The organism is Pseudomonas sp. (assembly GCF_048269965.1).
Taxonomy (GTDB): Bacteria; Pseudomonadota; Gammaproteobacteria; order Pseudomonadales; family Pseudomonadaceae; genus Aquipseudomonas.
Map to the genome: position 1 here is coordinate 169,319 of NZ_JBLWTV010000008.1, position 57,000 is coordinate 226,318.

The window sequence follows — 57,000 nt, forward strand, 5'->3', positions numbered from 1 at the left end:
ACCGGCTGGAACACCACGAATGCCTGACTGGTCTTGTGGTACCAGTCGGCCTTGCGCAGTTCTTCGATGAAGATGTGGTCGGCACGGCGCAGGATGTCGGCGTATTCCTTCTTCACTTCACCGAGGATGCGCACGCCCAGGCCCGGACCCGGGAACGGGTGGCGGTAGACCATGTCGTAGGGCAGGCCCAGTTCCAGACCGATCTTGCGCACTTCGTCCTTGAACAGTTCACGCAGCGGTTCGACCAGCTTGAGGTTCATTTCCTCCGGCAGGCCACCGACGTTGTGGTGGCTCTTGATCACGTGGGCCTTGCCGCTCTTGGCGCCAGCCGACTCGATCACGTCCGGGTAGATGGTGCCCTGGGCAAGGAACTGGATGTTGTCCAGCTTGCTGGCCTGTGCATCGAACACGTCGATGAAGGTGCGACCGATGATCTTGCGCTTCTTCTCCGGGTCGGACTCACCGGCCAGGTTGCCGAGGAACTGCTCTTCGGCATCGGCACGGATCACCTTGACGCCCATGTTCTCGGCGAACATGGCCATGACCTGGTCGCCTTCGTGCAGACGCAGCAGACCGTTGTCGACGAACACGCAGGTCAGTTGATCGCCAATGGCCTTGTGCAGCAGGGCGGCGACCACGGAGGAGTCGACACCGCCGGACAGGCCGAGCAGCACGTTGGCGTCGCCGACCTGGGCGCGTACCGCAGCGATGGCGTCTTCGACGATGTTGGCCGGGGTCCACAGGGCTTCGCAGCCGCTGACTTCCAGCACGAAGCGCGACAGGATGCGACCGCCCTGCTTGGTGTGAGTCACTTCCGGGTGGAACTGCACGCCGTAGTAGTGGCGAGTGTCGTCGCACATGGCGGCGATCGGGCAGCTCGGGGTGCTGGCGAGGATGTGGAAGCCTTCCGGCAGACGGGTGACCTTGTCGCCGTGGCTCATCCACACGTCGAGACCGAGCACACCGTCGGCGTCGACATGGTCTTCGATGCCGGCCAGCAGCTGGCTCTTGCCGACCACGTCGACACGGGCGTAGCCGAATTCACGCAGGTCGGAACCTTCCACCTTGCCGCCAAGCTGCTCGGCCATGGTCTGCATGCCGTAGCAGATGCCCAGCACCGGCACGTTCAGGTCGAACACCGCTTGCGGTGCGCGCGGGCTACCTGCTTCGTGCACCGACTCCGGGCCACCGGCGAGGATGATGCCGCGCGGAGCGAAGGCGCGGATGTCCTCGTCGCTCATGTCCCAGGGGTGCAGCTCGCAATAGACGCCGATCTCGCGCACGCGGCGGGCGATCAGTTGGGTGTACTGGGAACCGAAGTCCAGAATGAGGATGCGGTGGGCGTGAATGTCGTGGGCCATGGCCGTCTCTCGTAGGTATTCACAAATGACACGGGGCTGATCGAACAGCCCCGTTATTCATACATTGTAAAAATCGATTTGCCGCGTCGCGAGCGACGAACTGGCAAGGCGCAGAAAAACGAGAGAGCGGAGTTTGCTGAAGCAAATGAGCATCTCGAGTTTTTCTCCAACGCTGCATGCTCAGGCGCAGCAGCGTCAAATCGATTTTTCAGCCGACCCGGTAGTTCGGGGCTTCCTTGGTGATCTGCACGTCGTGGACATGCGACTCGGCCATACCGGCGCCAGTGATGCGCACGAACTCAGGCTTGGTGCGCATTTCCTCGACGGTGGCGCAGCCGGTATAGCCCATGGAGGCACGCAGGCCACCCATCAGCTGGTGAACGATGGCACTCATCGCGCCCTTGTAGGGAACGCGACCTTCGATACCTTCCGGCACCAGCTTCTCGGCACCGGCCGAGGAGTCCTGGAAGTAACGGTCGCTCGAGCCCTGTGCCTGCGCCATGGCGCCCAGCGAGCCCATGCCACGGTAAGCCTTGTAGGAGCGACCCTGGAACAGCTCGACTTCGCCCGGCGCTTCTTCGGTACCCGCCAGCATGGAGCCGATCATCACGGCGGACGCGCCAGCGACGATGGCCTTGGACAGGTCGCCGGAGAAGCGGATGCCACCATCGGCGATCAGCGGTACGCCAGTGCCGGCCAGTGCTGCAGCCACATTGGCCACGGCGCTGATCTGCGGCACACCGACGCCGGCCACGATACGGGTGGTGCAGATGGAACCTGGACCGATGCCGACCTTGACGCCATCGGCGCCGGCTTCGACCAGCGCCTTGGCAGCTGCGCCCGTGGCGATGTTGCCACCGATCACCTGGACTTCCGGGAAGTTCTGCTTGACCCAGCGCACGCGGTCGATCACGCCCTTGGAGTGGCCGTGGGCGGTGTCGACGATGATCACGTCGACACCGGCATTGACCAGAGCGCCTACGCGATCACCGGTATCGGCACCGGTGCCGACGGCAGCACCAACGCGCAGACGACCCTGATCATCCTTGCTCGCCAGCGGGTAGGCCTTGGCTTTCTCGATGTCCTTGACGGTCATCATGCCCTTGAGGGTGAAGGCGTCATCGACGATCAGCACCTTCTCGATGCGATGCTTGTGCAGCAGCTCGCGCACGGTTTCCTTGGCGGCGCCTTCCTTGACCGTGACCAGGCGTTCTTTCGGCGTCATCACGTCACGCACTTTAGCGTCCAGACGGTTCTCGAAGCGTACGTCGCGGGAGGTGACGATGCCCACCAGGTCGCCGTTGGACAGCACCGGCACACCAGAGATGTTGTGCAGGCGGGTCAGCTCGAACAGGTCGCGCACGGTGGCATCGGCCTCGATGGTGATCGGGTCCTTGACCACACCGGCTTCGAACTTCTTGACCTTGCGCACTTCGGCAGCCTGCTGCTCGATGGTCATGTTCTTGTGGATGATGCCGATGCCGCCTTCCTGGGCCATGGCGATGGCCAGGCGCGCTTCGGTGACGGTGTCCATGGCAGCGGACAGCAGCGGGATGTTCAGTTCGATGCCGCGGGTCAGGCGGGTCTTCAGGCTGACGTCCTTGGGCAACACCTCGGAATAACCGGGGATGAGCAGGACGTCGTCGAAAGTGAGTGCTTCTTGGCTGATGCGCAGCATGGACGGGCTCCCGAGCGGGAAAATAAGAAGCGCGGCATTATACCCAGCGAGCCCATTTCACTCAATGCAAAGTATGCCTCTAGGCAGTCATGCTTTGAAAATCATAAAATAATGATTCTCAAAAACATCTGCACTTGAGTGCCAAATGAAATCTACCCGCCCTTTCTTGAGTAGCCGATGCGCCACTCTGCTTACCCTTTGCCTGCTTCCAGCCGGTCAACTGCTGGCCCAGGAGCTGGAGCTGCCCAGCCAGGAAGTGGTCGCCAAGCCCACCCTGGAAGAAGATGGCTACCAGGCCAGGCGCGCCAGCACGGCAAGCAAATCCTCCGTCGCACTCAAGGATGAGGCCCAATCAGTACAGGTGGTGACGCCGCAGACCATCGAGGATTTCCAGGTCAGATCGCTGGACGATGCGATGAAGTTCGTCAGTGGCATGACCCAGAGCAACACACTGGCTGGCACTCAGGACGGTTTCGTCAAGCGCGGCTTTGGTGCCAACGCCGACGGGTCGATCCTCCGTGACGGCATTCGCTCCAGCCTCTCACGCAACTTCAGCGCCACCACCGAACGAGTGGAAGTGCTCAAGGGGCCGGCGTCGCTGCTTTATGGTGCCCTGGAACCGGGTGGCCTGATCAACGTCATCAGCAAGAAACCGCAGTACCAATGGGGCACGCAACTGAGCGCGGACAGCTCCAGCTTCGGCGGAGGCAGCCTGGCAGTCGACGTTACCGGCCCAATTGCCGATAGCGGCCTGGCCTTTCGCCTGGTTGCCGAGCGTCAGCACGAAGATTATTGGCGTAACTTCGGCGAAGAAGAGCACAGCCTGATCGCGCCCTCGCTGAGCTGGGAAGGCGAACGTCTGCGCCTCAACATCGCCTACGAATACAAGGAATACAGCAGCCCGGTGGATCGAGGCACGGTGATCATCAACGGCAAGCCGGCCAAGGTTTCCTATAACGACCGTTTCAGCGAGCACTGGTCCAAGGCTGAAGGTATCGATGAACTGCTCACGGCTACTGCCGAGTACCAGCTCAGCGCCGACTGGTCGAGCCGCCTCACCTACGGCTGGAACAACGAGCGCTACGACTATGCCGAAGCTCGCCCCAACACTCTGAATGCCAATACAGGCGCGCTCAGCCGCCGCTCCGATGGTAGCGAGCATGACAACCAGACCCAATATCTGGCCTGGGACTGGATCGGCAAGGCCACGCTATTCGGTCAGCGCCATGATCTGCTGATTGGTGCAGACACAGAGCGCGTCGACAACTTTCGTGGCGATACCTGGCGCGGCCCGGCTGTCGGCAGCTTCAACATCTACAACCCGGTCTACGGCAACCTTGCCGCACCCTCCCTGCTCAATCTGTCACAGAGCGATCGCCGCGACGAACTGCATTCGCGCTCACTTTACGTGAAAGACAACTGGCACTTGAACGAGCAGTGGATTCTGGTGCTTGGCGGCCGTTACCAGCGCTTCGAGCAGTTGGTCGGGCAAGGTCGAGGGGCGCTGTACAAGCCGACCACCGACCGGCAAGACACCACCTTCCTGCCCTTCGGCGGATTGGTGTTCCAATTGAACGACCAGGTGGCGTTCTACGGTAACTACAGCCGCTCCTTCGTGCCCAATGCCTCGGATACCGATACCGGCCAGGCATTCGACCCCGAAGAAGGTCGCAGCTACGAGCTGGGCGTGAAACTCGATCTGCCTCAAGGTATCGGCGCCAGCCTGGCGCTGTTCGATATCGAGAAGGAAAACGTAGTAGTTACCAACAATTCCGTATCGGAAGCCGCAGGCAAGGTCGGTTCGCGCGGCGTAGAGTTGGATATCACCGGCCGCCTCAGCGAGCGCTGGGAACTGCTTGGCAGCTACGCCTACACCGATACGGAAATCCTCGATGACCCGGCCAACGAAGGCAACGAACTGGTCAACGCCGCGCGCAATGTCGGCAGCCTCTACCTCGTCCATCGTCTGCATCTGCCCCAGGAGTTGGGTCAGTGGCGACTGGGTGGCGGCGCCCGTTACGTCGGTGAGCGTGCCGGCGACAACGCCAACACATTCTGGCTGGACAGCTACACCGTGGCCGATGCCTTCGTCAGCTGGGACAGCCAACTGCTCGGCGAAAAGACCCGCCTGCAGCTGAACGTACGCAACCTGTTCGACGAGCGTTACTACTCCTCCAGCGGCGGCAATCTACGCGTTGCAGTGGGCGAGCCACGCGAAGTGCGCCTGTCGGCCAGCGTCGAGTTCTGACCTTAGCCTGATGGCAACTGCCGAGCGCCTGTGGGAGGCGCTTCAGCGGTGACTGAAGACAGCGCAAGTCGCGGCTGCCCCCCCTCCCACGGGCCTAAGCGCACCTGCTCAAGCCGGATCGTCGACCTGCACCTGCCTCACCGCAAAGCCCAGGCGTTCGCCGAACTCTTCGACGAACGCCGGGCGCAGGCCGGCGTCCATCCAGCCGTTGAAGATGAAGCCCAGGTTGGAAAACCCGCAGGGTTGCAGGAACAGGAAGCCGTTGATGTCATCTTCATGCCCGCACTCCGGGCAGGTGAAGTTGTCGGTTTCCCCTGGCCACCACAGCTCCAGGCTGTCGAACAGCGGCACGCCCACTTCCTTGCGGCATTCGGCGCAGCCCGCCTCTTCGAGAAAGCCCTGCGTCGGCATGTATATGCAGCGGTTGGTGATGATCTCCAGGCCATTGTGCGCCTGACCATAGGGCAGCAACTCGGGACGCTGGGCGATACGCCGAGCGCCTGGCCCGATGGCGTAGGCCATGCCGTTGCCGCCCTGACCGCAGGTGGTCGGCAGCGCCTCGACGATTTCCCGCTTGACCAGCCAGCGCAGCATGGCTTGGGCCTTTTGCTCGTGAGCGGGAAGCGTGGATATCTGCGGGACGAGGATCAGTTGTGCGGTCATGGGGCTCGAAGTGGGCGCAAAGAAAGGCGGCAGCTTAGGCGCTGCCACCGGCAAATCAAGCCCCGCGACAGATCGCAGCAATCGCCTGTGCTTCGCGCCGAGCCAGCCAGCGCGCACGCAACAGGTCATAGATCCAGTTGAACGCCAGGGTATAAGGCAGGAAGAACAGGATCAGCACGATATCCAGCAGCAACGCCTCGAGCAGGCCAATCGACAGCCACCAGGCGGCCAGTGGTACCAGCACGACGATCAAACCCAGCTCGAACAGCAGCGCATGGCTGACCCGCGCCCACAGGCCGCGCTCGAAGCCCAGACGACTCTGTGCGCGGTCGAACAGATAGTTGAACAGCATGTTCCACAGCATCGCCACGGTGGAGAACATCAGGGTCAGCACACCCAGGTGCAGCAGCGGCTTGTCCATGAACCAGGCCATGGTCGGCGCGCAGATGAGCACGGCGATGGTCTCGAAGGCCAGGGCGTGACCGATGCGCTCACGCAGGGAGCGCGGCAGGGGCTGAGTCATGAAACGAACCTCGTGATAAGTGACGACGAGCGCTATGATCATCGGAATATCAGCCAATCCAAAGGCAGCTGCCATCGGCAAAACCGATATGAATATTTCCCCCGATTCCCTCCAGGCCTTCGCCCAGGCGGCTAACTGCGGATCGCTCAGCGCCGCAGCGCGGCGTCTGGGCAAGAGCCAATCGACCATCAGCGAGGCCGTCGCCCGCCTGGAAATCGACCTGGGTGTGGCACTGTTCGAACGCGGCCCACGCAAGCTGCAGCTGACCGCAGCCGGTGCCAGCCTGCTGGCTCACGCCGAGGAAGTCCTGAGCGCCAGCGACCGTCTGGCGCGACACGCCGCCGGCCTGGCCAGAGGCCAGGAGGCGCGCCTGACGCTGGCGCTGTCCGATGCCTACCAGCCGAAGCAGTACGAAGTGCGCCTGCAGGAGCTGGATCAGCGCTTCCCCGATCTGCAGTTCGAGAGCCTGATCGCCGAACAGAACGACGTACTCGACCTGGTCACTCAAGGCCGCGCGCAGTTGGGACTGCTTGGTGCGCAAGCGACCTATCCGCCGCATATCGCCCACGCCCGCCTGGAAATGAGCAGCGAGTTCGGCCTGTTCGTCGCCAAGGGTCACCCCCTGAGCACGTTGCCCCAGGTGCGCCAGGACGACTTGTCGCGCTGGCGCCTGCTGCGCCTGAGCAGCGTCGCCCATGACGATGCGAACACCGACGAGTTGCCCGGCAGCGGCGGCCGCTGCTGGGCCGCGCCGGACTATCTGATGCTGCTGGAAATGGCACGACTCGGCTTCGGTTGGGCCGAGTTGCCTCGGCAACTGGTCGATGCCTACGGTTTCGGTGGCCTGCATGAACTGCCCTGCAGTGGCTGGCCACGGCGGGTGACGGTGGACGCCATCTGGTCGCGCCAGCGCGAGCTCGGCCCGGTCGCGGCCTGGCTGCTCGAACGCCTGCTGCAAGACGCCTGATGAAGGTCGCGCCGATGTCGCTCTCGACTTATCATGCCGCCCATGATCAATGACCCTTTTGCCCGCCTGAACCTCGACCGCGAGGTGCTCAGCGTCAGCCAGCTCAACAACCGCGCCCGCCTGCTGCTGGAGGACGTGTTCGCCGGCATCTGGGTCGAGGGGGAAATCTCCAACCTCGCCCGTCCTGCCTCCGGCCACATCTACTTCACGCTGAAGGACAGCCAGGCCCAGGTGCGCTGCGCGCTGTTCCGGCAGAACGCCGCGCGCGTGCGCCAGGCGCTGCGTGATGGTCTGGCGGTCAAGGTGCGCGGCAAGGTCTCGCTGTTCGAGGGGCGCGGCGACTACCAGCTGATTCTCGACGCCGTGGAGCCAGCCGGTGACGGCGCCCTGCGCCTGGCCTTCGAGGCGCTGAAAGAAAAACTTGGTGCAGAGGGATTGTTCGCCACCGAACGCAAGATCGCCCTGCCCGCCCATCCCAAGCGTATCGGCATCGTCACCTCACCGACCGGTGCGGTGATCCGCGACATCATCAGCGTATTCCGCCGCCGCGCGCCGCAGGTGGAGCTGAACCTGATCCCCACCGCCGTGCAGGGCCGTGACGCCACGGCGCAGATCGTCCGCGCCCTGCAGCGCGCCGACGCACAGGGGTTCGATGCACTGATCCTGGCCCGTGGCGGCGGCTCGCTGGAAGACCTCTGGTGTTTCAACGAGGAAGCCGTTGCTCGCGCCGTGGCGGCCTGTGTCACGCCCATCGTCAGCGCCGTGGGCCACGAGACGGACGTGTCCATCGCCGATTTCGTCGCCGATGTGCGTGCACCGACACCTTCGGCCGCCGCCGAACTGCTGGCACCCGACAGCAGCGAGCTGGTGCAGCGCCTGCACAACCTGCAACGCCGCCTGGTCCTGCACATGCAAGGCCGCCTCGCCCGCGAACGCCTACGCCTGGAAGGAACGAGCCGACGCCTGCGCCACCCTGGCGAGCGACTGCGCCAGCAAGCCCAGCGCCTGGACGACCTGGACATGCGCCTGCGCCGCGCCTTCAACCAGCAGTTGGCCAATCAACGCGAGCGCCTGGCCCGCCTCGATGCACGCCTCGCCGCCCAGCATCCGGGGCGCAACCTGGCCCTGCTGCGCCAGCGTCTGGATGGCCTGGCCACGCGCCTGCCGCGTGCCATGCAAGGTCAGCTGCGCAACCAGCGCCAGCAACTGGGCGCGCTTGCGGCGCAACTGCAGATCGTCAGCCCTCTGGCCACCCTGGGCCGTGGCTACAGCATCCTCCTCGACGAACGCGGCCACGCCGTGCGCAGCGCCGCACAGACCCGGCCGGGCCATCGCCTCAAGGCGCGCCTGAGCGAGGGTGAACTGGATGTACGCGTCGAAGACAATCACATACAACCGGCGACGCTGTCGCTGCTGGACTGACTGCCGCCGGAGGCCCTGCCGATGTCCCGCCTGAGCCAGCGCGCCCTCGCCTACCTGAATGAGGTCGTGCACTTTCGCTCCCTGCGCAAAGCCGCCCAACACCTGAACATCGATCCGTCGGCCATCAGCCGACAACTCAGCGCGCTGGAAGAGGAACTGGAAATTCGCCTGCTGGAACGCACGCCACAGGGTGTGATTCCCACCGAGGCCGGCAACATGCTGGTCGCCCACTTCCGCCAGCAGCGCGCCAACGAGCAGGGCGTGCTGTCACGCCTCTGCGACCTGCAGGGGCTGCGTCAGGGCAGCGTCCGCATCGCGGTCGGTGAAGGCTTCATCACCGACCTGATTTCGCAGCCGCTGCAGAGCTTCATCCTGCGCTATCCCGGTATCGACCTGGAAGTGCAGATGGCCGGTGCCAACGAGGCCGTTGGCTTGCTCAAGGAAGATGCCGTCGACCTCGCACTGGTCTATGCACCGATCGAGGACGAAGCCCTGACGGTGCATGTCGACACCCGCCAGCCACTCGACCTGATCATCCCGCCGCAGCATCGCCTGGCCAATCATCGCGGTCCCGTATCGATGACCGAGCTGCGCGGCGAAGCCCTGGCGCTGATCCACAGCAGCACCGGCATGGGCCAGCTGGCAGTGATGGTGGCGCAGTTGGAGCACATGGAACTGCGCCCCAAGCTTCGCACCAACTCGGTGGCCGTGCTCACCAACTTCGTCAAATCCGGCATTGGCGTGGCCTTCATGCCGGAGCTGACCGTCAGCCATGAGCTGCAAGCCGGCAGCATCCGCCGACTGCCCATGGCCAACCCGGCACTGCGCGATGCCCGCGCGCGCATTCTCAGCCACCAGGGGCGTGAGCTGACGGTGGCCAGCCTGGCCTGCCTGGAGCACCTGCGCAACAGCATGCGCTTCTTCAGCGGCGATGCGCCGGGGCTGGCTCGCAGCGCCTGACAGCGCCGTTCAGGTGTTGACTTTCATGCATCACCCTTCGACTTGAATAGTCAACACGACAACGGCTAGCGTGTCTCTGCTCCTGCGCCAAAGCTTCGCTTTTCCTATAAGAACCAAGCAGTCCGCGCCCTTCTCTACCCTAGTTCTGCCATAAGGAAAACAATATGCAAACGACTCTGTTCGGCAATCTCGGCCGCCATTTCGGCACTGGCCTGCTGCTCACCGCCATGGGCTTGAGCGCGTCCCTCGCCCAGGCGGCCACCGTCATCAACATGAGCTACAACGGCGCGGCCGACCTGGAGAAAAACCCGGTTCACCTGTTCGCCAGCAACGTCAAGCGTCTGGTCGAGGAAAAGAGCGGTGGCGAGCTGGAAATCAAGCTCTACCCCAACAGCATGCTCGGTGAAGAAGAACAACGCATGGAACAGGTGATCAGCGGCCCGGGACTCAACGTGGCCTCTTTTGCCGGCATCGCCCCGCTGTTCCCGGAGATCTACGTCAGCGCCATTCCGTTCATGTTCAAGGACGCCCAGGCTGCCCACAGCTTCTTCGATCAGGGCTCCTACTGGCAGGCCGCCAAGCAGGAATTCAAACAGCGCACCGGCACGGAACTGCTGGCAGTGGTCGAGGAAGGCGGCTTCCTCAACTTCACCAACAGCAAGAAGCCAATCGCGGCACCGGCGGACTTCAAGGGCCTGCGCTTTCGCGCGATGGACCCCAGCCAGGTCGCCCTGTATGAATCCTTCGGCGCCTCCGGTACACCCATTCCGTGGACCGAGCTCTACATGGCGCTGCGCTCCGGTGTAGCCGACGGGCAAATGAACCCGACCTCGTACATCATCCTCGGCAGCCTCTATCAGGTGCAGAAGTACCTGACCCTGGCCAACATCCAGTATTCCGACCAGTTCCTGGTGGCCAACGGTGCAATGCTCGACTCGCTCTCGGCAAAGGATCGCCAGGCGCTCACCGACGCAGCGCTGGAGGCCACACGCCTGAATCGTGAGGCGATTGCCCAACAGCAGGAAAAGGAACTGGCCTTCCTCAAGGAGAAGGGCATGGAAATCATCGAACCTTCGACCGAGGATCTGCAGGCATTTCGCAGTCAGGGCCAACCGGCCTACCTGAGCTGGCTCAGGGAACAGAGCATCGATGCCGGCTGGATCGACAAGGCACTCCAGGACGTCGGGCTGAACACCGTCCAGTAACCCACCGCCTGCCACGGCCCGCCCTGCTTGACCAGGGCGCGGCCCAGTCTTCGCCTTGGAGCCACCATGCCTGCGTTCATCAAACGTGTGCGCGCCCTGCTGTTCAATCTCGGCGCCCTTCTGTTACTGCTCGATCTGCTATTGCTCATCTACGGCGTATTCGCCCGCTACCTGCTCGGTAGCGCACCGATCTGGCTGGATGAGATGGCCCGCTACCTGATCATCGGCAGCGTCATGCTGGTGCTGGGCGCCCTGTGGGTCGAGGGCGGGCACATGCGCATCAATCTGCTGGAAGAGCGCCTGCCTGCGCATCTGGCGCGCTGGGTACGCCTCTATCAATGGCTGGCAGCCACCGCCTTCTTCGCATTCGCCAGTTGGGTCAGCCTGCGCTATGCGCTCGATGCCGGGCGCTTTCGCAGCCTGGGTCTGGGCGTGAGCCGGACCTGGCCGCTGCTCAGCCTGCCTATTGGCTTCAGCCTGCTGACGCTGCTGATCCTGTTGCGCGGCCCCTGGCCGGCGGCATCCGACACCGATGAAACAACCGGGAGCGTGCAGCCATGATGGGTGTTGCCATGCTTCTCGCCTTCGTCGTCAACCTGCTGCTGGGCCTGCCGCTGTTCTTCTGCCTGCTGCTGACTGCTCTGGTCGGCTTCCTGTTCGTCGACGTCAACCTGTTCATCAACATCCTGCCGCAGCGTTTTTTCGGCGGCATGGACATCTTCTCGCTGATGGCCATTCCGCTGTTCATCCTCGCCGGCAACCTGATGAACACCTCCGGCATGACCCCGCGCCTGATACGCCTGGCCAATGCCATGGTCGGCCACCTGCGTGGCGGCCTCGGTCACGTCAACGTGGTGGCCGGCGTGTTCTTCGCAGGTGTCAACGGCTCGGCTGCCGCCGATGCCTCGGCGCTCAGCTCGCTGCTGGTGCCCGCGATGGAAAAGGAGGGCTACTCGCGCAAATTCGCCGCCGGCCTGACTGCTGGCAGCTCGTTGATCGGTCCGATCATCCCGCCGAGCATCTTCATGATTCTCTACTCCTCGCTGACCAACACGTCGGTCGGTGAACTCTTCCTCGCGGGCGTGATGCCAGGCCTGTTGCTGGCACTGGGCTTCATGGCGATGAACGCGATCTATGCGCACAAGGCCGGCCTGCAGACACGCCATGCCAAACCGGCCTGGAGCGAAATGTTCGCCGCCCTCTGCGGTGCAGCAACCGCCCTGGTGGCGCCGGTGCTGATCGTCGCCGGCATTGTCCTAGGCGTCGTCACCCCAACCGAGTCGGGCGCCCTCATCGTGCTCTACGTCGCGGTGATCGGACTGCTGCGCGGCCAACTCTCGCTCCAGGGCTTCTGGGCCTCGCTGCGTGAAACCGTGCGCCTGACCGGCAGTATCTACGCCATCATCGCCGCCGCGTCTGTGGTCAACTGGCTACTCAACTACACCCAGGTCGCCAGCGCCTTCGCCGAGCTGCTGGGTCCGTTCAGCGACTCGCCGACCCTGATCCTGCTGGTGATCAGCGCCATCATCTTCATCTGCGGCATGGTCATGGAAGAAGTCTCGGTGCTGATGCTGCTGACGCCGATCATCGTCCCGGTGGCCCTGGCCGCCGGCGTGGATCCGGTACACCTGGGGCTGATCTTTACCCTCAACATCACCATCGCCATGATCACGCCCCCCATGGGAGCCTGTCTGTTCATCGTCGCGACGATCAGCAAGCTGGACATCATCGAGATGTTCAAGGGTATCTGGCCGTTCGTGCTGATGGCGCTCGGGGTGCTCTACCTGCTGATCATCTTCCCGTCCCTGACCCTGTGGTTACCCCGCCTGCTGAGCTGATGCCATGACTTCTTTCACCACCCCGATCCCGCTGCAACCCGAGCCGGACTGGCCAGCCGTCGCAGCCATTCCCATCGTCGATGACGAACAGCCGCTGCACCCCCTAAGCCTGAGCCGGGTACTGCGCGTATACCCAGCCTATTTCCGCATGGGGGTGCGCCATGCGCTGCCCGAATGCTATTCACGCATGGCTGTATTCGAGCGCCTGCTGCAGGTAGCCAGAAGCCTGCCACACGGCATACATCTGGTGGTGCTCGATGCCTGGCGTCCGTTCGCCGTGCAGCAGTATCTGTACGACAGCCTGTATGACGCCATCCGCGAGTACTACCCGAAACTGGACGAGCGCCAGCTCGAGCACCTGACCCGACAGTTCGTCTCGCCGCCCAGCAGCAGCCGCAACATGCCAAGTCCGCACCTGACCGGAGGCGCCGTGGACGTCACCCTGTGCGACGAAGACGGCCGCTGGCTGGATATGGGTACGGCCTTCGACGAGGCCAGCCCACTGTCGGCCACGGCACACTTCGAGCAGCTCGCGGACTACCGCGAGCGTGACTTGCAGGTACGCGACAACCGCCGCACGCTCTACAACGCCATGGCGGCGCAAGGCTTCAGCAACCTGTCCAGCGAGTGGTGGCATTACGACTACGGCGATCAACTCTGGGCCTGGCACACCGGCGCGTCAGCGGCGCTGTACGGTCCAGTGCAACTGCAGACACTCGACACCCTGTGGCGCAAGCAACTGGAGCAACAACTGGCTGCCGAGACACATTGATAAAGGCCATCGACGTCCGCCGGGCTTTGCAGCGGCGCGTATTTGCGCCAGCATAGCCCGCGATCTCGAATCGGAAACCCAGCTCCATGCCCACTATGCTGCGATTGTTATTGGCCTGTATTGCCCTCACGCTCACCCTCCCCACCCATGCCGAAGGCTTCATCACCCGCCTGCTCAACAAGCCGGTGCCGGGCGGTGTGGCGGTGATCGATCTGGGCAACCCGGCACAAGCGCCGAAGGTGCGCTATCAGGACAAGCCGGTGCTCACCGTGCATGAGGACGGCAAGCGCTGGATCGCCATCATCGGCATTCCGCTCAGCGTCAAACCCGGCGCTCAGCAGGTAGAGGTCGAGGGCGGCCAGAGGCTGAGCTTCCAGGTGGGTGCCAAGCACTACACCGAGCAGCGCATCACCATCAAGAACCAGCAGCAGGTCACGCCCAACGCCGCCAACCTCAAACGCATCGAACGCGAACTGGCCGAGCAGACCCGCGCCTACCGGCAGTTCAGCGCACGCCAGCCGAGCAATCTGCTGTTCGACAAACCGGTCAACGGCCCGCTGTCCAGCCCGTTCGGCTTGCGTCGTTTCTTCAACGGCGAGGAACGCAACCCGCACTCGGGCCTGGATTTCGCCGCCAACCGTGGCACCCCGATCAAGGCGCCAGCAGCCGGCAAGGTGATCCTCATCGGCGACTACTTCTTCAATGGCAAGACAGTGTTCCTCGACCACGGCCAGGGGTTGATCAGCATGTTCTGCCACCTGTCCGAGGTCGACGTGAAGCTCGGCGACGACATTGCCCGAGGCGGCCATGTCGGCAAGGTCGGCGCCACCGGACGCGCCACCGGCCCGCACCTTCACTGGAACGTCAGCCTCAACGACGCGCGGGTCGACCCGGCGATCTTCATCGGCGCGTTCAAGCCCTGAGAGCACTCAGCCTGCAACAGCTGCCGTTTGGGTTAACCGAGTATTTTTGCTAGGGTACCGCGGCTCAGATGGCCGCCCTGCAGCGTCGGTCATTCCTCCTGTCTGCTTCGGAGCCGGAAATGCCGAATGAGCTCAACACCTGGATGGACTGGCTGAACACTCAGCCGGAACTGCTCACCCTGAGCGCTACCCTCGCCCTGATCCTTGCCGCCTGGCTGTCGAACTGGATCGTCAAACGCATTCTGGTACGCGCCATCTACCGCGTGGTGGGCGCCACCGCCGTTGGCCGCCATGGCCAGATCAAGGAAAGCGGCATCATCACGCGCCTGTCCAATATCGTACCGGCGCTGGTGCTCTCCTCCGGTGTGGCCGTGGTGCCGGGCATGCCGGAAGCCGTGGTGACGGTTACGCAGAACGTCTGCGGCGCCTTCATCGTGCTGACCATCGCACTGGCCATCGGCGCCCTGCTGGATATTCTCAACACCCTCTATCAGCGCCGCCCGAATGCGCACCTGAAGCCGATCAAGGGCTACCTGCAGGTGATCAAGATCGCCATCTTCGCCATCGCCGCGATCCTGATAGTAGCGACGCTGATCGACCGCTCGCCGCTGATCCTGCTGTCGGGTCTCGGCGCCATGGCTGCCGTGCTGATGTTGATCTTCCAGGACACCCTGCTGTCACTGGTGGCCAGCGTGCAGATTTCTTCCAGCGATATCGTGCGCGTCGGCGACTGGGTGGAAATGCCCCAGCTCAACGCCGATGGCGATGTGATCGACATTGCCCTGCACACCGTGAAGGTGCAGAACTGGGACAAGACCATCACCACCATCCCGACCAAGCGCTTCATCACCGACCCGTTCAAGAACTGGCGCGGCATGCAGGAGTCCGGCGGCCGCCGGATCAAGCGCGCGCTGTACCTGGATCAGACCAGCGTGCATTTCCTCGGCGACGAGGACATCGCCCGCCTGCGCCGTTTCATGCTTCTCGACGAGTACCTGGACCGCAAGGATCAGGAACTGCAGGACTGGAACACCAGGCTGGCCGAACACGGCAAGGAGGCAGTGAACACCCGCCGCATCACCAACATCGGCAGCTTCCGCGCCTACGTCGAACACTACTTGCGCCACAACCCGAACATCCACCAGGACATGACCCTGTTGGTCCGCCAGCTCAATCCGACCGCCGATGGCCTGCCGCTGGAAATCTACTGCTTCACCAACACCATCGCCTGGAATGCCTACGAAGGCATCCAGTCGGACATCTTCGACCACCTGCTGGCCATTCTCCCCGAGTTCGGCCTGCGCGTTTTCCAGCATCCGAGCGGGGCGGACATGCGCGAATTGCGCCCGACCCTGGTGGCTCAGCAACCAGGCTGAAGCACGAGTCGAAGGCCGGGCAGACCCGGTCTTCGACTCGCCGTGAACGCCCCCGCAATGCTCCTTCAAAAAAACGCCCTGCTGCGCCATAAAACGTCGCGACAGAGCAGTAGAAGATCGTTTCTACCAATTTTCACGCAATGCTTGCCAGCCTTCATCAAGATCACTAGGGTTGGCTGCATGAACACTGCACATACCCTCATTCTGCTACGGCAACATCGCTGCCTACGCCTGGTCAGCCCGCGACTGCGGGGCTGAATCCCTGCGGCCATCCGGCCACCGTCGACCGCCCTATTCGTTTCCCAGACAAGGCGTCTGGACCCAAGGATTTTCACCATGACCATGCTCAAAGACCCGTCGAAGAAGTATCGCCCCTTCACCCAGATCCAGATTCCGGATCGCACCTGGCCGGACAAGATCATCGACAAGGCACCGATCTGGCTGTCCACCGACCTGCGCGACGGTAACCAGTCGCTGATCGAGCCGATGGATGCGCAGAAGAAGATGCGCTTCTTCAAGTGCCTGGTGGCCGTGGGCCTGAAGGAAATCGAAGTGGGCTTCCCGTCCGCCTCGCAGACCGACTTCGACTTCGTCCGTGAGCTGATCGAAGGTGGCCACATCCCCGACGACGTCACCATTCAGGTGCTGACCCAGGCCCGTGACGATCTCATCGAGCGCACTTTCGAGTCGCTCAAGGGCGCGAAGAAGGCCATCGTGCATTACTACAATGCCTGCGCGCCGAGCTTCCGCAAGATCGTCTTCAACCAGGACAAGGCCGGAGTCAAAGCCATCGCCGTGGCCGCCGGCACCACCATCAAGCGCCTGGCCGATGCCGCGCCGGAAACCCAGTGGGGCTTCGAGTACTCGCCGGAAGTGTTCAGCAGCACCGAAATCGACTTCGCCGTCGAGGTGTGCAACGCAGTGATCGGCGTGTTCCAACCGACCCCGGCGAACAAGCTGATCCTCAATCTGCCGGCCACCATCGAGTGCGCCACGCCGAACAACTACGCCGACCAGATCGAGTGGTTCGGCCGCCACGTCGACCGCCGTGACAGCGTGCTGATCAGCGTGCACACCCACAATGACCGTGGCACCGGCGTTGCCGCTTCGGAGCTGGCCGTGATGGCCGGCGCCGACCGCGTCGAAGGCTGCCTGTTCGGCAACGGCGAGCGCACCGGCAACGTCTGCCTGGTGACCCTGGCGCTGAACCTCTACACCCAGGGCATCGATCCGCAGCTGGACTTCTCCGACATCGATGCCGTGCGCAAGGTGGTCGAGGACTGCAACCAGATCCCAGTACACCCGCGCCACCCGTACGTCGGCGATCTGGTACACACCGCCTTCTCCGGCTCGCACCAGGACGCCATCCGCAAGGGCTTCGCCCAGCAGAAGGAAGACGCCCTGTGGGAAGTGCCCTACCTGCCGATCGATCCGGCCGACATCGGCCGTGACTACGAGGCGGTGATTCGCGTGAACAGTCAGTCGGGCAAGGGCGGCATCACCTTCCTGCTCGAACAGGAGTACGGCATCTGCCTGCCGCGTCGCATGCAGATCGAGTTCAGCCAGGTGGTGCAGCGTGAAACCGACCGTCTCGGCCTGGAAATGACTGCCGCACAGATCCATCAACTGCTCGAAACCGAGTACCTGCAAGCGCGCAGCCCCTACGCCCTGAAAGGCCATCGCCTGCAGGAAGAAAACGGCACCAGCGCAGTGGATGTGGAAGTCGTCGAAGGTGGTGAAAATCACCACTGGCGCGGCATCGGCAAAGGCCCGCTGGAAGCGCTGGCGGCTGCGCTGCCGGTCGCGGTCGAAGTCATGGACTACAGCGAGCACGCCATCGGCGCCGGCACCCATGCCAAGGCGGCGGCCTACATCGAACTGCGCGTCAACGGCGGTCGTGCCCTGCACGGCATCGGCATCGACGAGAACCTGACCACGGCGAGCTTCCGCGCCCTGTTCAGCGCGCTGAACCGCGCCCTGAGCCAGGCCGAGTCGCAAGCGGCCTGATTTCTCAGCGCCGAACACGAAAACGCCGGGCAATGCCCGGCGTTTTTGTATGCATGGCCCGGATCAAATCCGCGAGCAGGACGCTCACGACTCGACAATCATCAGCACCGTAGGGTGCGCCGTGTGTTCACCGAAGATCAGCCATCGTCGACCCCGGTGCGCGCGGCGCACCCTACGAAGCATCGCCACCAGACTCGAGCCCGCGCGTTCATCGCACGGAGCAAATCCGCGAATCAAGACGTTCAGATATCGAAGATCATCAGCACCGCGAACATCAGCGCGGCCAGGCCAAGGGTGAACATCAGACCGATACCCGCCGCCCGCCAGTTGGACAGCAACGCACCACCGGCCTCGGCATGCTGCTTGAGATCGGCCTCCATGAGGTTCTTGGCCAGCATGATCATCGCCATCAACTGTGCGATGGCGAACGGCATGGCGGGCACCTCTTCCGGCAACACGAAAGCCAGGACCAAGGTCACCACCAGAAGGAAGACGGAAATACCCCAGACCAACGCGACTCGATCCGCCTTGCCGAGCAGCTGCAGGTTATGCGCCAGCAACCAGGCGCCGGCCAGCGGCGTGCCGATGAAGGTCGCCAGGCCAACACCCGCGACGCTGTAGAGCGGCGACTGCTGCGTGGTGGCCTGTTGCAGGTCGGCCTGCGGCGGCTGGAAGGGATTGCTCTGCTGTACGTCCATGTTCATGTAGCTCCTGGTCAGTTCAAGGTGAAGGCATCGGCATCCAGGTGTGCGGGGAAGCGCTCGCGGTAGGCAGCCAGTGCCTCGCTCGACAGCCGGCTGCGGAACACACCGTCGCCATCGCCTGCCGCCAGCAGCGCCTCGCCCTGGAAATCCAGGACCTGGGAGTCGCCAGTATACCCATGGCCCTTGCCGTCCTCGCCGACGCGGTTCACAGCCGCGACATAGCACAGGTTCTCGATCGCTCGCGCCGGCAGCAGGCGGTTCCAGTGCTGGCGGCGCGCACCCGGCCAGTTGGCGGTATACAGCAGAAGATCGGTACCACCGGCGTCACGGCTCCACACCGGGAAGCGCAGGTCGTAGCAGATCAGCGGGCGCACTCGCCAGCCCTTGAGCGCCAGCACCACCTGCTCGTCACCTGCGCTGTAATGCTTGTGCTCACCGGCCATGCGAAACAGATGACGCTTGTCGTAATGCGCCAGCGAGCCGTCCGGGCGCGCCCAGAGCAGGCGATTGCGGTAACTGCCGTCCGCCGCCTGGATGATCAGGCTGCCGCAGATCACCGCATCGATACGCCGCGCCTGCTCGCACAGCCAGGCGCTGCTGGGGCCATCCTCGGGCTCGGCCAGCTCGGCCGACTCCATGGAAAACCCGCTGGTGAACATTTCCGGCAGGATCACCAGATCGGCGCCGCGCGCCTGTTCCAGCAACACCCGGAAGTGCTCGCGGTTGGCGGCCGGATCGTGCCAGGCCAGGGTGGTCTGGATCAGTGCCAGCTCGAGATCGGTTCTGTCGCTCATTGGGGCGCCTCGCTCGCCGTAGGGCGGGTGAAACCCGCCAACACCTCACAGGCGGGTTGCACCCGCCCTACCATCACACCACGCACAGCGCGTAGGGTGGATGTCGTTTTTCACATCCACCAGGCTTGGGTGGGTATCGCTTCGCGGTTTTCCACCTACACCGCGCACAGTTTCTCGGCAGCCTCGCGCAGCGTCTCCTCACGCTTGGCGAAGCAGAAGCGCACCAGGCGCATCTCCTTGGGCGCGGACTGATAGAAGACCGAAACCGGAATCGCCGCCACGCCGTGTTCGCGGGTCAGCCATTCGGCCATGGCCACATCGTCCAGATCCGGGCGAATGGCCGAGTAGTCGGCCAACTGGAAGTAGGTGCCTGGCGCGCGGCTGAAGGTGAAACGCGAACCCGCCAGCAGGTCGCAGAACAGGTCACGCTTGGCCTGATAGAAGGCCGGCAGCTCTTCGACATGCTCGGGGTGCGCGGCCATGAAATCGGCCAGGCCGAACTGCAGTGGCGTCACGCCGCAGAAGTTGACGTACTGGTGAATCTTGCGCAGCTCGGCGGTCAGCGTGGACGGCGCCACCACGTAGCCGGTCTTCCAGCCAGTGACGTGGTAGGTCTTGCCGAAGGAGCTGACCACGAAGGCGCGCTGATACAGCTCCTCGTGCGCCAGCACGCTGGCATGGCGGGCGCCGTCGTAGATCAGGTGTTCGTAGACCTCGTCGCTGATCACATGGATAGCGCGGCCACGAATCAGCTCGGCCAGCTTGTCCAGATCGGCGCCGGTCAGCAGCGCGCCACTGGGGTTGTGCGGCGAGTTGAGGAAGATCAGCCGGGTGCGCGGCGTGATCGCATCGGCCAGGCGCTGCCAATCCACAGTGAAATCCGGCAATGCCAAGGGCACATGCACGCAACGCCCACCAGCCAGTTCCACCGACGGCTCGTAACTGTCGTAGCAAGGGTCGAGGACGATGGCTTCATCACCCGGACGAATCAGCGCCTGCACCGCGCAGAAGATCGCTTCGGTGGCGCCTGGGGTAATGGTGATCTCGCTGTCGGCATCACGCTGCACGCCGTAGCTGCGGGCGATCTTCGCCGCAACCTGCTGGCGCAGCGCGGGTAGCCCGGTCATCGGCGAATACTGATTGCGCCCTTCCATGATGTGGCGCGCCACGGCCTCACGCAGCGCCTGCGGCCCGTCGAAGTCGGGAAAGCCCTGAGACAGATTGATCGCCCCGACCTCAGCAGCGAGCTGGGACATCCGCGTGAAGATGGTGGTGCCGACGTTGGGCAGTTTGCTGACGAGCATCGCGACTTCCTACGAAGAACAAGGCAAGCCGCGAGGATAGCCGAAGGGCGCTGCAGACGGCACCCGCAGTGCTTATGAAAAAGCGTTGGAAGCTTTTGCCGTGCACACCGAACGATCCCCGGCGCGCACGCTGCGACAGAGCTTACTTGCGCTTGTCCTTGCGCTTCTTCTCGGCCTTCTTGTGGTGGCTCATCAGCCGGCGCTTCTTGTTCACCTGGCGATCGGTAAGCTTGTTCTTGTTGCCCTCGTAGGGGTTCTCGCCCCCCTTGTACTCGATGCGGATCGGCGTACCGACCAGTTTCAGCACGCGGCGGAAGGTGTTTTCCAGGTAGCGGGAGTAGGCACGCGGGACCGCGTCGACCTGGTTACCGTGGATCACGATCAGCGGCGGGTTGGCGCCCCCCAGGTGGGCATAGCGCAGCTTGATGCGGCGACCGTTGACCAGAGGCGGCGCGTGGTCGCTGACGGCATCTTCGAGAATCTGCGTCAGGCGGCTGGTGGGCCAGCGAGTGATGGCCGACTTGAACGAGGCCTGCACCGACTTGTACAGATGGCCGACACCAGTGCCGTGCAACGCCGAGATGAAGTGGATATCGGCGAAGTCGACGAAGAACAGCCGGCGCTCCAGCTCGGTCTTCACGTAATCCTTCTGGCCCTGATCCATGCCGTCCCACTTGTTCAGGGCGATGACCAGCGCGCGACCGCTTTCCAGCACGAAGCCAAGCAGGTTGAGGTCGTGGTCGACCACCCCTTCGCGGGCGTCCATGACGAACACCACGACGTTGGAATCCTGAATGGCCTGCAGCGTCTTGACCACGGAAAACTTCTCCACGGCCTCGAAGATCTTGCCGCGACGACGCACGCCGGCAGTGTCGATCAGGGTGTACTTCTCGTCGTCACGCTCGAACGGGATGTAGATGCTGTCGCGGGTGGTGCCGGCCTGGTCATAGACGATGACCCGCTCTTCACCCAGCATGCGGTTGACCAGGGTCGACTTGCCCACGTTGGGGCGGCCGATGATGGCGAGCTTGATGCCGTCCTTCTCGCTCGGACCGGGAATGCGCTTGGCTTCCTGGCCTTCGAGCACCTCTTCCTCTTCTTCGGCGCCCTCTTCCGGCTCGCCGGCATCCTTGGGGAAGGCGCCAAGCACCACTTCGAGCATCTGGGTGATGCCACGGCCATGAGCACCGGCAATCGCCAGCGGCTCGCCCAGGCCCATGGGGCTGAACTCGGCACGGGCCAGGTCGACGTCGAGGTTGTCGACCTTGTTCACCACCAGGAAGCTCTGCTTGTTACGACGGCGCAGGTGCTCACCGATCATCTGGTCGGAAGCGGTCATGCCGGCGCGCGCGTCCACCAGGAACAGCACGGCATCGGCCTCTTCGATGGCCTGCAGCGACTGCTCGGCCATCTTCGCGTCGATGCCTTCTTCGTCACCGGAAATACCACCGGTGTCGATCACGATATAGGTGCGCCCCTGCCACTTCGCCTCGCCATACTGGCGGTCGCGGGTCAGACCGGACAGGTCGCCGACGATGGCGTCGCGGCTGCGGGTCAGGCGGTTGAAGAGTGTGGACTTGCCGACGTTCGGCCGGCCCACCAGGGCAATTACGGGAACCATCAGGCTCTCCACTTGAGTTAATTCAGAAAATGCAAAGGCCGCTGCAGGGGCAGCGGCCGGAATCTGTTGCGCTGCGGCATCCAAGACTCAGGTCTGGATGCAGCATAGTCGGTTCATTTGATGGTCAGTGCCACCAACTTGCCGCTGTTGCCATAGACGTACAGCCAATCCCCGACCACCAACGGCTGGGCACGCAGGCCATCGCTGTCGATACGGGTACGACCGACGAAACGGCCATCGACCTGGCTCAGCAGATGCAGATAGCCTTCCACATCGCCCACGGCCACATAACTGGAGAACACTTGCGGTGCCGACAGCTGACGACGCGCCAGGGAGTCGTTGCTCCACAACGCCGAGGCACTGCGCTCGTCGATACCTTCGACGGTGCCGCTGGCATGGCTGACGTACACGTTGCCGAAGCCCTGAGCGACGCCTACCGAACTCGAGGCCTCGCGTTGCCACAGCACACGACCGGATTCCAGGTCCATGGCCACGACTCGGCCCTGGTAGCTCACCGCGTAGACAGTGCCACCGGACAGCAGCAGGCCGCCGTCGATGTCCACCACGCGCTCCAGCTCGGAACGACCCTGCGGAATGGCCACACGCTGTTCCCACATAGGCAGGCCGCGCTGGGCGTCGACCGCGACCACCTTGCCACTGGACAGGCCAGCCACCACCAGACGGTTGGTCACCAGCGGAGCGCCAGTGCCGCGCAGGGTCAGTACGGCCGGGGTGTTCTCGACGATCCAGCGCTGGCTACCGGTGCTGGCATCGAAGGCGATCAGGCGATCGTCCTGAGTCTGCACCACGACGATATCGCCGTTGCTGGCCGGCGCAGCCAGCACTTCGCTGGTCACGCGCGAGCGCCACTGTTCTTCACCGTCGCTGGAGTCGAGCGCGATCACTTCGCCCTTGAGCGTACCGACCAGCACCTGGCCGTAGCCGACACCAATGGCGCCGGAAACCGGGATTTCGAGTTTCTTGCGCCAGATGACCTTGCCGCTGGTACGGTCCATGGCCATGACCAGGCCCCCGACGTCGGCGGCGTAGATCACCTCGCCCTCGATGGCCGGTACCAGCATGTTGAAGGTTTCGCCCTGACCGTCACCGACAGAGCGACTCCACTCGGTGCGCAACTCGACTTCTTCGTCGAATTTGGTCAGTTCGGCGGGCGGCAGTTCCTTCTTGCTATTGCTGCTGCAACCCACGACCAGAACGGCCAGAGCCAGCAGTGCGGCATTCTTCCAACGCATCACGTCACGCATCCCCTTTTGCCAGGTCGTCCAGCTTCATCTGCAGACCGCCGACAGCGGCGTCTTCGGCCAGTGCATCCTTGGCCTTCTGATAGGCAGCGTGCGCGTCATCGCTGCGACCCAGCTGTACCAGCAGGTCACCCTTGAGTTCTTCACGGCTGGCGAGGAAGGCATCCTCGACCTGGGCATCGAGCAGCTTCAGCGCATCATCGGTCTTGTCCTGCGCGGCCAGCACACGCGCCAGACGCTGACGTGCCAGCTCACCGAGCGTGGCGTCGGCAGGCTTGTCGAGTACGCGCTGCAGCGCTGCAGCGGCATCGTCGAGGCGGTCAGCCTCGACGGCGACCTTGGCGACGAACAGGCTGCCGTACTGGGCGTAGTGGGTACCGCCGAACTCGTTGTCGAGCTTGCCGGCCAATTCGGCAACCTTCGCGGCGTCGGGCTTGCCGGCCGGGTCCAGTGCGGTTTCCAGCAGTTGCTGGTAAAGCACCGAGGCCCCTTGCGCCTGATTGTCCTGGTATTTCTGCCAGCCCTGCCAGCCGAATACGGCTACCAGTGCCAGTGCGCCACCGGCCAGCAAAGGCTTGCCGTTACGATTCCACCAGTCCTTCAGTTGCGCGATCTCTTCGTCTTCGGTCTGCATGTCTAACCCCGTACTCCTAATCGAGAGCCTGCTCAGGCCTGCTGGCAGGCAGCCAGATGCTCAGCCAGAGCATCCCAGGCAACACTTTGTTGTTCACTGTCGTCGCGCAGCGGTTTGCAACCTACCACGCGCCCTGCCAATTCGTCGTCCCCCAGAATCAGCGCATAGCGTGCGCCGCTCTTGTCGGCCTTCTTGAACTGGCTCTTGAAACTGCCACCACCGGAGTTGAGCAACAGGCGCAGCCCCGGCAACTCGTCGCGCAGACGCTCGACCAGCGTCAGCGCCGCCAGCTCAGCCGCCTCGCCGAAGGCGCAGACGTAGACATCGGCGGCACGGTTGAGCTCGACCGGCAGCAACTGCAGGGTATCGAGCAGCAGCACCAGGCGCTCGACGCCCATGGCGAAGCCGACACCCGGCGTAGCCTTGCCGCCCAGTTGCGCCACCAGGCCATCGTAACGGCCGCCGGCACATACCGTGCCCTGGGCGCCGAGCTTGTCGGTGACCCACTCGAACACGGTGCGATTGTAGTAATCCAGGCCACGCACCAGCTTGTGGTTGATCTGGTAGCGAATGCCAGCCGCATCCAGGCGCGCCTTGACGCCCTCGAAGTGCAGGCGCGACTCCTCATCGAGGTAGTCGCCCAGCGTCGGTGCGCCCACCAGCGCGGCTTGGGTCGCCTCGTTCTTGCTGTCGAGGATGCGCAACGGATTGGTGGTCAGACGGCGCTGGCTGTCTTCGTCGAGCTGATCGAAGCGCTCCTGCAGGTAAGCCACCAGTGCCTCGCGATAAGCCGCACGCGCCTCGCTGGAACCCAGGCTGTTGAGCTGCAGGGTCACGGCATCGGCCAGGCCGAGCGTCTTCCACAGGCGCCAGGTGAGCACGATCAGCTCGGCATCGACGTCCGGCCCAGGCAGGTTGAAGGCTTCAACGCCCACCTGATGGAACTGGCGATAGCGGCCTTTCTGCGGCTTCTCGTAACGGAACATGGGGCCGGCGTACCAGAGCTTCTGCACCTGGCCACCCCCGGACAGACCATGCTCGAGCACGGCGCGTACGCAACCGGCAGTGCCCTCGGGACGCAAGGTCAGGGATTCTTCGTTGCGGTCGAGGAAGGTGTACATCTCCTTGTCGACCACGTCGGTACCCTCGCCGATGCCACGAGCGAACAGTTCGGTGTACTCGACGATGGGCAGGCGGATTTCCTTGTAGCCATAGCCATCGAGCAGGCTGACCAGGGTACTTTCCAGGTAGCGCCAGGCAGGTGTCTGCTCCGGCAGGATGTCGTTCATGCCACGAATGGCTTGCAGGGACTTGCTCAATTGTATTCCTTACGCACGGATCAGCCGCGCACGATCACGGCGGCATCGGCGGCGACCTTTTCGGCTGCCTTGTCGCGAATGAGCTTCTCCAGCTCGTCCACCAGATTTTCATTGGTCAACTTCGAGGCCGGCTTGCCGTCGATGTAGACCAGGTTGTTCGGGCTACCGCCCGTGAGGCCGATATGCGCCTCCTTGGCTTCACCGGGACCATTGACCACGCAGCCGATCACGGCCACATCCAGCGGCACCAGCAGATCTTCGACGCGGGCCTCCAGCTCGTTCATGGTCTTGACCACATCGAAGTTCTGCCGCGAGCAGCTCGGGCAGGCGATGAAGTTGATGCCTCGCGAACGCAGGCGCAAAGACTTGAGAATGTCGAAGCCGACCTTGATCTCTTCCACCGGGTCGGCGGCCAGCGAGATGCGGATGGTATCGCCAATTCCGTCGGCCAGCAGCATGCCCAGGCCCACGGCGGACTTTACCGTACCGGAGCGCAGACCGCCGGCTTCGGTGATGCCCAGGTGCAGTGGCTGCTCGATCTGCTTGGCCAGCAGGCGATAGGCCTCCACGGCCATGAACACATCCGATGCCTTTACGCTGACCTTGAAGTCCGGGAAATTGAGACGATCGAGGTGCTCGACGTGACGTAGCGCGGACTCGACCAAGGCTTCGGGAGTCGGCTCGCCGTACTTCTTCTGCAGATCCTTTTCCAGTGAGCCGGCATTGACGCCGATGCGGATCGGGATGCCCTTGTCACGGGCAGCCTCGACCACCGCCCTGACGCGATCTTCACGGCCGATGTTGCCGGGGTTGATCCGCAGGCAGTCGACGCCCAGCTCAGCCACGCGCAGCGCGATCTGGTAGTCGAAGTGAATATCGGCCACCAGCGGGACACGCACCTGCTGCTTGATCAGGCCGAAGGCTTCGGCGGCATCCATGTCCGGCACCGAGACGCGCACGATATCGGCGCCGGCATCTTCCAGGCGCTGAATCTGCGCCACGGTAGCGGCCACATCGTTGGTGTCGGTGTTGGTCATGCTCTGCACCGCGATCGGCGCATCGCCGCCCACCGGTACCGAGCCAACCCAGATCTTGCGCGACAGTCGGCGCTTGATCGGCGATTCGCAATGCATGCTTTACAACCCCAGTTTCAGGCGCGCGGTTTCGCCAGTCATGTGCGGCGCAATGTCCACGCTTTCGCCGTTGTAGGTCACTTGGGCGCCACGGGCAAAGCCCAGGCGCAGCTCCAGCGGCGCCTTGCCGGCAAGTTCGAGGCGCTCACCACTGCGCTTGAGTGCACTGAGCAGGACCTTGCCGTCGGCATCGGTAACCTGAGTCCAGCAATCGGCAGTGAACTGCACGTTGAGCGCGCCCTGCCCGGCAGCAACGGCGACAGGTGCAGCCGGTTCGGCGACAGACGCAGACGGCGTGGCAGCGACTGCCGGCGCGCTCGCCACAGGAGCAGCAGGAGCTTCTGGTGCGCTTTCCGTGGTGCCTGCTTCGACAGCAGGGACAGGCTGCTCCATGGAAACAGCCTCTTCTGCTGTTTCACCTGGCGCCTCCGGCAGCAGCAGTGGGGTGCCCTGCTCGCCACCCTGAGCAGCGATTACCGCCTGGTCTTCCGGCTCGGCGAGCGAGTGAACCTGAGTAGTACCGTCGGCACCCTCCACTTCCACATGCTCGAGCCCCAGATCAGCCAGGCTGGCAACCGGACGGCCCTGATCCTGCCACCAGAGAAAACCCGCGCCGATCAATGCCAGCAGCAGCAGGAAACTCACCAGGCGCAGGATGCTCTGCGAATAACGAACGGGCTCTTCGATGCGGCCAAGCGCGTGCACGCTGCTGCCAGTGGCATCGGTCCCGGTGAACTGATCGAACTCCAGCACCAGCCGGTTCTGGTCCATCTCGAGAAGCTTGGCATAGGCGCGAATGTAACCCCGGGCGAAGGTGGTACCCGGCAGTTTGTCGAACGCTCCGGCTTCGATCTGGGCAAGGCGCTGCGGGGTCAGGTTGAGCTGAGTCGCCACTTCGGCGACGCTCCACCCCTTGACCTCCCGGGCCTGGCGCAGACTTTCACCCGGGTTGCTCGGCGCCGGCTGAGTCACTTCGCTATGTGCCGCTTTCATTGTTGCCCCGAAACAAATTGCTGATATTCCTGAGAGGCCGGATACAGGCGACGCAACTGCAGACCCAGGCTGGCGGCCCGATCACGATCCTCGAACACCTCGGCCAGACGCGCGCCGAGCAGCAGGCTGCGCGCATTCTGTGGCGCTATTTCGCTGTAGCTGTCGTAGTAGGCACGAGCCGGTACGTATTCTTTGTCCTCGTAGGACATCGCCGCCATTTCCAGTAATGCGCGCGGCTGTCTGCTACTCAGGCGCAAGGCGCGCTGGAAGTATTCTTTGGCCTGCTCGCGCTGGCCGAGTTGCACAGCAGTCATACCCAGGTTCTCGAAAACCCGCGAGCGCTCCGGATAGAGGTTGTCCTCGGCGGCCTTGAGGTACGTGCTCATCGCCTCCTTGTAGCGCTTCTGCTCGAACAGGAAGCCACCGTAATTGTTGAGCAGGCGGGCATCATCCGAGCGCTGGGACAGCGCCTTGCGAAAATGCTCATCGGCCAGCTTCGGTTCCATCTCCAGCTGGAAGGCCAGAGCCAAGGCGGCATGCGCGTCGGCACTGGACGAATCCAGATCGAGGGCATTCTTCAGCGGCACCTTGGCGCGCTGGGTATCGCCCTGCTGGATATAGGCAAGCCCCAGTTGCACATAGGCATCACGTGCTTCGTCACGCCCTTTCGCCGTACGCATGGGGTCGACATCGCCCGTGGTCACACAACCAGCAAGCAGACTGACAACGAGCAACAACAGCGCTGGGCGCAGGGTCATAGACATCCTCTCTTCAATTTCGATTGGTGGCAGCATGAGGCTCTTGCGCCTCGTTGCCCAACTGGCGCACGGCGATGTAGCGCTCGCTGCGCCGAGTACGGTCCATGACCTGGCCAACCAACTGGCCACAGGCAGCATCGATATCGTCACCACGGGTAGTACGTACCGTGACGTTATGGCCAGCCTTGTGCAACAGGTCCTGGAAGCGGCGAATGGCGTTATTGCTCGGCCGCTCGTACCCCGAGAAGGGGAAGGGATTAAACGGAATCAGGTTGATCTTGCAAGGTACATCGGCCAGAAGTGCGATCATCTGCTCAGCGTGCTCGGGCTGATCGTTGACACCCTTGAGCAGGGTGTACTCGATGGTCAGCACACGCTTCTCGCCAAGCTTGGAGATATAGCGCTTGCAGGCGGCCAGGAGCACTTCCAGCGGGTATTTCTTGTTGATCGGTACCAACTGGTTGCGCAGTTCGTCGTTGGGCGCGTGCAGCGACAGGGCCAGGGACACGTCGATGACTTCAGCCAGCTTGTCGATCATCGGCACCACGCCGGAGGTGGACAGGGTCACCTTGCGCTTGGAAATGCCGTAGCCAAGGTCGTCCATCATGATCTGCATGGCAGAGACGACGTTATCGAAGTTCAGCAGCGGCTCGCCCATGCCCATCATCACCACGTTGGTGATGGCACGGTCGACCTTGGCCGGCACGCTGCCGAAGGATTTGTTGGCGATCCACACCTGACCGATGATCTCGGCGCTGGTCAGGTCGCTGTTGAAGCCTTGTTTGCCGGTGGAGCAGAAGCTGCAGTCCAGGGCGCAACCGGCCTGCGACGACACACACAGGGTGCCACGGCCGTTCTGCGGGATATACACGGTTTCCACACAGCTGCCCGACGCCACCCGCACTACCCACTTGCGCGTGCCATCGGCGGAAATGTTTTCGCTGACCACTTCCGGGCCGCGAATCTCGGCAGAGGCCTCGAGCTTTTCGCGCAAGACCTTGCCGACATTGGTCATGGCGGCGAAATCATCGACGCCAAAGTGGTGAATCCATTTCATAACCTGGCCGGCACGGAAACGCTTCTCGCCGATGGACTCGAAGAACTGTTCCATTTCCGGCTGGGTCAGGCCCAGCAGGTTGATCTTGCCGGTGGTATTGGTCATGGCTTCACCCTCGCTTCATTCGCCAATCAGCGAATGCGCGCGCACAGCTCGGTAGCGGAGAAGAAGTAAGCGATCTCGCGCGCAGCGGAAGCTTCGGAGTCCGAACCGTGAACGGCGTTTTCGTCGATGGACACGGCGAAATCGGCGCGGATGGTGCCGGCAGCCGCTTCTTTCGGGTTGGTGGCGCCCATCAGCTCACGGTTTTTCAGAACGGCATCTTCGCCTTCCAGAACCTGAACGATGACCGGACCGGAGGTCATGAAGGCCACCAGGTCCTTGAAGAAGCCGCGCTCGCTGTGCTCAGCGTAGAAACCAGCGGCTTCACGCTCGGACAGTTGCACCATCTTCGAAGCGACGACGCGCAGACCGGCTTTTTCAAAACGGGTGGTGATCTCACCGATGACGTTCTTGGCAACGGCGTCAGGCTTGATGATGGAGAAAGTACGTTGAACAGCCATGTGAAGCTCCAGAAACTTTAGGGTTAAAGCGAAAAATTAAACCCGCGAATTATACGCGGGTTCCGGTTAAAAGCGTAGGGCAGGCGCCGTAAGCGCCTGTTTCAGTCAAGCTCTTCGATCCAGGCGGCCTGTATCGCCTCCAGCACCTTCTCTCCCCCACGCTGCGGGTCATCGGAGAACTCCGGCAACTCCACGACCCAGCGGTGAAGATCGACGAAGTTGACGTAGCGCGGATCGACATCCGGCTTCTGCTCGCTCAACTCGATGGCGATATCCAGTACATCGGCCCATTTCAGACTCATGATGACGCTTCCTGGTTAACGTGAACGTCGCGTCGCGACACCTTCCCTCGAGCCCTTCTCCCCTCGGGAGAAGGTGGCGCGAAGCGCCGGACGAGGGGCTCGGCCATGCCCGTCAGTGCGGCGCTTCGGCCGCGTGATTGAGCGAATACTTGGGAATCTCGACGGTGATATCTTCCTCGCCGACGATGGCCTGACAGGCCAGACGAGACTGAGCCTCGAGCCCCCAGGCCTTGTCCAGGTAGTCCTCTTCCAGCTCGTCAGCCTCGTTCAGCGAGTCGAAGCCCTCGCGCACGATGCAGTGACAGGTGGTGCAGGCACAGACACCACCACAGGCGCTCTCCATCTCGATATGGTGCTCGTGCGCCAGCTCGAGGATGGAAACTCCAGGCTCGGCCTCCACCACCAGGCCATCCGGGCAGAATCGCTCGTGAGGCAGAAAAATTACCTGCGGCATCAATTATTCCTCGATCTCATTCAGATTGCGCCCGGCCAGCGCGGCCTTGACCGTCGAATCCAGGCGTCTGGCCGCGAAAGCGTCAGTGACCTGCGACAGGCGCTTGGTCTGCCGCTCGATCGCCAGACCATCGTTGCCCGCAAGCAGGTCGCGTAATTCCTGCACCTGCAGCCCTATGACCTCGCGCTCCTCGGCATCCAGCAGGCGCTCGCCATCGGCCTGCAGCGCCGCCTCGACCGCCTCGATCAGACGCTGACCATCGACCTGCTGCTCACGCAGCGCGCGAGCAGCCTTGTCGTCCCCGGCGTTCTGGAAGGAGTCCTGCAGCATGCGTGCAATTTCGCCATCGGTCAGGCCATAAGACGGCTTGACCTGAATGCTCGCCTCGACGCCGGAACCCAGCTCCCGCGCGGCAACGCTGAGCAGGCCATCGGCGTCGACCTGGAAGGTCACGCGAATCTTCGCCGCCCCCGCCACCATCGGCGGAATGCCGCGCAACTCGAAGCGCGCCAGGGAGCGGCAATCGGCGATCAACTCACGCTCGCCCTGCAGCACGTGAATCATCATGGCCGTCTGGCCATCCTTGTAAGTGGTGAATTCCTGCGCGCGCGCCACCGGGATGGTGGTGTTGCGCGGGATCACCTTCTCCATCAGCCCGCCCATGGTTTCCAGGCCGAGCGACAGAGGGATCACGTCCAGCAGCAGCAACTCTTCACCATCGTCACGCTGATTGCCGGCCAGGGCATCGGCCTGGATCGCCGCACCAATGGCCACCACCTGGTCCGGATCGATATTGGTCAGCGGCGCACGACCGAACAGCTCGCCGACGGCCTCACGCACACGCGGCACGCGGGTGGAGCCACCGACCATGACCACCGCGCCCACCTCTTCCAGCTCGACGCCGGAATCACGCACGGCGCGACGACAAGCCTTGAGACTGCGCGCCACCATCGGCTCGATCAGCGCCTCGAACTGCCCGCGCGACAGCGAACCGCGCCACTCACCGTGACTCAGTTCGACGCTATCGGCATCCGTCAGCCCTTCCTTGGCCACACAGGCGGCCTGCAGCAGACTGCGCTGGGTCGCCGGATCGAGATCACTGGAAATACCGGCCTGCTGGATGATCCAGTCGGCCACGGCATGATCGAAGTCGTCACCACCCAACGCGCTGTCGCCGCCGGTAGCCAGCACCTCGAACACGCCGCCGGTCAGGCGCAGGATGGAAATGTCGAACGTACCGCCGCCCAGGTCATAGATGGCGACCACACCTTCGGCCTTCTGATCCAGTCCGTAGGCGACGGCAGCGGCAGTAGGCTCATTGAGCAGACGCAGCACGGTCAGACCGGCCAGGCGCGCAGCGTCCTTGGTGGCCTGACGCTGGGCGTCATCGAAATAAGCCGGAACGGTAATCACCGCGCCGACCAGCTCACCGCCCAGGGTCTGCTCTGCACGCAAGCGCAGGGCCCTGAGAATTTCCGCCGAGACTTCGACCGGGCTCTTCGCCCCCTGCACCGTCTCGATGAAGGGCATGTGCGACTCGCCTGCCGCGAAGCGGTAGGGCATCTGCTCGCCGAGCTGATGCACGTCGGCGATACCGCGCCCCATCAGGCGCTTGACCGACAGCACGGTATTGAGCGGATCGCTGGCAGCCGCCAGCTTGGCCGCTTCGCCGACCTCGATGCTTCCAGCGTGGTAACGCACCGCAGACGGCAGGATGACCTTGCCGTCATCGTCGGCCAGGGGCTCGGCCAGGCCGCTGCGCACAGCGGCCACCAGCGAGTTGGTGGTACCCAGGTCAATACCCACCGCCAGACGACGCTGGTGCGGTTGCGGGCTCTGCCCGGGCTCGGCGATCTGCAATAAGGCCATGGTCTTCTTGAAGTCATCAGGCAGGCTGCCGTGGCAACCTGCAGGTTAATCGTCGAGGCGCTCTTCTAACTGGCGCACTTCATGGGAGAGCTTGTCGAGAAACTGCATGCGGCGCATCAGGCGCTCGGCCTCTTCACGACGGGCCTCGTCATCCCAGCATGCAGCGAAGCGCTCGTTGAGCTGCTCCTGCGCTGTTTTCAGGCGACGCTTGAAGGCTGCGACACCGGCGAGATCGGCGTCATCCTGCAGTTCTTCCAACTCTTCACGCAGCTGCATTTGCTGCAGGAGGAAGTCAGGATCCTGCACCGTCACTTCCAATGGCAGCTCGGGGCCACGCATTGCAAGCAGGTAGCGCGCACGCTGGGACGGCGTTTTCAGAACCTGATACGCCTCGTTGAGGCAGGCCGAGCGCTCGAGCGCAAGGCGCTGCTCACGCTCACCGGCATCGGCGAAACGGTCCGGATGAACCTGACGCGCCAGCTCACGATAGCGAACAGCCAGCTGCTCCATATCGAGACGGAAGCTCGGCTGCAGGTCGAACAGGGCGAAATGACAAGGATTACCCACGCGAGCGCCTCAAACGTTGAAGCTTTCGCCGCAACCGCATTCGCCGCGCACGTTGGGGTTGATGAACTTGAAGCCCTCGTTGAGGCCTTCCTTGACGAAGTCCAGTTCGGTGCCATCGAGATAGACCAGGCTCTTGGGATCGATGATCACCTTGACGCCATGGCTCTCGAATACCTGATCCTCTGCCGCCAGCTCATCGACGAACTCGAGCACGTAGGCCAGGCCGGAACAACCGGTAGTGCGCACACCGAGGCGAATGCCCTCACCCTTGCCGCGCCCTTCAAGAGAGCGTTGCACGTGGCGGGCAGCTGCTTCAGACATGGTGATGGCCATTACAAACCTCGTATCAGAGCAAGCCTTTCTTCTGCTTGTAGTCGCGCACGGCAGCCTTGATGGCATCTTCGGCGAGCACGGAGCAGTGAATCTTCACCGGCGGCAGCGCCAGTTCTTCGGCGAGCTGGGTGTTCTTGATGCTCTCGGCCTCATCCAGGGTCTTGCCCTTCATCCACTCGGTCGCGAGGGAGCTGGAGGCGATAGCGGAACCGCAACCGTAGGTCTTGAACTTGGCGTCTTCGATAACGCCGCTCTCGCTGACCTTGATCTGCAGGCGCATCACGTCGCCGCAGGCGGGCGCGCCGACCATGCCGGTACCGACATCAGGGTCTTCGGCGTTCAGCTTGCCGACGTTACGCGGGTTTTCGTAGTGGTCGATGACCTTGTCACTGTAAGCCATGTTGTACTTCCTCTCTCATCAGGTGCCGCTCTTCAGGCAGGATCGCCCATCGAGCGATCCACCTCGGCAGCTATCAGTGTGCTGCCCATTCCACGGAGGAAATGTCGACACCTTCTTTGAACATATCCCACAGGGGCGACAGCTCGCGCAGCTTGTCCACGGCCTCACGGACCTTGGCAGCGGCGTAGTCGACCTCTTCTTCGGTAGTGAAACGGCCGAAGGTGAAGCGAATCGAGCTATGCGCCAGTTCGTCGTTGCGGCCCAGGGCGCGCAGCACGTAGGACGGCTCCAGGGAAGCCGAGGTGCATGCCGAACCGGACGATACGGCGAGGTCCTTGAGCGCCATGATCAGCGACTCGCCCTCGACGTAGTTGAAACTCAGGTTGAGGTTGTGCGGCACGCGAGCAGTCAGGCTGCCATTCACGTACAGCTCTTCCATGTCTTCCAGTTGGCGGTAGAAACGATCACGCAGGGCAGCGATACGCTGATTTTCTGCAGCCATTTCTTCCTTGGCGATACGGAACGCTTCCCCCATGCCGACGCACTGGTGAGTGGCCAGGGTACCCGACCGCATGCCGCGCTCGTGACCGCCACCGTGAGTCTGCGCTTCGAGACGCACGCGCGGCTTGCGGCGCACGTAAAGAGCACCGACGCCCTTGGGGCCATAGGTCTTGTGCGCGGAGAACGACATCAGGTCGACCTTCATCTTCTCCAGATCGATGTCCACCTTGCCGGTGGACTGCGCCGCATCGACATGCAGCAGCACGCCACGGGAGCGGGTCAGCTCGCCGATGGCTGCGATGTCGTTGATGGTGCCGATCTCGTTGTTGACGTGCATCACCGACACCAGCACGGTGTCCTCACGCAGCGCAGCCTCGATCATGGCCGGGGTGATCAGGCCGTCTTCACCCGGTTCCAGGTAGGTCACTTCGAAACCTTCGCGCTCGAGCTGACGCGTGGTGTCCAGCACCGCCTTGTGCTCGATCTTCGAGGTAATGATGTGCTTGCCCTTGCTGGTGTAGAAGTGCGCTACACCCTTGATCGCCAGGTTGTTGGACTCGGTAGCACCGCTGGTCCAGACGATCTCGCGCGGGTCGGCATTGACCAGCTCGGCGACCTGGCGCCGGGAATTCTCCACCGCTTCTTCGGCCTTCCAGCCAAACACGTGGGAGCGCGAAGCCGGGTTGCCAAAGTTACCGTCGACCAGCAGGCATTCACTCATCTTCTGCGCAACACGCGGGTCTACCGGCGTGGTGGCGGAATAATCGAGGTAAATGGGCAATTTCATTGGGTTTCTCCTATCAGGCAAACGCCCTGCTCAGTCGATGGCAGACGCTTCAATCTTATCCAGGCGCGGCGTCCTGCCGTTGCAGCGGCGCTGGTCCTGGCGCAACGCGACCTCTTGAACCTCATGACGCGCGACCAGATCGGCCAGGCTGATGCCACTGAGGAACTCGTGAATCTGCTGACTGAGATCGCACCACAGGTGATGGGTCAGGCAGGTGTCACCAGAATGGCAATCGCCCTGCCCCTGGCAACGCGTGGCATCGACCGACTCGTTGACCGCATCGATCACCTGAGCCACCTGGATGCCGCGCATGTCACGCGAAAGCTGATAGCCGCCACCCGGCCCGCGAACACTGGAGACCAGACTGCCACGGCGCAGCTTGGCGAACAGTTGCTCGAGATAGGACAGGGAGATGCCCTGCCGCTCGGATATATCGGCCAGGGAAACGGGACCGTGCTGTGCGTGCAGCGCCAGATCTAGCATGGCGGTAACGGCGTAACGGCCTTTGGTGGTCAGTCGCATGGCTCTACCACGAATCACTGAATTGCGGCGAAGTATGCAATTTCCGAGTATTTAAGTCAACTATAAGACCGATTGATTTACTCAGGATTGACCGCAAAAAGAGGCGGCATGATAGCAAATGCCGCCTCTGCGCGCATCAGGCAGCAGGCTTGTCGCCCTGCCCCTTGCACACCTCGGCGAAGTCCTCGTCGCGCAACGCAGGCAGAGCTTTGGCACGGTAGTCGCAATCCATCGAGGCCAGCGCCTTGCTGACGTCCTCGAGCCGCCCGTCTACAGCCTGCAGATGATCGAGCAACTGGCCGATGGCGCGCGCCACCGGGTCGGGCATGTCCTGACCAACGCCATAGGCATCGAAACCGATCTTCTCGGCCATGGCCTGACGCTTGGCCTCCTGCTCGTCATCGGACTTGACGATGATCTTGCCTGGAATGCCGACGGCAGTCGCACCAGCCGGCACAGCCTTGGTCACCACCGCATTGGAGCCGATCTTGGCACCCGCACCGACAGTGAACGGCCCCAACACCTTGGCCCCGGCACCAACCACGACACCGTCCTCCAGAGTGGGATGGCGCTTGCCCTTGTTCCAGCTGGTGCCGCCCAGCGTCACACCCTGATAGAGCGTGACGTCATTACCGATCTCGGCGGTCTCGCCAATCACGATACCCATGCCGTGATCGATGAAGAAGCGCCGCCCGATCTTGGCACCCGGATGGATTTCGATACCGGTCATCCAGCGCCCGAAGTTGGACACCACGCGCGCCAGCCACTTCCAACCCGAACGCCACAGAGCATGCGCCACACGATGCAACCAGACCGCATGCAGCCCCGGATAGCAGGTCACCACCTCGAAGGCATTGCGCGCTGCCGGATCACGATGGAAAACACTTTGGATATCTTCTCGAATGCGCTCAAACATCAGACTTCCCCTGCTTGTGAGGCTCTCCACGCACGGCCTTCTCTGTCTCGGTCAGGATGCCGCGCAGGATATTCATCTCCAGCTTGCTCACCGCACTGCGCCCATAAAGGCGACGCAGGCGAGTCATCAGGTGCCGTGGCTTCTGCGGATCGAGAAAGCCGATCATCACCAGTACGCGCCGCAGATGACCGTAGAAGGACTCCAGTTCATCTGCCGTCGCTGCCTGGGTGTTGAGCATCGCAGTGGCCTCCAGCTTCTCTACCTTGGTCGGCAGATTCTGCGCCGTGAGCCACGCCATACGAACCTCGTAGGCCAGCACCTGCACCGCCGCCGCCAGATTCAGCGAACTGAACTCGGGATTGGACGGGATATGCACGTGATATTGACATCGCTGCAGCTCCTCGTTGGTCAAGCCGGCGTATTCACGACCGAACACCAACGCCACTTCGCCACCCGCAGCGGCCTGCTCGCAACTGGTCACCCCGCACTCGCGCGGATCCAGCAGCGGCCAGGGAATGCGCCGATCGCGAGCACTGGTACCAATCACCAGACTGCAACCGACCAGCGCCTCTTCAAGACTACCGACGACCTGCGCGGCATCCAGCACATCGGTCGCACCGGACGCGCGCGCCACAGCGTCGCCACTGGGGAAATCCTCCGGCTCGACCAGCACCAGGCGCGACAGACCCATGTTCTTCATCGCCCGCGCCGCGCCGCCGATGTTGCCCGGATGACTGGTGCCCACCAAAACCACGCGAATATTGTCCAGCAACGCAGACACTCTCAGAAATCTTCAGGGGGCAACGATCTTACCCAAGCCCTCCGATTAATGCCATGCAGCGTACAGACGGCGCTTCATCGGCAACGGTTTTCTGCTAACATGGCCGGCTTTCTTTAACGCCCCAGGTGAACCTCCCATGCAGCCCATGCTGAATATCGCCCTGCGCGCCGCTCGCAGCGCCGGTGAAATGATCTTTCGCTCCATCGAGCGCCTGGATGTCATCTCGGTAGACGAGAAGGATGCCAACGATTACGTCACCGAGGTCGACAAGGCCGCCGAGCTGATGATCGTCCAGGCCATCCGCAAGGCCTACCCGACCCACAGTTTCCTGGGGGAAGAAGGTGGCGCCCTGGAAGGCAGTGGCGATGGCGCCGACTATCAGTGGATCATCGACCCGCTGGACGGCACCACCAACTTCATCCGTGGCGTTCCGCACTTCGCCATCAGCATCGCCTGCAAGTACCGCGGTCGCCTCGAGCACGCCATCGTCCTCGATCCGGTTCGCCAGGAAGAGTTCACCGCCAGCCGTGGCCGTGGCGCCGCCCTCAACGGTCGCCGCCTGCGCGTGAGCAACCGCAAGAGCCTGGACGGTGCGCTGCTGGGCACAGGCTTCCCGTTCCGCAACGAGCAGCTGGACAACCTCGAGAACTACCTGGGCATGTTCCGTAGCCTGGTCGGCCAGACCGCCGGCGTCCGCCGTGCCGGTGCCGCCAGCCTGGACCTGGCTTACGTCGCAGCCGGCCGCTACGACGCCTTCTGGGAATTCGGCCTGTCCGAGTGGGACATGGCAGCTGGCGCCCTGCTGATTCAGGAAGCAGGCGGCCTGGTCAGCGATTTCAGCGGCAGCCACGAATTCCTCGAGAAAGGCCAGATCGTTGCCGGCAACACCAAGTGCTTCAAGGCCGTACTGACCGCGATCCAGCCGCACCTGGCACCGTCGATGAAGCGCTGAGCTTCCATCGAGCAATAAAAAATCGCCCGGAGCGATTTTTGACGTCGCGCAGCGACGGCCCGCAGGGTGGCCGCCAAGGATGGCAGGCCACAAAAAAACGCCCCGAGGGGCGTTTTTTTTGCTTTAGATTCTTACTGAGCCTGCTGCACCAGCACCAGCTCACCCTGATCATTGACCGGAATGCGGCTGCCCGGATCACGATCCATGCGCACGGTACCGACCTTCTCGTCCAACTGATACTTCACGTCATAGCCCACCAGCTTCTCACTGGTGTCAGTCACGGTATTGCAGCGGGTTTCGGTGGTCGTATAGGTGTCACGCTGCTGCATGCCTTCCTGAATCTTGTTGCCGGCGTAACCGCCGCCGACCGCACCGGCCACGGTAGCGATCTTCTTGCCGGTTCCGCCACCAACCTGATTACCCAGCAGGCCGCCCGCGATGGCGCCGATAGCGGTGCCGGCAATCTGGTGCTGATCCTGCACCGGGCGCTGACGCGTGACCGTCACGTCCTTGCACACTTCGCGCGGCGTTTTCACGGTTTCATTGACCGGGGTTACGGCCAGCACCTCGGCATAATCCGGGCCGCGATCAACCAGACTGTAGGTGGCGACAGCACCACCAGCGGTCACACCCACAGCACCCAGTACGGCACCTACCAACAGTGATTTATTCATTTCTTGTGTCTCCTAGGCTCGGCGACTCGCGCCCTTTCTCCTTGCCTAGGACAGCAAAAAGCCGCGACAAGTTCGACTGGCCGCGGCTTTCGCTGACTTTCATGAAGCCCGTCACAACATCATGGACGACCGTCGTCTGCCTCGGCCTCGGCCACAGGAGGAATCAGGTCCTCCACGCCGAGCTTCAGCCACACCAGCACCGTGGCACCGATATAGACCGAGGAGTAGGTCCCCACCACCACGCCGACCAGCAAGGTCAGGGCGAAGGCTGCCAGCACGTCACCACCGAAGAACAGCAACGCCAGCAGCGCCAGCGCAGTGGACAGCGAGGTAGCGATGGTACGCAGCAGAGTCTGGGTGATCGACACGTCGATGTTCTCGATCAGCGAGGTCTTGCGCAGCACGCGGAAGTTCTCGCGAATCCGGTCGTAGATGATGATGGTGTCGTTGAGCGAGTAACCGATCATTGCCAAGATCGCCGCCAACACCGTCAGGTCGAAGGGAATCTGGAAGAACGCCAGCACACCCAGGGTGATCACCACGTCGTGCACCAGGGATGCGATCGCACCGACACCGAACTTCCACTGAAAGCGGAAAGCCAGGTAGAGCATGATCCCGCCCAGCGCCAGAAGCATGGCGATACCACCCTGGTCACGCAGCTCCTCACCCACCTGCGGGCCGACGAACTCGACGCGCTTGACCTCGAAACGCGAGGCCTCGTCGACCTTGCGCAGCGCGGCCGCGACCTCATTGCCCAGATCAGGGGAATCGCCAGCCAGACGTACCAGCACATCGGTACTGGCGCCAAAGCTCTGCACCACGGCGTCGGCATAACCCGCCTGACCCAGTTCGGTCTTGATCAGATCAAGGTTGGCCGGCTGCTCATACTGCAGCTCGATCAGGGTGCCACCGGTGAAATCCAGGCCGAAATTCAGCCCCTTGGAAAACAGCGCGCCGAGACCGATCAGCGTCAGCACGACCGTAATGGAGAAGGCGATATTGCGGATCGCCATGAAACGAATGGTTGACTTGATCATGGCTGCACCTCAGATCCACAGCTTCTTGAAGTTACGGCCACCGAAGATCAGGTTGACCAGGCCACGGGTGAACATGATGGCGGTGAACATCGACGTCATGATGCCCAGCGACAGCGTCACCGCGAAACCCTTCACCGGACCGGTCCCCATGGCGAACAGGATGCCGCCCACCAGCAAGGTGGTCAGGTTACTGTCCAGAATCGCCGAATAGGCACGATCGAAGCCCTCGTGCAGGGCACGCTGCACCGGCAGTCCATTGGCCAGCTCCTCGCGTATCCGCGAGAAAATCAGCACGTTGGCGTCAACCGCCATACCCAGGGTCAGCACGATACCGGCGATACCCGGCAGGGTCAGGGTCGCACCGATCGCCGACATCAGACCGACCAGCAGCACCAGGTTGAATGCCAGGGCAACGGTCGCCAGCACACCGAAGAAGCGATAGATGGCGATGATGAAGAGGGCCACGAAGATCATCGCCCACTCGGTGGAGGCGATACCCTTGGCAATGTTCTCGGCACCCAGGCTCGGGCCGATGGTGCGCTCTTCAGCGAAGTACATCGGCGCCGCCAGGCCACCAGCGCGCAGCAGCAGCGCCAGCTCGGACGACTCGCCCTGGCCGTTCAGACCGGTGATGCGGAACTGGCTACCCAGCGCAGACTGAATGGTCGCCAGGCTGATGATCTTCTTCTCTTCGACGAAAGAAGAAACGGCAACTTCCTGCTCGACGCCATCGATGTTCTGACGCACGTAGCGGGTGACCGGCTTCTGCTCGATGAAGATCACCGCCATGCTGCGACCGACATTGTTGCGCGTGGCGCGATTCATCAGATCGCCGCCGTGACCGTCGAGGCGAATGTTCACCTGCGGACGACCATTCTCGTCGAAACTGGCCTGGGCGTCGGTCACCTGGTCACCGGTGATGATCAGCTCACGCTCGAGCTGGACCGGCGGACGACCTTCCTCGCGAAAACCGAAGGACTCGGTCGCGCCGCGCGGGGCGTCCAGGTCGGCCTGCAAACGGAACTCCAGGTTGGCGGTCTTGCCGAGAATACGCTTGGCCTCGGCAGTGTCCTGCACGCCCGGCAGCTCGACCACGATGCGGTTGGCGCCCTGGCGCTGCACCAGCGGCTCGGCCACACCCAGCTCGTTGACGCGGTTACGCACAGTGGTGAGGTTCTGGCGAATGGAGTACTCGCGAATTTCGGCGATCTTCGCCTGGGTCAGGCCCAACTGCAGGACCTGCTGACCATTGCGCTCGACGGTGGTCAGTTCGAAATCAGTGTAATCCTTGCGGATCAGGCGCTCGGCCTTGTCCAGCGTTTCGCTGTCGGCAAAGCCGAGCTGAATGCGCTGGTTGCTTTCCGGCATGCTGCGGTAGCGAACGCGCTCCTTGCGCAGCAGGCTCTTGATCTCACCTTCATAGACCTTGCGACGCACATCCAGCGCCTTGTCCATGTCGACTTCCAGCAGGAAGTGCACACCACCGGACAGGTCCAGGCCGAGCTTCATAGGGCTCGCACCCAGGTTACGCAGCCAGTCGGGGGTGGTTTGCGCCAGGTTCAGCGCCACGACGTAATCATCGCCCAGCGCGCGACGGACGATGTCCTTGGCCGGCAACTGGTCATCCTGCTTGGTCAGGCGAATCAGACCGCCACGGCCACGCTCGTCGATGCTGGCCGCCTTGACGGAAATGCCGGCGTCCTGCAGCGCTTTGCTGGCACGGTCTATATCCGTCTGCTCGATGCTCAGCGCCGAGCTGGCGCCGCTGATCTGCACGGCAGGATCGTCTGGATAAAGGTTGGGAATGGAGTACACCAGGCCGATTGCCAGAACGGACAAGATCAGCAGGTACTTCCACAGAGGGTATTTATTGAGCATGAACGGGCCGCCCGTTTAAAACGCGGGGCGCTATGAGCGCCCCGTGGAATGGAAAAACCGAGAACCGAATCAGATGGCTTTCAGCGTGCCCTTGGGCAGAGTGGCAGCGATGGCCTGCTTCTGGAATTTCAGCTCGACGGTGTCAGACACCTCGATCACCACGAAATCATCGGCAACCTTGGATACCTTGCCAGCGATGCCACCGCTGGTGACTACTTCGTCACCCTTCTGCAGGTTGCCGAGCAGGTTCTTGTGCTCCTTGGCGCGCTTGGCCTGCGGACGCCAGATCATCAGATAGAAGATGACCAGGAAGCCGACCAGGAAAACCCACTCGAAACCGCTGCCGGCAGGGCCAGCAGCCGCAGTGTCAGCGTAAGCGGCAGGGATCAAAAAGCTCATGTAACACTCCTAATGGAAAAGATCTTGAATCGTTCGGGAATCAGTCAAGCGGCGGCACAGGCAGGCCGCGCTTGGCATAGAAGGTTTCGACGAAGGCGGCCAATGTACCCTGTCCGATAGCCTCGCGCAAACCAGCCATAACCCGCTGATAATGCCGCAAGTTATGGATGGTATTGAGCATGCTACCGAGCATTTCGCCGCACTTGTCCAGATGGTGCAGATAAGCGCGCGAGAAATGTTTGCAGGTGTAACAGTCGCAGGTCGGATCCAGCGGCGAATCATCGAGTTTGTGCACCGCGTTGCGAATCTTCACCACGCCGGTATCGACGAACAGGTGGCCGTTGCGCGCATTGCGCGTGGGCATCACGCAGTCGAACATGTCCACGCCACGGCGCACACCCTCGACCAGGTCTTCCGGCTTGCCTACACCCATCAGGTAGCGCGGCTTGTCGGCCGGCATGTGCGGCGGCAGGAAATCCAGCACCCGGATCATCTCTTCCTTCGGCTCACCCACCGACAGCCCGCCAATGGCCAGGCCGTCGAAGCCGATTTCGCAGAGCCCTTCGAGCGAGCGCATGCGCAGCTCTTCATGCATGCCGCCCTGGACGATACCGAACAGCGCCGCACTGCTCTCACCGTGCGCGGTCTTCGAGCGCTTGGCCCAGCGCAGCGACAGCTCCATCGAACGCTTGGCCACGTCGAACTCGGCCGGGTACGGCGTACATTCGTCGAAGATCATCACGATGTCCGAGCCCAGGTCACGCTGCACCTGCATCGACTCTTCCGGCCCCATGAAGACCTTGGCGCCGTCGACCGGCGAGGCGAAATACACGCCCTCTTCCTTGATCTTGCGCATCGCGCCCAGGCTGAACACCTGGAAGCCGCCGGAGTCGGTGAGGATCGGCCCCTGCCACTGCATGAAGTCATGCAGGTCGCCGTGTTTCTTGATCACCTCCATGCCTGGGCGCAGCCACAGGTGGAAGGTATTGCCGAGGATGATCTGCGCGCCGATGTCCTCGACATCGCGCGGCAGCATGCCCTTGACCGTGCCATAGGTGCCCACCGGCATGAAAGCCGGGGTTTCCACCACGCCACGCGGGAAGGTCAGGCGACCACGACGGGCCTTGCCGTCGGTGGCCAGCAACTCGAAGGACATGCGACAGGTGCGCGACATACTCAAACCTCGGGCCCGCGCGCGGCGGGATTGCGGGTGATGAACATCGCATCACCGTAACTGAAGAAGCGATAACCCTGCGCCACGGCTTCGCGGTAGGCGGCCATGGTTTCGGGATAACCGGCGAAGGCCGACACCAGCATCAGCAGGGTCGACTCGGGCAGGTGGAAATTGGTCACCAGGGCATCGACCACATGAAACGGGCGTCCCGGGTAGATAAAGATGTCGGTGTCACCGCTGAAGGGCTTCAACTCACCGTCGCGCGCGGCGGTTTCCAGCGAACGCACGCTGGTGGTACCGACGGCGACCACCCGCCCACCCCGCGCGCGACAAGCCGCCACGGCATCGACCACATCCTGGCCGACTTCCAGCCACTCGCTGTGCATGTGGTGATCTTCGATACGCTCGACCCGCACCGGCTGGAAGGTGCCCGCACCGACGTGAAGCGTCACGAACGCAGTCTCCACGCCCTTGGCGCGGATCGCCGCCAGTAGCTCGTCATCGAAGTGCAGACCGGCAGTCGGCGCCGCTACGGCACCCGCCTTCTGCGCATAGACGGTCTGGTAACGCTCACGGTCCGCCTCGTCATCCGATCGATCTATATAAGGAGGCAGCGGCATGTGCCCGACGCGCTCCAGCAGCGGCAGCACCGGCTCGGCAAAACGCAACTCGAACAGCGCGTCGTGACGCGCGACCATCTCGGCTTCGCCGCCACCCTCGATGAGAATCTGCGAACCGGGCTTGGGCGACTTGCTCGAGCGCACGTGGGCCAGCACGCGATACTGATCGAGCACTCGCTCCACCAGCACCTCCAGCTTGCCGCCGGAAGCCTTCTGACCGAACAGACGCGCCGGAATCACTCGGGTGTTGTTGAACACCATGAGATCACCAGGCCGCAGCTGCTCCAGCACATCGGTGAACTGGCCGTGGCGCAGCTCCCCGCTCGGGCCATCGAGCTGCAACAGGCGACTGGCGCGACGCTCGGCCAGCGGATGACGGGCGATCAGCGACTCGGGAAGATCGAAGTGGAAATCGGCAACACGCATGATTCGGAGGGGGTATTTCTGCAGGGTGGCAAAGCTTACCGGATTTCCACTTGCCCGACCACGTGAGCCTTAGGCGCATACCTGGCGACGATGCGCGCCAAGGTGCCATCGGCCTGCAGAGAACGAATGGCGGCATTGAATACCTCGAGCCGTCCGGCCAACTGTCGATGCAGGCGCAAGCGCAGCTGAGAGCGATTGATCGTCGGGCCTTCCTCTACCTGCCAACGGGGTGCCTGCAACTGCGCGTCTTCATGCTGCAGATAACGCCACTCCAGGCGATCCAGAATACCGGCCTCGCTACGCCCCTGCGCCACCAGATAGATCAGCGCTCGAACATCGGCGCCATCGTTGCGCTGAAAATACTCACTGCCGGCATAGCCATAACCGCGCACCGTTGCGATCGAGCGCCCCCGCAAGTCCTGCAGATGCTGGTAGGGGAAACGTCTGCCTGGCGCGAAGATCAGCATTTCTTCGGTTTCCAGCACCGGCACCGTCCATAGCGACACCGGCCCCCGATCACCATCGCTACGCCAGCTTTTGCTCACGCAACATTCGATCTGCACTTGCCCCTCACGGAAAAGCTTCTGCGTACGCAGAGGCGGCAGCGGATGACTGGCCTGCAGGTGCTCAGGCAATCGCTCATCCAGCACGAGCATGAGCTCATGGAAGATGCCGCTGACGCGCTGTTCCTCGACTATCCAGTAAGGCGCCCAGCTCTCGTCGGTCACCGCATAGGTCAGGGTCTGGGCCTGAACAACAGGCGCCAGCAGCAGGCAGCCGACAAGCGCTCTGCACAAGATCTTGACCACTCCCCCTCCCCCTTCGCAATGCCCCAGACTGTTTATATGCGTCGCACTCGACACGCTTGATGACAGCCAGCGATTCTAGCCGTAACCACGCAATAAAAGCCGGACGCCACCAGCCGCGCCATTGGCCGTTAGTAGATCGGTCAATGGCAGCAGCAACGCCGATTGACCGAAGCAAGGTGCATCCCTATACTGCGCCGCCATCGTGCCCCGGTGGCGGAATCGGTAGACGCGGCGGATTCAAAATCCGTTTTCGAAAGGAGTGGGAGTTCGAGTCTCCCCCGGGGCACCACGATTAGAAGCCCGCAAGACACAGGTCTTGCGGGCTTTTTCGTATCTGCGCGAACAACTCGGGCAATTGTTGCAAGCATGTTGCCGACGAACTGTTTAGACACCTCGACAAGCCCCGCAAAACCTGGCCGGCGACCTTGCTGGCGGGGGTTGGCAATTGCGCAAAAGTTAGCGTAGAGTGAACCAACTGTTTGCATGGGTCGCTGTGAATCGTGACTCTGGTGCAGCAGATCATCTAGATCCGCTACATCCCGCTCGACTTCTATTACTCCTTGCAACCAGTCTCAGCCCTCTATACTTGGAGGCTGTCATCAACTCTAGTTTCAAGGAAAAAGACATGTCGAATCGTCAGAACGGTACCGTCAAGTGGTTTAACGACGAGAAAGGTTTTGGTTTTATCACTCCCGAAAGCGGTCCGGATCTGTTCGTGCACTTCCGCGCGATCGAAGGTAACGGCTTCAAGAGCCTGAAAGAAGGCCAGAAAGTCAGCTTCGTAGCTGTGCAAGGTCAAAAAGGCATGCAGGCTGACCAGGTTCAAGTCCTGGGCTAATCGCCGCTGTCTTGAAGAACCCCTGATAGCTGTCAGGGGTTTTTTTTGCCTGTCATTCCTGTAACCCGCCCTTCGCAGCGCCAGGTTACAGATAGCCCACGCACCTCTTTATATCGATCGCAAAGTCGCGGTTAGAATGGCGCGCACTTTCGTCTCAGCGAGCCCATCATGCCGAAACACCAATTACGTCCGCAGGGAGACTTCCCCACCGCAGGGCTGATTCGTCGCCTGGCGGCCCTCTTCTATGATTTTCTGCTTTGCGTGGCGCTGATCATGGTGGTCACCCTGATCTATCAGCAGGGCATTCTGCGCCTGATTCACGGCGGCGATGCGCTGATGGCCATGTCCGAAGCCGGCGCCCTGGATCATGACCCGATTCTTGCCAGCCTGGTGCTGCTGTCGCTGTTCGCCTTCTTCGCCAAGTTCTGGACGCACAATGGCCAGACACTGGGCATGCAGGCCTGGGGACTGCGCATCCAGAACGCCGACGGCAGCGCCATCGATCTGTGGCAGGCCCTGCTGCGCTTCGTGGTCGCCATCGGCTCCTGGCTGTTCGCCGGCCTGGGGTTCCTCTGGCTGCTGTGGGACAAGCAGGGGCGCACCTGGCACGACATCTACTCCGACAGCCGCGTGGTGCAACTGCCGAAGAATATTCACAAGAAGTAGCCCATAGCAGATACAAAAAAGCCGGTTCATTGAACCGGCTTTTTCATGCCTGAGAACGACTCAGCCAGCCCGACGCAGCAGCCACACACCAGCCAGCGCACAGATACCGGCCGGCACCAGCACCGCCAGCAGCGGCGAGAAACCGAATACCAGGCTCGAAGGGCCCAGCAGATCCTGGGCGATCCGGAAGATGAAGCCCACCAAAACGCCGGTGAATACGCGTTGCCCCAGGGTCACCGAGCGTAGCGGGCCGAAGATGAAGGAAATCGCCATCAACACCAGCGCGCCGGTCACCAGCGGCTGCAGCACCTTGGTCCAGAACGCCAGCCAGTAGCGGGCATTGTTCAGACCCTGCTCACCCAGGTAGTGGATGTATTGCCACAGCCCGGTCACCGACAGCGCCTCGGGCGCCATCACCACCGTGCCGAGCAGTTCCGGATTGAGCTCGATCTCCCAACGCTCTTCCGGCTGGTTGACCACTTCGGAGCGATCTTCGTGCAGCAGCGTGGTCTGCACGTTGCGCAGCATCCAGTGGCTGTCACGGTACTCGGCGCGACGGGCGAAACTGGCCGAAAGCAGACGGCGTTCGTCATCGAAGCGGTAACGCGTAACCCCCAGCAGAATGCCATTGGGCTGCACGGCGTTGATGTGCACGTATTCCTGCCCCTGACGGTGCCACATGCCGCGCTTGGAGCTCTGCGCCGCACCGCCACCCTGAGCCAGCGCGCGATCCGCCTGCGCCTGGTTTTCGGTCAGCGGCGCGACGTATTCGCCGATCAGAATGCCGGCCAGCATCAGCACCAGCATGGGCTTCATCACCGCCCAGACGATGCGCCCGATGGAGACACCCGCCGCGCGCATGATGGTCAGCTCACTGTTGCTGGCCAACGAACCGAGACCGATCAGGCAGCCGATCAGCGCCGCCATCGGCAGCATCTCGTAAGCACGACGCGGAGCGGTCAGCAATACGTACCAGAGCGCCTGACCAAGACCGTAATCGCCCTTGTTCAGATCGCCCAATTCGTCGATGAACGCGAACAGCAGTGCCAGGCCCAGAATGATGCCCAGCACGGCCAGAATGGCGAAGAACACCTGAGTACCGATGTAGCGATCCAACTTAGCCATGAGCCACCTCCGACACCGGCGCACGACGACTGGCCCACCACAGACTCAGACGCTCCCAGTACAGCAACAACAGACCGATGGCGAGGAAGATGCCGTGCACCCACCACAATCCCAACGCCGGCGGTAGCCGCCCCTTGTCCAGCGCGCCACGTGCCGCGATCAGCAGGCCGAGGTAAGCCATGTAGAGAAAGATCGCCGGCAACAGCTTGAGGAAGCGGCCCTGGCGCGGGTTGACCTTCGACAGCGGCACGGCCAGCAGGGTGACGATGAACACCAGCAAGGGCAGTGACAGGCGCCATTGCAACTCGGCCTGCAGACGAGGGTCGTCGCTGCCGAACAGTTCACGCGTCGGCGTCGCCTCGCGCTCGCTGGCTTCGATGGCGACCTCGGGCTTGGGCAGCAATACACCATAGGTGTCGTACTGGATGGCGCGGTAGTCGGCCTCGCCCGGCTCGCCGTCATAGCGATAGCCGTTTTCCAGAATCAGATAGCGACTGCCATCCTGCTGAATTTCCTGACGACCACTCTCGGCTACGAGCACGGTAATGCCTCGTTCCGAGGTGCCATCGGTGGAGAAGCGCTTCTCCGACATGAATACGCCACGCAGCTCGCTGCGATCAGGCGACAGCTCCTGCGAATAGGTCACCCGCGAACCATCGCGTAGCGACTGAAAACGCCCCGGCACCAGGGTATCGAGTTCGGTCAGGGCGTCCTGCTCGTTGAGGATGCGCGCCACGCTGGCCACACCCTGTGGCGCCAGGCCGAGGCTCAACCAGCCCACCAGCAGCGCGACGATCAGCGCCGGCGCCATGCTGTAGACGGTGAGGCGCTGCTGACTGACGCCAGTGGCCGACAGCACGGTCATCTCGCTGTCCAGATACAGGCGCCCGTAGGCCAGCAGGAAACCGAGGAACAGACCGAGCGGCAGGATCAGTTGCAGGAAGCCGGGAATCCGGTAACCCATGATCAGAAACAGCACGCCCGGATCGAGCACGCCCTGCGCAGCCTGGGCCAGGTATTTGATGAAACGGCCGCTCATGATGATCACCAGCAGCACGGCACTCACCGCGCTGAGGGTCACCAGCACTTCACGGGACAGATAACGGAAGACGATCAAACCGGACGCTCCAGGGTTGTCAGGCTCAGGCGCGAGCGCTCACACTAGCCGCACCTACTTGCCGGCCCACCGCAGGGTGGACCCTCGAAAAATGGCGGCCATTATCCGTCAAACCCGACTCTTTGTCTTGGGGACAGCTCACTATGGAATTCCTCGTCAAAAGCACCCGTGCGGAAACCCTGAAAACCGCCACCCTGGTCGTCGCCATCGGTGAAGGCCGCAAGCTCGGCGAAACCGCCAAGGCCGTCGACCAGGCCAGCAACGGCGCACTGAGCGCCGTGCTCAAGCGTGGCGACATCGCCGGCAAGCCGGGCCAGACCCTGCTGCTGCACAGCCTGCCGGGACTGAAAGCCGAACGCGTGCTGCTGGTGGGCTGCGGCAAGGGCGACCTGTCCGACCGTCAACTGCGCAAATTGGTTGCAAGCGTGCATGGCGTGCTCAAGGGCCTGGGCGGCGGCGATGCCCTGCTCGCCCTGGGCGAACTCAAGGTCAAGGGCCGCGACACCTACGGCAAGACCCGCCTGATCGTGGAGACCCTGGCCGACGGCACCTACCTGTTCGAGCAGTTCAAGAGCCAGAAGGCTGATCCACGCGCACTGAAGAAAATCACCCTGATCGTCGACAAGGCCGAACTGGCCACTGCCGAGCGCGGCCTGCAGCACGCCCGCGCCATCGCCAGCGGCGTCGCCTTCACCAAGGACCTGGGCAACCTGCCGCCGAACCTCTGCCACCCCGGCTACCTGGCCGAAGAGGCCAAAGCACTGGGCAAGGCGTACAAGAGCCTCAAGGTGGAGATCCTCGACGAGAAGAAGCTCAAGGAGCTGGGTGCTGGCGCCTTCCTCGCCGTGGCTCAGGGCAGCGAGCAGCCGCCACGGATGATCGTCATGCACTACCAGGGCGGCAAGAAGGATGAGAAACCCTTCGCGCTGGTCGGCAAGGGCATCACCTTCGACACCGGCGGCATCAGCATCAAGCCGGCGGCCGGCATGGACGAAATGAAGTACGACATGTGCGGCGCCGCCAGCGTGTTCGGCACGCTCAAGGCCGTGCTGGAACTGCAACTGCCGATCAACCTGGTGTGCCTGCTGGCCTGTGCCGAGAACATGCCCAGCGGCCGCGCCACCCGCCCCGGCGACATCGTCACCACCATGAGCGGGCAGACCGTGGAGATCCTCAACACCGACGCCGAAGGCCGTCTGGTGCTGTGCGACACCCTGACCTATGCCGAGCGCTTCAAGCCGCAGGCGGTGATCGACATCGCCACCCTCACCGGCGCCTGCATCGTCGCCCTGGGCAGCAATGTCTCCGGCCTGATGGGCAACAACGACGCGCTGATCAAGCAGATCCTCAAGGCCGGCGAAAGCGCCGACGACCGCGCCTGGCAACTGCCGCTGCATGACGAGTACCAGGAGCAGCTCGATAGTCCCTTCGCCGACATCGCCAATATCGGCGGGCCGAAGGCCGGCACCATCACCGCCGGCTGCTTCCTGTCGCGCTTTGCCAAGAACTTCCACTGGGCGCACCTGGATATCGCCGGTACCGCCTGGATCAGCGGCGGCAAAGACAAAGGCGGCACGGGCCGCCCGGTGCCGATGCTGACCCAGTACCTGCTGGATCGCGCCAAGGTCTGATCCAGAATCCGGGCCATGCTCTTGTAGGAGCGGATTCATCCGCGATTTCATCGCGAATTATCGCGGATGAATCCGCTCCTACGACATCCAGACCACCACCGTCCGACTGTTGAAAAACCGAATGCCCAGAATCGAGTTCTACGTTCTCTCCTCCAACGACGCCGTGGGCCGCCTGCGCGCGGCCTGCCAACTGGCGCTCAAGGCCTGGAGCGCCGGCTTGCCGGTGTTCGTTCGCGGCAGCGACGAGGTGCAGTGCAGCGAACTCGACGAACTGCTGTGGCAATTCAAAGCCGAACGCTTCGTGCCTCATGATCTGCATCGCGATGCGCCACTGTCACCCGTGGTGCTGGGCATCGACGAAGTGCCGAGCACCGAGCAGGGCGTGCTGATCAACCTTGGTAGCAGCCTGTCACCGCATGTCGAGCGCTTTTCCCGCATCATCGAGATCGTCAATCAGCAGCCTGAACTGCTCAACGCCTGTCGCGAGAATTTCCGTACCTATCGCCAGCGCGGGTATGATCCGCAACGCGTCGAACTTTAGGGTCCGTGCACGCTCACAACAAAAGCCACTCCAGCCCCTTTCTCGCTGCGCCGATAACCATGGACACCCCCAAGCCTCCACAGAAACCTGCTCAGTTGCTGCACGACTTGGAGTCGATTCGCGAGCTGCTGGGCGATAACGGCAGCGAACCGCCGCTGCTGATCGACTCGCTCGACCCGGACAGCATTCCGGTGCTGTCCGATATCGTCAGCGCGCCGCCCGGCCCGCCGCCGCCCTTTCATGCAACGCCGACGCCCAAACCGACACCCGCGCCACAGCCTATGCCGGCGCCCAGCGCGCTGCGCGAACGCATCGAGCCACGCCTGCATGACAGCGCCCGCGATCTGCAACACCTCAATGCCGAGTTGCGCGCCGCCGCTCAGTTGATCCTGCAGGACGTGATCGACGACTTCGTGCCGCAGATCGAGGCCGAACTCAAGCGCCGCCTCGAAGCCCGCCTGCCGCGCCTGCTGCCGCCACGCAAGTAGACGAAGCCGCCAGCCAACCGTAAAACTGAACGCGGGTCTGCCATTTCCCCTAGGGCGGATGCAACCCGCCACACCACGGATGGCGGGCTGCACCCGCCCTACAGCTCAAGGCTTATGGCTTGGCGCTCAGAAGCGGTATACTTGTCGGCTTTTCCGATCAGCCGTCAAAGGGTCCCGCCGCGCATGGACAAGACCTACCAGCCGCACGCCATTGAAACCGCCCTGTACCAGAACTGGGAAGCCAAGGGCTATTTCGCCCCGCAAGGCTCGGGCGAGCCCTACACCATCATGATCCCGCCGCCGAACGTCACCGGCAGCCTGCACATGGGCCATGGTTTCAACAACTCGATCATGGATGCGCTGATCCGCTTCCGCCGCATGCAGGGCCGCAATACCCTGTGGCAGCCGGGCACTGACCACGCGGGCATCGCCACGCAGATGGTGGTCGAGCGTCAGCTGGCCGCCGACGGCATTGGCCGCCACGACCTGGGCCGCGAGAAATTCCTGGAGAAGGTCTGGGAATGGAAGGAGCAGTCCGGCGGCACCATCACCCGTCAGATTCGTCGCCTGGGTAGCTCGGTGGACTGGTCGCGCGAGCGCTTCACCATGGACGACGGCCTTTCCGAAGCCGTGAAAGAAGCCTTCGTGCGCCTGCACGAGGACGGTCTGATCTATCGCGGCAAGCGCCTGGTCAACTGGGACACCAAGTTCCACACCGCCATCTCCGACCTGGAAGTGGAAAACCACGACGAGAAAGGCTCGCTGTGGAATCTGCGCTACCCGCTGGCTGACGGCAACAAGACCGCCGACGGCAAGGACTACCTGATCGTCGCCACCACCCGCCCGGAAACCATGCTCGGCGACAGCGCCGTGGCCGTGCACCCGCAAGACGAGCGCTACAAGGCGCTGATCGGCAGCTTCGTCGAACTGCCGCTGCTGGGCCGCCGCATCCCGATCATCGCCGATGACTACTGCGACCCCGAGTTCGGCACCGGCTGCGTGAAAATCACCCCGGCGCACGACTTCAATGACTACGAAGTGGGCAAGCGCCACAACCTGCCGCTGATCAACATCTTCGACAAGAACGCCGCCGTGCTGGCTCAGGCCCAGGTGTTCAATATCGATGGTAGCGTCAATGCCGAGATCGACGGCAGCCTGCCAGCCGAATACGCCGGTCTCGACCGCTTCGTCGCGCGCAAGCACATCGTCGCTGCCTTCGAATCCGCCGGCCTGCTGGAAAAGATCGAAGACCACGCCCTGAAAGTGCCGAAAGGCGACCGTTCCGGCACCGTGATCGAGCCGTGGCTGACCGACCAGTGGTACGTCTCCACCAAGCCGCTGGCCGAGAAAGCCATCGCCGTGGTCGAGAGCGGTGAAATCCAGTTCGTGCCCAAGCAGTACGAGAACATGTACTTCAGCTGGATGCGTGACATCCAGGACTGGTGCATCAGCCGTCAGCTCTGGTGGGGCCACCGCATTCCGGCCTGGTACGACGATGCCGGCAACGTCTACGTCGGCCGTGACGAGACGGAAGTACGCGCCAAGCACAAACTCGGCGATGCCAACCTGCGCCAGGACGAAGACGTGCTGGACACCTGGTTCAGCTCCGGCCTGTGGACCTTCTCCACCCTCGGCTGGCCGCAGCAGACCGACTACCTCAAGACCTTCCACCCCACCGACGTGCTGGTCACCGGCTTCGACATCATCTTCTTCTGGGTCGCGCGGATGATCATGCTGTCGACCCACCTGACCGGGCAGATTCCGTTCAAGACCGTCTACGTGCACGGCCTGGTGCGCGACGGCCAGGGTCAGAAGATGTCCAAGTCGAAAGGTAACGTGCTCGACCCGCTGGACATCGTCGACGGCATCGACCTCGAATCCCTGGTGGCCAAGCGCACCAGCGGCATGATGCAGCCCAAGCTGGCCGAGAAGATCGCCAAGCAGACCCGCGCCGAATTCCCCGACGGCATTGCCGCCTACGGCACCGACGCCCTGCGCTTCACCAACCTGGCGCTGGCTTCCACTGGCCGCGACATCAAGTTCGACATGGGCCGCGTCGAGGGCTACCGCAACTTCTGCAACAAGCTGTGGAACGCCGCCAACTTCGTCATCGAGAACACCGATGACAAGGACACCGGCATCAATGGCGAGACAGTCGAGCTGTCCCCGGTGGATCGCTGGATCATCTCCGCCCTGCAGCGCACCGAGGCTGACGTCACCCGCCACCTCGACGCCTTCCGCTTCGACCTGGCCGCGCAAACCCTGTACGAGTTCATCTGGGACGAGTACTGCGCCTGGTATCTGGAGCTGGTAAAGCCGGTGCTGTGGGACGAGAACGCGCCCATCGAGCGCCAGCGCGGCACCCGCCGCACGCTGGTACGCGTGCTGGAAGTGATCCTGCGTCTGGCCCACCCGTTCATGCCCTTCATCACCGAAGAGATCTGGCAGCGCATCAAGGCCCAGGCCGGTGTCAGCGGCGAGACGCTGATGCTGCAACCCTGGCCGGTGGCCAATGAGAGCCGCATCGACGCCGCCGCCGAAGGCGACATCGAGTGGGTCAAGCAACTGATGCTCGGCGTGCGCCAGATCCGTGGCGAGATGAAGATCTCCATGGCCAAACGCATCGACATCATCGTTGCCAACGCCTCGGCCTCAGACCTGCGCCGCCTGGCCGACTTCGAGCCGCTGCTCAGCAAACTGGCCAAGCTGGAGTCGGTGCGCGTGCTGGCTGCCGGTGAAGAAGCGCCGATGTCCGCCACCACGCTGGTCGGCGAGATGGAAGTGCTGGTGCCGATGGCCGGGCTGATCGACAAGGACGCCGAACTGGCGCGCCTGGACAAGGAAATCGGTCGCCTGGAAGGCGAAGTACAGCGCGTCGGCGGCAAGCTGAGCAACCAGGGCTTCGTCGCCAAGGCCCCGGCTGAAGTACTGGACAAGGAACGCATCAAACTGGCCGAGGCTGAACAGGCCCTGGCCAAGATGGTCGAGCAGCGCGGCAAGATCGCCGCACTCTGATCATCGTGCACCACCGAAAGACCCGCGCCATGACCGGCGCGGGTTTCTTTTTTGTAGGAGGGGCTTCAGCCGCGAGCTTTAACGGCAAAGTCGCGGCTGAAGCCCCTCCCACGGTTAGTTTGATCCCCCGGAACACCCATGACTGCTCGCACCCCCTCCCTGCTCGACGCGTTGCTGCCCATTGGCGTACTCGTCGTGCTGCTCAGCCTCTCCGTTTACCTGTTCGGCGACAGCTCCTCCAGTGGCCCGAACCAGATCGCGCTGATGAGCGCCGCCTTCGTCGCCGGCCTGGTCGGCCTGAAGAATGGCCTGCGCTGGGCCGATATCGAGGAAGGCATACTCGCCGGCATCCATATGGCGATGAAGGCCAACCTGATTCTGCTGGCGGTCGGCGCGCTGATCGGCACCTGGATTCTTGCCGGCACGGTGCCGACCATGATCTGGCTGGGCCTGAAGCTGATCAGCGCCGAGTATTTCTACCTCACCAGTTGCCTGATCTGCGCGCTCACCGCACTGTCCATCGGCAGTTCCTGGACGGTGGCCGGCACCCTCGGCATCGGCCTGATGGGCGTGGCGGCCGGCCTGGGGCTGGACCCGGCGATCACCGCCGGAGCGATCATCTCCGGCGCCTACTTCGGCGACAAGCTGTCACCGCTGTCGGACACCACCAACCTGGCACCCGCCGCTGCCGGTGCCGATCTGTTCGCGCATATCCGCAACATGCTGCGCACCACCGTGCCGGCACTGCTGATCGCGCTGGTGATCTTCTTCACCCTCGGCCAGCAGGCCAGCGCCGAGCATGACACCGGGCGCATCGTCGAGGTGCTGACCGCCCTGGAGGCACAGTTCAACCTGGGCTGGCACCTGCTGCTGCCGGTGGCCTTCCTGCTGCTGCTCGCGGTGCGCCAGTGGGCCGCCTTCCCGGCGGTGTTTCTCGCCGCCCTGCTCGGTGCGGTGTTCGCCGTGCTGTTCCAGCCGGAGGTGATGGCGCGCCTGGCGGACCCACAAGCCGGCGCTCTGGCGCCGCTGAAAACGGTATGGAGCGCGTTGTTCGCCGGCTATGAGTCGGCCAGCGGCAACGCCGAACTCGATGGCCTGCTGTCCAAGGGCGGCATGGCCAGCATGCTCACCACGGTATGGCTGATCATCTGCGCCATGTGCTTCGGCGGTGTGCTGGAGCGCCTCGGCTTGCTGCAACGCCTGCTGCAGAGCGCCCTGCGCCTGGTCCGCAGCGACAGCGGCCTGGTCGCCAGCACCATCACCACCACCATCGGCACCAACATCATCACCGCCGACCAGTACATCGCCCTGGTGCTGCCAGGGCGCATGTACCGCGCCGAATACGAGAAACGCGGCCTGGCTCCGACCAGCCTGTCACGCGCCCTGGAAGACGGCGGCACCCTGACCTCGGTGCTGGTGCCATGGAACACCTGTGGCGCCTACATGGCCGCGACGCTCGGCGTGGCAACGCTGAGCTACCTGCCGTACTGCTTCTTCAACCTGATCATGCCGGTGCTGGCAATCGCCCTCGCCTACCTGCTGCCACCCAAGCCGCAGACTGCCGTTTGATTTCACGCCCGTTCGGGCCGGCCAGTACACCGGCCCGAACTCCTCATTAGGTAGCAAAGCGCTCATCTCTTTGCTCTTTTCGCTATAAAAACCTTCCCTTTTTCCAATTGTTTCAGGCATCTTCACCCGCCTGGCAGCAGCCCTCCGGCACGTCCGAACCCATAAGAATCAGAGCGGAACTCCGAACATGTATGCGTTGATGGCACTCGTCTTCGTCCTCGGCTACCTGTGCATTGCACTCGAGCACCCGTTAAAGATCGACAAGGCAGCGTCCGCCCTGCTCACCGCCGTGATCGCCTGGACCCTGCTGGTGCTCGGCGCCGACAGCATCCTGCCATTGCTCGGCACCGGTACGGCCGGCGCCAGCACCAACACCCATCACGTGGTCGAGGAACTGCGCCACCACCTCGGCGAGATTTCCGAGATTCTGTTCTTCCTCATGGGCGCGATGACCATCGTCGAACTGATCGATGCCCACGAGGGCTTCAAGGTCATCACCGACCGCATCCGTACCCACAAGCGCG

General features: G+C 62.9%; 55 protein-coding genes and 1 tRNA gene (2 of these 56 only partly in view). 21 read left to right on the forward strand and 35 right to left on the reverse strand.

The annotated features are described in order from the left end of the window. On the reverse strand, positions 1-1,361 hold the 5' portion of the coding sequence (gene guaA / locus ACN0X6_RS11975; protein ID WP_192984790.1) for a glutamine-hydrolyzing GMP synthase. It extends 217 nt beyond the left edge of the window; the window shows 1,361 of its 1,578 coding nt (coding positions 1-1,361); it begins with the start codon at positions 1,359-1,361; its stop codon lies beyond the left edge, outside the window. A 208-nt stretch (positions 1,362-1,569) separates the two neighbouring features. Beyond that, positions 1,570-3,039 carry an IMP dehydrogenase gene (guaB, locus tag ACN0X6_RS11980; RefSeq protein ID WP_417704156.1) on the reverse strand — a complete coding sequence of 490 codons (1,470 nt, stop codon included), beginning with the start codon at positions 3,037-3,039 and terminating at the stop codon, positions 1,570-1,572. 145 nt (positions 3,040-3,184) lie between these two features. Here guaB and ACN0X6_RS11985 point away from each other — a divergent pair, with 145 nt between their 5' ends. Continuing rightward, entirely contained in the window at positions 3,185-5,287 is a 2,103-nt protein-coding gene (locus ACN0X6_RS11985; protein ID WP_417704158.1) for a TonB-dependent siderophore receptor, read from the forward strand. A 108-nt stretch (positions 5,288-5,395) separates the two neighbouring features. Here the strand turns inward: ACN0X6_RS11985 and ACN0X6_RS11990 are convergent, their stop codons facing one another. After that, a complete protein-coding gene (locus tag ACN0X6_RS11990; protein ID WP_417704160.1) occupies positions 5,396-5,950 on the reverse strand; it encodes a sugar ABC transporter ATPase in 555 nt (184 codons plus the stop codon). Positions 5,951-6,005: 55 nt separating this feature from the next. After that, positions 6,006-6,473, reverse strand: coding sequence for a multidrug/biocide efflux PACE transporter (locus tag ACN0X6_RS11995; RefSeq protein ID WP_417704161.1), 468 nt, complete (start codon positions 6,471-6,473; stop codon positions 6,006-6,008). Positions 6,474-6,507: 34 nt separating this feature from the next. Here ACN0X6_RS11995 and ACN0X6_RS12000 point away from each other — a divergent pair, with 34 nt between their 5' ends. From ACN0X6_RS12000 to leuA, 10 genes are all read left to right on the forward strand, one after another. Next, entirely contained in the window at positions 6,508-7,440 is a 933-nt protein-coding gene (locus ACN0X6_RS12000) for a LysR family transcriptional regulator (RefSeq protein WP_417704163.1), read from the forward strand. Between the two features lie 42 nt (positions 7,441-7,482). Then, positions 7,483-8,862 carry an exodeoxyribonuclease VII large subunit gene (gene xseA, locus ACN0X6_RS12005; protein WP_417704240.1) on the forward strand — a complete coding sequence of 460 codons (1,380 nt, stop codon included), beginning with the start codon at positions 7,483-7,485 and terminating at the stop codon, positions 8,860-8,862. 21 nt (positions 8,863-8,883) lie between these two features. Next, positions 8,884-9,822 carry a LysR substrate-binding domain-containing protein gene (locus ACN0X6_RS12010; protein WP_417704165.1) on the forward strand — a complete coding sequence of 313 codons (939 nt, stop codon included), beginning with the start codon at positions 8,884-8,886 and terminating at the stop codon, positions 9,820-9,822. Between the two features lie 164 nt (positions 9,823-9,986). Next, positions 9,987-11,027: a TRAP transporter substrate-binding protein DctP gene (gene dctP / locus ACN0X6_RS12015; protein ID WP_417704167.1), complete on the forward strand. Its 1,041-nt coding sequence runs from the start codon at positions 9,987-9,989 to the stop codon at positions 11,025-11,027. A gap of 66 nt (positions 11,028-11,093) precedes the next feature. Beyond that, entirely contained in the window at positions 11,094-11,588 is a 495-nt protein-coding gene (locus tag ACN0X6_RS12020; RefSeq protein WP_417704169.1) for a TRAP transporter small permease, read from the forward strand. Further along, positions 11,585-12,865 (forward strand): TRAP transporter large permease, encoded by a 1,281-nt coding sequence (locus ACN0X6_RS12025; RefSeq protein WP_417704170.1) that lies wholly within the window; start codon positions 11,585-11,587, stop codon positions 12,863-12,865. Before ACN0X6_RS12020 ends, ACN0X6_RS12025 begins: the two co-directional genes overlap by 4 nt. A gap of 4 nt (positions 12,866-12,869) precedes the next feature. After that, the gene (locus ACN0X6_RS12030; RefSeq protein ID WP_417704172.1) at positions 12,870-13,637 is read left to right on the forward strand and encodes a M15 family metallopeptidase; all 768 of its coding nucleotides are present in this window, start codon (positions 12,870-12,872) and stop codon (positions 13,635-13,637) included. Positions 13,638-13,732: 95 nt separating this feature from the next. After that, a complete protein-coding gene (locus ACN0X6_RS12035) occupies positions 13,733-14,560 on the forward strand; it encodes a peptidoglycan DD-metalloendopeptidase family protein (RefSeq protein WP_417704241.1) in 828 nt (275 codons plus the stop codon). 119 nt (positions 14,561-14,679) lie between these two features. Beyond that, positions 14,680-15,936 carry a mechanosensitive ion channel family protein gene (locus ACN0X6_RS12040; RefSeq protein ID WP_417704173.1) on the forward strand — a complete coding sequence of 419 codons (1,257 nt, stop codon included), beginning with the start codon at positions 14,680-14,682 and terminating at the stop codon, positions 15,934-15,936. A gap of 336 nt (positions 15,937-16,272) precedes the next feature. Continuing rightward, a complete protein-coding gene (gene leuA, locus ACN0X6_RS12045; RefSeq protein ID WP_160019807.1) occupies positions 16,273-17,943 on the forward strand; it encodes a 2-isopropylmalate synthase in 1,671 nt (556 codons plus the stop codon). A 242-nt stretch (positions 17,944-18,185) separates the two neighbouring features. On the opposite strand, the gene ACN0X6_RS12050 is transcribed toward leuA, so the two are convergent. From ACN0X6_RS12050 to trmJ, 22 genes are all read right to left on the reverse strand, one after another. Beyond that, entirely contained in the window at positions 18,186-18,647 is a 462-nt protein-coding gene (locus ACN0X6_RS12050) for a hypothetical protein (protein WP_417704175.1), read from the reverse strand. Positions 18,648-18,658: 11 nt separating this feature from the next. After that, positions 18,659-19,441 carry an amidohydrolase gene (locus ACN0X6_RS12055; RefSeq protein ID WP_417704176.1) on the reverse strand — a complete coding sequence of 261 codons (783 nt, stop codon included), beginning with the start codon at positions 19,439-19,441 and terminating at the stop codon, positions 18,659-18,661. Between the two features lie 155 nt (positions 19,442-19,596). Beyond that, the gene (locus ACN0X6_RS12060; protein ID WP_417704178.1) at positions 19,597-20,745 is read right to left on the reverse strand and encodes a pyridoxal phosphate-dependent aminotransferase; all 1,149 of its coding nucleotides are present in this window, start codon (positions 20,743-20,745) and stop codon (positions 19,597-19,599) included. 142 nt (positions 20,746-20,887) lie between these two features. Continuing rightward, the gene (gene der / locus ACN0X6_RS12065; RefSeq protein ID WP_017675169.1) at positions 20,888-22,366 is read right to left on the reverse strand and encodes a ribosome biogenesis GTPase Der; all 1,479 of its coding nucleotides are present in this window, start codon (positions 22,364-22,366) and stop codon (positions 20,888-20,890) included. Positions 22,367-22,479: 113 nt separating this feature from the next. Continuing rightward, positions 22,480-23,631, reverse strand: coding sequence for an outer membrane protein assembly factor BamB (gene bamB / locus ACN0X6_RS12070; protein WP_417704180.1), 1,152 nt, complete (start codon positions 23,629-23,631; stop codon positions 22,480-22,482). Beyond that, the gene (locus tag ACN0X6_RS12075) at positions 23,624-24,262 is read right to left on the reverse strand and encodes a tetratricopeptide repeat protein (protein WP_417704182.1); all 639 of its coding nucleotides are present in this window, start codon (positions 24,260-24,262) and stop codon (positions 23,624-23,626) included. Before ACN0X6_RS12075 ends, bamB begins: the two co-directional genes overlap by 8 nt. 32 nt (positions 24,263-24,294) lie before the next feature. Next, complete coding sequence (gene hisS / locus ACN0X6_RS12080) at positions 24,295-25,581, reverse strand: histidine--tRNA ligase (protein WP_417704183.1); 1,287 nt, start codon at positions 25,579-25,581, stop codon at positions 24,295-24,297. Between the two features lie 20 nt (positions 25,582-25,601). Further along, positions 25,602-26,714, reverse strand: coding sequence for a flavodoxin-dependent (E)-4-hydroxy-3-methylbut-2-enyl-diphosphate synthase (gene ispG / locus ACN0X6_RS12085; protein ID WP_160019813.1), 1,113 nt, complete (start codon positions 26,712-26,714; stop codon positions 25,602-25,604). A 3-nt stretch (positions 26,715-26,717) separates the two neighbouring features. After that, a complete protein-coding gene (locus ACN0X6_RS12090; RefSeq protein ID WP_417704185.1) occupies positions 26,718-27,707 on the reverse strand; it encodes a RodZ domain-containing protein in 990 nt (329 codons plus the stop codon). After that, positions 27,704-28,465, reverse strand: a complete 762-nt coding sequence (gene pilW / locus ACN0X6_RS12095; RefSeq protein ID WP_417704186.1) for a type IV pilus biogenesis/stability protein PilW — start codon at positions 28,463-28,465, stop codon at positions 27,704-27,706. The genes ACN0X6_RS12090 and pilW overlap by 4 nt, the downstream gene beginning before the upstream one ends. A 13-nt stretch (positions 28,466-28,478) precedes the next feature. Beyond that, positions 28,479-29,627, reverse strand: a complete 1,149-nt coding sequence (rlmN, locus tag ACN0X6_RS12100; protein ID WP_417704188.1) for a 23S rRNA (adenine(2503)-C(2))-methyltransferase RlmN — start codon at positions 29,625-29,627, stop codon at positions 28,479-28,481. 26 nt (positions 29,628-29,653) lie between these two features. Beyond that, on the reverse strand, positions 29,654-30,085 hold the full coding sequence (ndk, locus tag ACN0X6_RS12105; protein ID WP_072426064.1) for a nucleoside-diphosphate kinase: 432 nt from the start codon (positions 30,083-30,085) through the stop codon (positions 29,654-29,656). Positions 30,086-30,186: 101 nt separating this feature from the next. Next, a complete protein-coding gene (gene iscX, locus ACN0X6_RS12110) occupies positions 30,187-30,387 on the reverse strand; it encodes a Fe-S cluster assembly protein IscX (RefSeq protein WP_417704190.1) in 201 nt (66 codons plus the stop codon). Positions 30,388-30,499: 112 nt separating this feature from the next. Beyond that, a complete protein-coding gene (gene fdx / locus ACN0X6_RS12115) occupies positions 30,500-30,841 on the reverse strand; it encodes an ISC system 2Fe-2S type ferredoxin (RefSeq protein ID WP_090336096.1) in 342 nt (113 codons plus the stop codon). A gap of 3 nt (positions 30,842-30,844) precedes the next feature. Beyond that, positions 30,845-32,710 carry a Fe-S protein assembly chaperone HscA gene (hscA, locus tag ACN0X6_RS12120; protein ID WP_417704191.1) on the reverse strand — a complete coding sequence of 622 codons (1,866 nt, stop codon included), beginning with the start codon at positions 32,708-32,710 and terminating at the stop codon, positions 30,845-30,847. A gap of 45 nt (positions 32,711-32,755) precedes the next feature. Next, on the reverse strand, positions 32,756-33,277 hold the full coding sequence (gene hscB / locus ACN0X6_RS12125; protein WP_417704193.1) for a co-chaperone HscB: 522 nt from the start codon (positions 33,275-33,277) through the stop codon (positions 32,756-32,758). A gap of 9 nt (positions 33,278-33,286) precedes the next feature. Further along, positions 33,287-33,610 (reverse strand): iron-sulfur cluster assembly protein IscA, encoded by a 324-nt coding sequence (gene iscA / locus ACN0X6_RS12130; RefSeq protein ID WP_017675181.1) that lies wholly within the window; start codon positions 33,608-33,610, stop codon positions 33,287-33,289. 13 nt (positions 33,611-33,623) lie between these two features. Continuing rightward, entirely contained in the window at positions 33,624-34,010 is a 387-nt protein-coding gene (gene iscU, locus ACN0X6_RS12135; RefSeq protein WP_017362576.1) for a Fe-S cluster assembly scaffold IscU, read from the reverse strand. Positions 34,011-34,083: 73 nt separating this feature from the next. Next, positions 34,084-35,298: an IscS subfamily cysteine desulfurase gene (locus ACN0X6_RS12140; RefSeq protein ID WP_160019820.1), complete on the reverse strand. Its 1,215-nt coding sequence runs from the start codon at positions 35,296-35,298 to the stop codon at positions 34,084-34,086. Between the two features lie 30 nt (positions 35,299-35,328). Then, on the reverse strand, positions 35,329-35,820 hold the full coding sequence (gene iscR / locus ACN0X6_RS12145; RefSeq protein WP_143507536.1) for a Fe-S cluster assembly transcriptional regulator IscR: 492 nt from the start codon (positions 35,818-35,820) through the stop codon (positions 35,329-35,331). 136 nt (positions 35,821-35,956) lie between these two features. Continuing rightward, positions 35,957-36,736, reverse strand: a complete 780-nt coding sequence (gene cysE, locus ACN0X6_RS12150; protein ID WP_417704197.1) for a serine O-acetyltransferase — start codon at positions 36,734-36,736, stop codon at positions 35,957-35,959. Continuing rightward, positions 36,729-37,508 (reverse strand): tRNA (cytosine(32)/uridine(32)-2'-O)-methyltransferase TrmJ, encoded by a 780-nt coding sequence (gene trmJ, locus ACN0X6_RS12155; protein ID WP_178094771.1) that lies wholly within the window; start codon positions 37,506-37,508, stop codon positions 36,729-36,731. The genes cysE and trmJ overlap by 8 nt, the downstream gene beginning before the upstream one ends. Positions 37,509-37,653: 145 nt before the next feature. Between trmJ and suhB the strand changes: the two genes are divergently transcribed. Continuing rightward, on the forward strand, positions 37,654-38,469 hold the full coding sequence (gene suhB, locus ACN0X6_RS12160; protein ID WP_192984756.1) for an inositol-phosphate phosphatase: 816 nt from the start codon (positions 37,654-37,656) through the stop codon (positions 38,467-38,469). A gap of 131 nt (positions 38,470-38,600) precedes the next feature. On the opposite strand, the gene ACN0X6_RS12165 is transcribed toward suhB, so the two are convergent. The 7 genes from ACN0X6_RS12165 to ACN0X6_RS12195 form a co-directional block, all read right to left on the reverse strand. Further along, positions 38,601-39,143 carry a glycine zipper 2TM domain-containing protein gene (locus tag ACN0X6_RS12165; protein ID WP_417704199.1) on the reverse strand — a complete coding sequence of 181 codons (543 nt, stop codon included), beginning with the start codon at positions 39,141-39,143 and terminating at the stop codon, positions 38,601-38,603. 119 nt (positions 39,144-39,262) lie between these two features. Next, a complete protein-coding gene (gene secF / locus ACN0X6_RS12170; RefSeq protein ID WP_417704201.1) occupies positions 39,263-40,180 on the reverse strand; it encodes a protein translocase subunit SecF in 918 nt (305 codons plus the stop codon). Between the two features lie 9 nt (positions 40,181-40,189). After that, a complete protein-coding gene (gene secD, locus ACN0X6_RS12175; RefSeq protein WP_417704203.1) occupies positions 40,190-42,058 on the reverse strand; it encodes a protein translocase subunit SecD in 1,869 nt (622 codons plus the stop codon). A 69-nt stretch (positions 42,059-42,127) separates the two neighbouring features. Further along, a complete protein-coding gene (yajC, locus tag ACN0X6_RS12180; protein ID WP_417704205.1) occupies positions 42,128-42,457 on the reverse strand; it encodes a preprotein translocase subunit YajC in 330 nt (109 codons plus the stop codon). Between the two features lie 40 nt (positions 42,458-42,497). Further along, a complete protein-coding gene (gene tgt, locus ACN0X6_RS12185; protein WP_417704244.1) occupies positions 42,498-43,613 on the reverse strand; it encodes a tRNA guanosine(34) transglycosylase Tgt in 1,116 nt (371 codons plus the stop codon). 20 nt (positions 43,614-43,633) lie between these two features. Then, entirely contained in the window at positions 43,634-44,677 is a 1,044-nt protein-coding gene (gene queA / locus ACN0X6_RS12190) for a tRNA preQ1(34) S-adenosylmethionine ribosyltransferase-isomerase QueA (protein ID WP_417704207.1), read from the reverse strand. Positions 44,678-44,712: 35 nt separating this feature from the next. Further along, on the reverse strand, positions 44,713-45,486 hold the full coding sequence (locus ACN0X6_RS12195; RefSeq protein WP_417704209.1) for a substrate-binding periplasmic protein: 774 nt from the start codon (positions 45,484-45,486) through the stop codon (positions 44,713-44,715). A 204-nt stretch (positions 45,487-45,690) separates the two neighbouring features. On the opposite strand from ACN0X6_RS12195, the gene ACN0X6_RS12200 reads away from it, so the two are divergent. The 3 genes from ACN0X6_RS12200 to ACN0X6_RS12210 all read left to right on the forward strand — a co-directional run bounded on the left by ACN0X6_RS12200 (position 45,691) and on the right by ACN0X6_RS12210 (position 46,990). Then, positions 45,691-45,775 (forward strand) — tRNA-Leu (locus ACN0X6_RS12200). 336 nt (positions 45,776-46,111) lie between these two features. Next, positions 46,112-46,324, forward strand: coding sequence for a cold-shock protein (locus ACN0X6_RS12205; RefSeq protein WP_003459665.1), 213 nt, complete (start codon positions 46,112-46,114; stop codon positions 46,322-46,324). Between the two features lie 168 nt (positions 46,325-46,492). Beyond that, positions 46,493-46,990 (forward strand): RDD family protein, encoded by a 498-nt coding sequence (locus ACN0X6_RS12210; protein WP_017675206.1) that lies wholly within the window; start codon positions 46,493-46,495, stop codon positions 46,988-46,990. Positions 46,991-47,050: 60 nt separating this feature from the next. On the opposite strand, the gene lptG is transcribed toward ACN0X6_RS12210, so the two are convergent. Together lptG and lptF are read right to left on the reverse strand one after the other, a co-directional pair. Then, positions 47,051-48,115 carry an LPS export ABC transporter permease LptG gene (gene lptG / locus ACN0X6_RS12215; protein ID WP_417704212.1) on the reverse strand — a complete coding sequence of 355 codons (1,065 nt, stop codon included), beginning with the start codon at positions 48,113-48,115 and terminating at the stop codon, positions 47,051-47,053. Further along, entirely contained in the window at positions 48,108-49,232 is a 1,125-nt protein-coding gene (gene lptF / locus ACN0X6_RS12220; protein ID WP_417704214.1) for an LPS export ABC transporter permease LptF, read from the reverse strand. The genes lptG and lptF overlap by 8 nt, the downstream gene beginning before the upstream one ends. Positions 49,233-49,375: 143 nt before the next feature. Between lptF and ACN0X6_RS12225 the strand changes: the two genes are divergently transcribed. From ACN0X6_RS12225 to nhaD, 6 genes are all read left to right on the forward strand, one after another. Further along, on the forward strand, positions 49,376-50,863 hold the full coding sequence (locus ACN0X6_RS12225; protein ID WP_417704215.1) for a leucyl aminopeptidase: 1,488 nt from the start codon (positions 49,376-49,378) through the stop codon (positions 50,861-50,863). A gap of 121 nt (positions 50,864-50,984) precedes the next feature. Further along, the gene (locus tag ACN0X6_RS12230; RefSeq protein WP_417704217.1) at positions 50,985-51,404 is read left to right on the forward strand and encodes a DNA polymerase III subunit chi; all 420 of its coding nucleotides are present in this window, start codon (positions 50,985-50,987) and stop codon (positions 51,402-51,404) included. 59 nt (positions 51,405-51,463) lie between these two features. Then, the gene (locus tag ACN0X6_RS12235) at positions 51,464-51,892 is read left to right on the forward strand and encodes a DNA polymerase III subunit chi (RefSeq protein WP_160019834.1); all 429 of its coding nucleotides are present in this window, start codon (positions 51,464-51,466) and stop codon (positions 51,890-51,892) included. A gap of 183 nt (positions 51,893-52,075) precedes the next feature. Next, a complete protein-coding gene (locus tag ACN0X6_RS12240; RefSeq protein WP_417704219.1) occupies positions 52,076-54,907 on the forward strand; it encodes a valine--tRNA ligase in 2,832 nt (943 codons plus the stop codon). A 138-nt stretch (positions 54,908-55,045) separates the two neighbouring features. Further along, positions 55,046-56,476, forward strand: coding sequence for a Na+/H+ antiporter NhaC (gene nhaC, locus ACN0X6_RS12245; protein WP_417704221.1), 1,431 nt, complete (start codon positions 55,046-55,048; stop codon positions 56,474-56,476). 187 nt (positions 56,477-56,663) lie between these two features. After that, a protein-coding gene (gene nhaD / locus ACN0X6_RS12250; RefSeq protein WP_417704223.1) for a sodium:proton antiporter NhaD crosses the window boundary here: on the forward strand, positions 56,664-57,000 show its 5' end (the start). It continues 1,040 nt past the right edge of the window; 337 of the gene's 1,377 nt are visible here — the first part of the coding sequence; it begins with the start codon at positions 56,664-56,666; the stop codon falls past the right edge of the window.

Bases quoted from the DNA above. Each gene is read 5' to 3' on its own strand.
- guaB (WP_417704156.1), bottom strand. From the start codon at position 3,039: ATGCTGCGCATCAGCCAAGAAGCACTCACTTTCGACGACGTCCTGCTC.
- ACN0X6_RS11985 (WP_417704158.1), top strand. From the start codon at position 3,185: ATGAAATCTACCCGCCCTTTCTTGAGTAGCCGATGCGCCACTCTGCTT.
- ACN0X6_RS11990 (WP_417704160.1), bottom strand. From the start codon at position 5,950: ATGACCGCACAACTGATCCTCGTCCCGCAGATATCCACGCTTCCCGCT.
- ACN0X6_RS11995 (WP_417704161.1), bottom strand. From the start codon at position 6,473: ATGACTCAGCCCCTGCCGCGCTCCCTGCGTGAGCGCATCGGTCACGCC.
- ACN0X6_RS12000 (WP_417704163.1), top strand. From the start codon at position 6,508: ATGATCATCGGAATATCAGCCAATCCAAAGGCAGCTGCCATCGGCAAA.
- xseA (WP_417704240.1), top strand. From the start codon at position 7,483: ATGATCAATGACCCTTTTGCCCGCCTGAACCTCGACCGCGAGGTGCTC.
- ACN0X6_RS12010 (WP_417704165.1), top strand. From the start codon at position 8,884: ATGTCCCGCCTGAGCCAGCGCGCCCTCGCCTACCTGAATGAGGTCGTG.
- dctP (WP_417704167.1), top strand. From the start codon at position 9,987: ATGCAAACGACTCTGTTCGGCAATCTCGGCCGCCATTTCGGCACTGGC.
- ACN0X6_RS12020 (WP_417704169.1), top strand. From the start codon at position 11,094: ATGCCTGCGTTCATCAAACGTGTGCGCGCCCTGCTGTTCAATCTCGGC.
- ACN0X6_RS12025 (WP_417704170.1), top strand. From the start codon at position 11,585: ATGATGGGTGTTGCCATGCTTCTCGCCTTCGTCGTCAACCTGCTGCTG.
- ACN0X6_RS12030 (WP_417704172.1), top strand. From the start codon at position 12,870: ATGACTTCTTTCACCACCCCGATCCCGCTGCAACCCGAGCCGGACTGG.
- ACN0X6_RS12035 (WP_417704241.1), top strand. From the start codon at position 13,733: ATGCTGCGATTGTTATTGGCCTGTATTGCCCTCACGCTCACCCTCCCC.
- ACN0X6_RS12040 (WP_417704173.1), top strand. From the start codon at position 14,680: ATGCCGAATGAGCTCAACACCTGGATGGACTGGCTGAACACTCAGCCG.
- leuA (WP_160019807.1), top strand. From the start codon at position 16,273: ATGACCATGCTCAAAGACCCGTCGAAGAAGTATCGCCCCTTCACCCAG.
- ACN0X6_RS12050 (WP_417704175.1), bottom strand. From the start codon at position 18,647: ATGAACATGGACGTACAGCAGAGCAATCCCTTCCAGCCGCCGCAGGCC.
- ACN0X6_RS12055 (WP_417704176.1), bottom strand. From the start codon at position 19,441: ATGAGCGACAGAACCGATCTCGAGCTGGCACTGATCCAGACCACCCTG.
- ACN0X6_RS12060 (WP_417704178.1), bottom strand. From the start codon at position 20,745: ATGCTCGTCAGCAAACTGCCCAACGTCGGCACCACCATCTTCACGCGG.
- der (WP_017675169.1), bottom strand. From the start codon at position 22,366: ATGGTTCCCGTAATTGCCCTGGTGGGCCGGCCGAACGTCGGCAAGTCC.
- bamB (WP_417704180.1), bottom strand. From the start codon at position 23,631: ATGCGTGACGTGATGCGTTGGAAGAATGCCGCACTGCTGGCTCTGGCC.
- ACN0X6_RS12075 (WP_417704182.1), bottom strand. From the start codon at position 24,262: ATGCAGACCGAAGACGAAGAGATCGCGCAACTGAAGGACTGGTGGAAT.
- ispG (WP_160019813.1), bottom strand. From the start codon at position 26,714: ATGCATTGCGAATCGCCGATCAAGCGCCGACTGTCGCGCAAGATCTGG.
- ACN0X6_RS12090 (WP_417704185.1), bottom strand. From the start codon at position 27,707: ATGAAAGCGGCACATAGCGAAGTGACTCAGCCGGCGCCGAGCAACCCG.
- pilW (WP_417704186.1), bottom strand. From the start codon at position 28,465: ATGACCCTGCGCCCAGCGCTGTTGTTGCTCGTTGTCAGTCTGCTTGCT.
- rlmN (WP_417704188.1), bottom strand. From the start codon at position 29,627: ATGACCAATACCACCGGCAAGATCAACCTGCTGGGCCTGACCCAGCCG.
- ndk (WP_072426064.1), bottom strand. From the start codon at position 30,085: ATGGCTGTTCAACGTACTTTCTCCATCATCAAGCCTGACGCCGTTGCC.
- iscX (WP_417704190.1), bottom strand. From the start codon at position 30,387: ATGAGTCTGAAATGGGCCGATGTACTGGATATCGCCATCGAGTTGAGC.
- fdx (WP_090336096.1), bottom strand. From the start codon at position 30,841: ATGCCGCAGGTAATTTTTCTGCCTCACGAGCGATTCTGCCCGGATGGC.
- hscA (WP_417704191.1), bottom strand. From the start codon at position 32,710: ATGGCCTTATTGCAGATCGCCGAGCCCGGGCAGAGCCCGCAACCGCAC.
- iscA (WP_017675181.1), bottom strand. From the start codon at position 33,610: ATGGCCATCACCATGTCTGAAGCAGCTGCCCGCCACGTGCAACGCTCT.
- iscU (WP_017362576.1), bottom strand. From the start codon at position 34,010: ATGGCTTACAGTGACAAGGTCATCGACCACTACGAAAACCCGCGTAAC.
- ACN0X6_RS12140 (WP_160019820.1), bottom strand. From the start codon at position 35,298: ATGAAATTGCCCATTTACCTCGATTATTCCGCCACCACGCCGGTAGAC.
- iscR (WP_143507536.1), bottom strand. From the start codon at position 35,820: ATGCGACTGACCACCAAAGGCCGTTACGCCGTTACCGCCATGCTAGAT.
- cysE (WP_417704197.1), bottom strand. From the start codon at position 36,736: ATGTTTGAGCGCATTCGAGAAGATATCCAAAGTGTTTTCCATCGTGAT.
- suhB (WP_192984756.1), top strand. From the start codon at position 37,654: ATGCAGCCCATGCTGAATATCGCCCTGCGCGCCGCTCGCAGCGCCGGT.
- ACN0X6_RS12165 (WP_417704199.1), bottom strand. From the start codon at position 39,143: ATGAATAAATCACTGTTGGTAGGTGCCGTACTGGGTGCTGTGGGTGTG.
- secF (WP_417704201.1), bottom strand. From the start codon at position 40,180: ATGATCAAGTCAACCATTCGTTTCATGGCGATCCGCAATATCGCCTTC.
- secD (WP_417704203.1), bottom strand. From the start codon at position 42,058: ATGCTCAATAAATACCCTCTGTGGAAGTACCTGCTGATCTTGTCCGTT.
- yajC (WP_417704205.1), bottom strand. From the start codon at position 42,457: ATGAGCTTTTTGATCCCTGCCGCTTACGCTGACACTGCGGCTGCTGGC.
- tgt (WP_417704244.1), bottom strand. From the start codon at position 43,613: ATGTCCTTCGAGTTGCTGGCCACCGACGGCAAGGCCCGTCGTGGTCGC.
- queA (WP_417704207.1), bottom strand. From the start codon at position 44,677: ATGCGTGTTGCCGATTTCCACTTCGATCTTCCCGAGTCGCTGATCGCC.
- ACN0X6_RS12205 (WP_003459665.1), top strand. From the start codon at position 46,112: ATGTCGAATCGTCAGAACGGTACCGTCAAGTGGTTTAACGACGAGAAA.
- ACN0X6_RS12210 (WP_017675206.1), top strand. From the start codon at position 46,493: ATGCCGAAACACCAATTACGTCCGCAGGGAGACTTCCCCACCGCAGGG.
- lptG (WP_417704212.1), bottom strand. From the start codon at position 48,115: ATGGCTAAGTTGGATCGCTACATCGGTACTCAGGTGTTCTTCGCCATT.
- ACN0X6_RS12225 (WP_417704215.1), top strand. From the start codon at position 49,376: ATGGAATTCCTCGTCAAAAGCACCCGTGCGGAAACCCTGAAAACCGCC.
- ACN0X6_RS12230 (WP_417704217.1), top strand. From the start codon at position 50,985: ATGCCCAGAATCGAGTTCTACGTTCTCTCCTCCAACGACGCCGTGGGC.
- ACN0X6_RS12235 (WP_160019834.1), top strand. From the start codon at position 51,464: ATGGACACCCCCAAGCCTCCACAGAAACCTGCTCAGTTGCTGCACGAC.
- ACN0X6_RS12240 (WP_417704219.1), top strand. From the start codon at position 52,076: ATGGACAAGACCTACCAGCCGCACGCCATTGAAACCGCCCTGTACCAG.
- nhaC (WP_417704221.1), top strand. From the start codon at position 55,046: ATGACTGCTCGCACCCCCTCCCTGCTCGACGCGTTGCTGCCCATTGGC.